This is a genomic window from Deinococcus humi, from assembly GCF_014201875.1.
GTDB classification, from domain to species: Bacteria; Deinococcota; Deinococci; order Deinococcales; family Deinococcaceae; genus Deinococcus; species Deinococcus humi.
In genome coordinates this window covers 56,214-96,973 of record NZ_JACHFL010000019.1, presented here as the reverse complement: position 1 = coordinate 96,973, position 40,760 = coordinate 56,214, and the positions used below count along the sequence as shown (strand labels likewise).

The window sequence follows — 40,760 nt, the reverse complement described above, 5'->3', positions numbered from 1 at the left end:
GTCTCTCTCGCTCTTTCACGTTCACTTGTCATGCTGCCCGCCTCGCTTGAGGCTCAGAAAAGATACAGGGCATACCAACAACTGTCAACCCCCCCTCGCCATGTGCTCTTCAAGTCCGCTGCAAGAGCACCGTTTCCTGCACCTTCAGTCCCTGATCCAGCGCGTCCTGGGCGTGCTTGCGGGCGGCTTCCAGATCATGGTCCCGGAAGTTGCCGCACTCCAATTCACTGACGCCAGGGATAGGGCGGTGGTGTGCGGCAGTGTCCTGTAAGGCTGCCTCGAAGGCTCTAAGAACACCTTGCTCATCCGGTTCGCCGATCACCGCCATGTACATGCCGGTGCGGCAGCCCATTGGGGACACATCCACAACGTCACTCAGGTGATCGCGCAGGTACCCGGCCAGCAGATGTTCCAGGGTATGAATGGCGGCGGGTTCGATGGCACCCGCGTTAGGCTGAAGCAGCCGCAGATCGTACTTGCTGATGCTGTCGCCGCGAGGGGTGGTCTTGACCCCGGCCAGCCGCACGTAGGGAGCCTTAACTTTGGTGTGGTCCAGATCAAAGGATTCGACGTTTGCCATGCCCTCTATTGTGGCCTTCCCTTAACCAGCGGAAGGTGGCAGGCGGATGAAGCGCGTCCGTGTCCGTCCCTTTCCTGGAACACAGTCCATATACTGCGCGGCGTGCCGACGTTGACCGACCGTGCTTCCCACGCCTCCTACTGGCTGCCGCTGCTGATCGCTGCCTTGCTGATCATCGCGGACCAGGCGCTTAAGGGCTGGGCCCTGGCAAACCTGCAAGAGGGTGCCCCCGCACGGGTGGTCATTCCGGGCGTGCTGGAGTGGTTCCTGACCTTCAACACCGGGGCAGCCTGGAGCATGTTCAGCGGCAGCGCAGCTCCTCTGGCGCTGGGACGCCTGCTGGTGGGGCTGGGCATTCTGGTCTATCTGTACATACGCCCGCAGCAGCGCTTCCTGAGCGTGGTGCTGGCCATGATCTCGGCAGGAGCCATCGGCAACGCTCTTGACGGCCTGCGCTTCGGCAAGGTCACGGACATGATTCATGCGCCCCCGCTGAGCGCCATCACGCGCGCCATTGGACAGGGCGACTTTCCAATCTTCAATATTGCCGACAGTTGCGTGGTGGTGGGGACCATTGCCCTGCTGATCGGCAGCTTCGTGGTGGACCGCAAACCCAGGGCCAGGCACGGCGCCCCCGAAGACAATGGGGTCAACAGAGAGCCCTGAAGGCCCGAACTGAAAAGAGGAAGTACAAAAGGCGCCCCCTCCGATCTGGAGGGGGCGCCCTTTTAAATCCTGAGTTCAGGTCAGGCTCTTGCGGCACTTCGAGCAGACCCGCAGGCGCAGGCTGACGCCCGCACGCGTGACCATCAGGGGCTGGAGGTTGGGTTTCTGGACCCGCTTGGTAACGCCAGTGACTTTGCGGCCCACGCCGCCCGCCGCACGGGCCTTACCCCGGCGGATGACCGAATTCACGACAATCGGTCCCTTTCCGCATACTTCGCATACTTTCGCCATGTTGGTTTCTCCTTGATCCGCGTCGGATTTTTGCTGTGACCGGGGGCCTGCGCTGGGCCGCGCTGCTGATGAGCGGGCCTGACACCACGCCGGACGAAATCCGACAAGCCTTGCGACTCTAGCACACCCAGGAGTCTTCGGGGAAGTGGAGGGATGGCTCTAGCCCCCCTTAGCCCAGGGCCTTGACCTCCTCTCGCAGAGCTTCGAGTTCTCCGTCCAGTTCAGTGGCCCGCCTCTTCGCATTTTCCAGACGCCTCCCCTCCTGTTCGGTAAAGCGGGTATACGGGCTGATGGCGTCACGCAGGCGGGCGTCGGCACGTTCCTGTTCACGCTCGTATTCGCGGCGGACAATGGTTTCCAGGGCGGCACGCAGCCCTTCCACCTTGGAGCGCAGTTGCCGGTGCGCCTGCAGCCGTTTGTTGGGCAGAACAAACAGGCCCAGACTGCCCAGCGTGAGGCCGGCCAGGATGCCGCCGGTAAAATCCAGCGCCGACGCACCGATCAGGGCGCCCAGGCCCGCACCGATCCCCAGCCCCCCGACCAAGCCACCCACCGCCCCCTTCATGGCGTCCTCGGCATCGCGGGCCAGCTGGCGGGCCAGTTCGTTTTCAGTCACGTTCTCCAGGTGATCGTGGGCACTTCCAGCAATGCTTTCCAGCAGTGATCCCCGGTCATAGGCGAAGCGGGTCCGCGCCACCTCATTCGACGGCTGACGGCGGATCAGGAAGGCCTGCACGTCCTCCCAGAAATGCAAATTGGCCTCTACAAAGCGGTCGATCATGCTGCCGAACTGGCGATCAATTGCGCCCGGCAGATCGGCTACCGCATCAGTCCGGAACTGCTCTTCCATCTGACGGCTGTTCAGCAGGCCCCGGATGTTGCCAAAACGCAGTTTGTCATCGATAAAGCGGTCTGCGCGGACCTCGAATTCGGACAGCAGGCGGGCCACACGGTTGAGCTGGCCGTCCAGTTCGCCCAGCATGGTGACCCGGTGGTGCTCACGCTGGGCCTCCAGATCACGCAGGATGCTCAGGTCTTCTGTAAGGGTCTGTCGGGCCGCCTCGGCGCGGGTCACCTCACCAGAGAGCAATTCTGCTGCCGTCCCCAGCGGACTCTGCAGCTTGAGCCGGGTGCGCTCGGTCTGTGACAGCCGCATCTTCAGAACCTCGCGCAGGGCGTGGAAACCGGGATCGCCGCCGCGTTGCTCGGCCCGCGCACTGATCAGGAGCACCGGCGGCGTCAGCCCCAGCACGCCGCGCGCCCCGGTCTCTACAAATTCGCGCACCTGTGCTTTCTGCTCCTGGGTCTCGAGCAGGTCAGCCTTGTTGACCACCATGATCACCGAGCGGCCCCAGCGGGCGGCCAGACTCAGGAACTGACGTTCGGACTCAGTAAAGGGACGATCCGAGCTGGTCAGGAACAACACCAGATCGGCACGCGGCAAGAAGCCCTCAGTCAGCGCCTGATGCTGGCGGATGATCGCGTTGGTGCCAGGGGTGTCCACCAGCGCCACGCCCTCCAGGCTGGGCAACGGGTAGGTCAGGCGGCTGACGAAGGAATCGCGGGTGGGCTCCATCTGCCCGGCCCGCTCGCCGTGGACGAGGACGTAGATGCGGTCAGTGGTGGGCGTGACCCCTTCAGGCAGCACCTGCGCGCCCAGTAGGGCATTGACGAAGCTGCTCTTACCCGCATTGAATTCGCCCACCACCACCAGCAGAAAGGTTTCATCGAGCGAACGGGCCGCCGTGCGGGCGTGTTCGATGACCTCGGGCGGCGCCCCCTGAAGTTCCAGAAAAGATTGAAGATCCGAGAGCAGCGCGCGCTCCCGCGACAGCAGGGCCTGAACCTGCGCGTTGATCAGATGGGGGGCCTGCATGGAGGAAGTGTAGAGCCTCCACGCCTATGCAGGCGTGAAGGCTCAGGGAGAAAAAGGCACTCAGTTGGCGACGATCTTGCCCAGGTTGGTGGGATACACCGAAATGGTGTATTCGTCGGTGGCATTGGGCAGACGCAGGGTGGTGCCAGCAACCTTGCGGGTGGTAGCGAGGTTGAGGGTAACGCTCGACACAGGATTGGTGGCCGAGGCAGCCAACCCGTTGGCAGCTGTGTAGGTGAACATGGTGTAGGTGTTCGAGCTGGTCGTGAAGCCTGTGGTTGCCGTGGTTGGAGCAATGTAATCGGACAGAATGTTGGCGCTGTTGCCCGTCGGTACAGTGGGGGGCGTGGTGGGGGGCGTGCCTCCGGTCCCAGGGGCGATAGTCCCCCGGTATTCGGCCAGAATCCAGGTTTCTGCGTTGGTATCGTCTGGTCCAGGATTTCTCCAGCTTCCTACACCCGTCCCTGCGACCCACACGGAACGCTTGACCGGATAATAGGCCAGGAAACGGTAACAGCCGTCCTGGCCGCTCGTGCTGGTAGATGCACCACTGGCGCAGCTCAGAGTGACATTCTTGGGCGGCAGGACCATCGCCAGAATAGGATCAGTGCCCACCAACCAGGTGTTGCCCCCCGCAGGCTTCTGGGTCAGAGCGGTGCCCGTCATGTTGAGTGTCAGCCCGGGAGGATAGACGTACCACGCTTCTTTCAGCTTTCCGGCAATGAGCTGCTGGGCATTCAACACATCCTGCTGCATCTCGGCGCGGCTACTCGACTGCGTAGAGACCTGACTCCCCTGGGTAAAGATATTCAGGAGTGCCGTCAGGACAATGCCGATTAGAACCATGCCAACGAGTAGTTCTAGTAGGGTGAATCCCGCCTGTGTCAATTGTTTCATTGGGGCCTCAGTACGTCCAAGGTAAGGACGATGTCCTGTGTGCCGGTGTTAGAACTGACGATCAAGCGCCGCATCGGGTATGTAGCGCCACCAGTCATCTGTACAACGGGCTGGGCCGCACAGGTTGCCGTGATGGTGACATTGGTGCCGCTGGGAGCACTAATGACCGTTCCACTGGCATTAATAGGCTGCGCCCTGGTATTGAGGTTGATGTACTTGGCGCTCAAGCCATTGAGAGAGACTGAGGATGATGGCGCGCAGGCCCGTTCGTAGTTCGAGGATATTACTCCGCCTGACGTATCAGCCCATGCCCCCCGAATGCTCTCCAGAACCTGCTGGGCGCGGCTGGCTGTGTCGAGTTGACGTTGACTCTGACGGTTGAGATTCAGACTGCCTGTCATGGTTGCCGTCAATACCGATGCGAGAATTCCCAGGAGAGCAATAGCGACGAGAATCTCGATGATGGTAAAGCCCTGTTCTCTACCCCTACAGCGATCCTGTCTGGTGCCTTTCACGCCCGTCATTTAGGATCCTGCCTTCGTCAGAATGACCTTCCCAGTCACACCAACAATCCTGATTTCGAGATCGCTGATCCCATTGATGGGACTTCGGACAGTGTAGACGCTTCCTGTTGCTCCGGCCCCCAGTTCGCCGTAGGGGGCCTGATAGGTCACGTTGGTCGTTGCCCCACTACCACAGGTCGTCTTGCAGATCACCTGTGCACCGTTTGGCAGCACCTTCTGGACCGTATCGACCTTATAGACCGTTCCTCCGCTAATGCCGGGCAAAACGAGTACAACGTCCGTGCTGCCCCGCTGCGCCTGGGAACGAGCACGCCGAAAGTCAGTGGCCACCTGGGTGGCAGCTTCGCGCAACTCTGCCGTACGTATACTGCGAATCAAGTTAACTCCGAAGATTCCAGTGAGGATGGCAATGATGGCCAAGACGACCAAGATTTCAAGTAATGTGAATCCTTGACTGTCGCGGTTCATTAGTAATCCTTCGCAGAAGCCTGCTTCCAAGTCAGGTTGCCAAGACGCTTCTGCGTATTGAGAGCATCAGTTCCGCCCCAAATCTGCACGATGGGCGATGAGGGCAGGATATCTTTTCTCAAGCGATTGTCGAAGGAGAAATCATCGCCATAGCCGCTACTGAATGTCACATTGCCATTAGATAGTCCCGCCACGCCGTTCAGACCATATCGGTCCTCTACAACACTTCCAATAACATGACGTGACCCCTGGACTCTACGCGTACTGTAGTTCTCAACATTGAAAGAGCCTTTACTGGCCATAATGGCTGCGTGATACGTTGCCTCACCCTGTGTTAGCTTGCTCATGACGATGTCTCTGTTGGGTGTGAAAAGTACCAATGCATTGGTAGGTTCCGAGTTACCAGTCTTAGGACATCCTTGCTGGGACCCACTGTTGTCACAAGGAGTGTTAGACATGGTAAGGTCAGTATCAAGTGTGATCTTTTGATTGGAAGTCACGTTTATTTTGGCGAATGAAGCCAACGCAGGCGGCATCTTGCTTACATCGGCCGTTAAACTCATGTCCTTCCTCAATGGTCCGGAGACCGTAGTGTCATTGGTGCTATAAATAACTCCATTAAAAGTTTGACCGGTTGGAAGCCAGCTATCTCCCTGTTTGCGATAAAGCAGCTTATCACTACCGAATCTAAATTCTCTAGAAACTTCCTTATCTTCAGGATGGATTTTATAGTAAGTCTTCGTACCAATATTGTAGGTAGCTTTTTGGCTCAAGGGCCAAGTATCATATAGCGCTTTATCTACTTCTATCCATTTTTCATCATATCCACTTCTGGTGGTTTTATTAATTCGTATATACTGATAAGTGGGACTAGGCTCAATCCACTTTGAGCTGTCGCCATCATAGTTATTTAGTGGCGCTCCATTATTATCACCTGCCACCAATTCGACGCCTGCCTCACCTGAATTCAATACAAGGCCACTTTGAGTTGCGTCAGCTAGTTGGTCAGTACTGTTGACAGGAAGGGGCTGATAGGTCTCAGTAAAACTGACATCTTTGAGACCAGTGGCAGTAAATTTTGTTCCCTGATTGACCAATCCAGTTTTGAGAGAGGCATTGATCTGATCAATCCCACCAGCAACAGCACCACTAGATGCCTTGACAAGTGTGTTCACACCACCATAAAACCCCGGTCCATCACTTTTAGCGCAGTCGGTGCCCACCGGTGTAGAAGCAAGCGGAAAGGTAGTACACCCAACGCTCCTGACTTTTCCCTTAAAGACTGCCTTGTTCACATTGAAAAGCATCCTGATTTTTTGGTTGGTGAAAAAGTCACCGTCAATAACATCATTATAAAAGCCACCATCATCAGAAAGCCATTGATTAATAAACAACACGTTATCGAAGGGGTTCGGCACCGTGATCTCAAACCACCAGTCACCATTGTTTGTTCTGGATGCAGCCAAGTACCTGGTACCTCCACCAGCGCTGCCCTTCACGGCAACGTTGCTGGCCCCGAGGTAAAAGCGGTACCGACGCTCAGTGAGCTTTACTACCCGCAGTGGGCGAATGTCGTACTTGACACTGCCCAAAGTGACATTGTTCAAATTGGCAAGCCACCAGTTTTGGAGATCAGCCCGCGTGGCACCCACGGCAGGCCGCTCTGAAACGGGCAACTGAGTGTAAGCGACCGGCTTAACAGCGTCCGCCATGACGCTGTACGAGTCAGCAGTTGGAGCGGCGGTGGCCACGCACTGCACCGCAAGAGGAAAAACATCTGCGTCCCCTGATTCACGAGGCGTTGCGAATTCGTTGGTAGCTATCCAGGGATTGAGGACACCGCTCTGACCGCAAAAGGCCTTGGCGTCATTGTCAACCGCCGTCGGTAGAGTGCCCGTGGGCATCTGAAGATTTGTAATGGTATTCCCACCCGCATCAGTCCAGTTAGTACTCAACAGGTTCTGATAGTCCCTGAACCGGCCTCTCACCACGCTGATGTTCGATTCCGCCGCGTATTGTGCAGTCAGGGTGGCTGCCTGATCAGAGGTGTTCTGCCGGCTGCTCAGGCTGAGTTGCAACGTAGCGGCCAGGATGCCGGCCAGCAACAGCAGGGTGAACAGAACAACGACAATCATTGTCATGCCCTGCGTAGCCCAGGCACGCTCCATGTGGAGGGGATCGTTCGCAAGGTTGGGCGGCGCCTTCCCGGCAGATGGCGAAGAGAGAGGGTGGCGAGACATGGCCTCAGTCTGCCCCCACCCCCCTGGCAAAACCATTACCTGATCGGGGTTGCCTTACCCCCCGAATGTAGGTCCTCCGAAACAGTCTCCCTATATTGAAGCGTCTCCACAACAAGGTCACTCTAAAGCGGCCCTTCCCATCAGATACAGCTCCAGAATCTGCACAGCCGCCGCTTCGTCCTCATCGGCAGCCCCAAGATCACGGGCACGGCGAGTGGTGAAACGCTCGTCTTGAAAGGCGACCACATAGCCCTGCTCGGTCAGGATCTTGCCGAAAGCGCGTACCCGGTCCGCCGAAGGACTATGCGCACCATCGGTTCGGAGGGGCAGCCCCAGCAGCAGCAGCCCTGCCCCCGTCTCTCTAACTTTTAGGCGCACGGCTTTCAGATCCAGCGGCAACCGTTTGCGGTCCACACTCCCGCGTCCAAAGGCCAAGCGCCCAGCGTTCACCGCAAAGCCGATACGCGATTTGCTCACGTCCAGAGCCAGCACGGTGGGCAGATCGTCGGAGGCGGTGGGCCGTTCGTCGCTCATTTGCGCGAGTGTACCGAAATGAACGCTAGGCTGAGCTCCATGACCCAGGACAGCGTGATCCTCTCGCAGACCCGCGTGGGCGTCTGCACCTTGACCCTTAACCGCCCGGACAAACTGAACGCAGCCAACGACGAACTGTTGCTGACCCTCACCACCGAGTTGAGGAGGGCGGAGGCTGACGCCGCCGTGCGCGTCGTGATCCTCACCGGTGCGGGGCGTGGCTTCTGCGCCGGTCAGGATCTCGGTGACGTATCAGGCCGCGACATGACATTCACCGAGCACCTGAACCACACCTACAACCCTTTGATCCGCACCATTCGCACGCTGGACAAACCGGTCATCAGTGCAGTCAACGGCGTGGCAGCGGGTGCTGGGGCCAGTCTGGCCCTGGCCGGGGATATCCGCCTGTGGGCACAGTCCGCCCGGCTGATCGAGATTTTCTCGAACATCGCCCTTGTCCCCGATTCAGGCAGCACCTGGTTCCTGCCGCGGCTGGTAGGCTATAGCCGCGCTTTCGAGCTGATGGCTTTTGCCGAGCGCGTGGACGCTGAGACAGCCCTGAAGCTGGGCCTGTGCGAACACGTGTTCGCCGATGAGACGTTCATGGACGACGTTCAGGCCTATGCCGAGCGGCTGGCCCAGCGTCCCGCGAATGCCCTGAAATTGACCAAACAGGCACTCGGCGCCGCGCTTACCTCCACGCTGGACGAGGCACTGGATCAGGAGGCTGCTTTGCAACAGCTGGCCGGGGATCACTGGGAACACCAGGAGGGCGTGACAGCCTTCAAGGAAAAACGCGCACCTGATTTCGTGCGCGCCAAGGATTGAATTGAGAAGGGCAGCCAGGGCAGGCTACCTCTAATTCACATATCCAGCGGATCGGGGTCCTCGCTGGCGCGCTTGCCCTCTTTCATCGTGTTGCTGTGACGGAAAACCTTATCGCGCTCGGCCTCCAGGGCCACGCCGGCGGTTTTGTCTCCCGGCTCCAACAACTCGTCCGAATGCTGCACTGTGGGGTCGGGCGAGGTGTAATCACCCTGCGAGGCGTCGTGATGGCTCCGGTCCGTCTGGTTCAGATCAATCTCGCCGCGCTGCTGTTCCAAGCGTTCTTTGTCGGGACGGGGGTTGGTCATGGGGGAAATCTCCTGCTGGAAAGAGGTCTGCTGAGGATGGGGAACGGCGGAAGGAATGTTGGGCTCGGTGGCCCCTGTGGAGACGGTTGTCTCAGTGAAAGGTGGGCGGTTGGTCTGACTGGCCTGATCGGTGCTGATCTTCCCCACGCCATCCGGCGAGTAGACGGTCATCTCCCCTTCCGCGTGCGGGTCCTCGCCCAGTTCGCTGATCAGACGCTCGCGGGCACTGATCTCCTCCTCTGTGCGGCGGATCTCATCCTGGATGCCACTCAGGGTGTCCTTCTCAGCACCCGCGTGGTAGGCCCGGCCCAAACGGGCAAAATGACCGTCCACTTCACGGCCCAGCTGAAAGATTTCCAGGCGCAACCTCGCCACCTGCGCGACTTCCTCGCCCCGGCGCTGCACACGTTCGGCGCCGCGTTTAACAGAGTTCAGAATGTTATCCAACATTGTTTCAGTGTGCGCTGCTTGATCTCTCGGGGGGTGAGGGCAGGTTTAGAGATTCTGAGCCGGGCGAAGCACAGCGGCGGAGCGCGATGCGTTCGTTCTATGGCGGCAGTCTTCTGCGGGTGACCCTGCCCCTCCTAAAGGAGTGAGACTGCTGTCAGCCCCTCCTCTCCATCCCGGAAGCATTCATATGAGGGCAGCCACAGGCGAACTCAACCCACTGTCTTTCCGCAGTTCCGTTCCTTCCCGCTCAGATGTCCCTGTTTTTGGGACAGCCAGGGCTCTAAGCCGGGAGGAATAAGAAGAGGCCGCGATCATTGATCACGGCCTCACTTTTTCTACTCTGGCGGAACGGGAGGGATTCGAACCCTCGATAGAGTTGCCCCTATACACGCTTTCCAGGCGTGCTCCTTCAACCACTCGGACACCGTTCCAACGTTGCCGCCGCCCAGCGGCGCGCGCACAGCAGAGTAGCGGGTCAGGAGGCGAAAATCAAACAGCAGCCCGGATGGCGTGGCCATTCTTCCCGCACCCGGTCCAATCTTCCGGCGGACCACTGCAGGCGGGCTGGGGCCTACAATCACGGGTGTGATTGTGTCCACCCCTCTGCTCGTGCTCTCGGCGGTGCTGGTTTCCTACCTGATCGGGTCCATTCCAGCGGCGTCGTGGCTGGCCCGTTCGCGCGGCGTCGACATCCGCAAGGTGGGCAGTGGCAACAGCGGCGCGACGAACGTGCTGCGCTCGCTGGGCAAGGGTCCGGCATTTGTGGTGGCCGTGTTCGACATCCTGAAAGGAGCGCTGGCGATCTGGCTGGCCCGCGCCCTGCACCTGCCCTCGGAATGGGTGGGGATTTGCGGGGTGGCCGCCGTGATCGGACACAACTTCAGCCCCTTCCTGCGCTTCCGGGGCGGCAAGGGCGTGGCGACCTCGTTCGGCACCATCACCGTTCTCGATCCAGTGGCCGGTGCGGGGGCTTTCGTGCTGGGTGTGGCGGCCATGTGGCTGACCCGCTTTGTCAGCGCGGGCAGCATCCTGGGAGCGCTCACGGCGGCGATCGTGGTGGTGGCGCTGGGGCGACCCGGCTGGCTGACACTGGTCATCCTGTTCCTGGCCGCGCTGCTCATCTGGCAGCATCGCTCCAACATCGGGCGGCTGACGGCAGGCAAGGAATCACGGCTGGGCGAAAAGGTTCGCTGAGTCGCGGAGGCCGGGTGGGCGACTGCGCTATCCTGAGCGCGTCTTACAATCCACGCCCACCTCACCGGAGAACACAGATGCCCGTCAGGATCAGGATTTACGGCAAGGAAGCCACCTTCTCGCAGGGCTGCTGGGACTGCGACGACGACAGTTTGCAGGCCATGCTGCAGGGCATGGCGGACCCCCGCGCCGTCACCGAAGCGCAGGAGCGCGAGCATGCCCTGTACGCCGCTGGCCGCTTTGGCGGACTCATCGCCACGCCGCTGGGCTGGGAAGCCGCCCCCCATCCCGAGGCCGAGATCAAGCTCGAAGACTTCGCCCCCGGGCCGCGCCCCGAGAGGGCCGGGTGGCTGAGCTTCCTGCGCAAGAAGAAGTGAGTGGGAGGCACACGCCCTAGCCAGCCCGCTTGACCGTCCTGCCAGCAGCCTCTACCCTGCGTGCATGAGCCGCGCCGCCCTCACGACGATGACCCCGTAGCGGCGGCCTGCCCGATCAGCGCCGCCCGCAGACTGCGTGGCGGATTTTTTGTTTGAAGAGGAGACCAATCATGCGCGTAGCCATTGTGGGAGCCACCGGAGCCGTTGGACACGAGTTGATGAGCGTGTTGGAAAAGAGCAGCCTGAACTTCGACGAATTGCTGCTGTTCGCCTCGCCACGTTCGGCGGGCAGCAAGCTGACCTTCAGGGGTCAGGAATTGACCGTGCAGGTCACCCCCGATGGGGCAATCGACGCCGACGTGATCCTCGCCTCGGCGGGCGGCAGCATCAGCAAGGAAAAGGCCCCGGCGTGGGTGGCGGGCGGCGCGGTGGTGATCGACAACTCCAGCGCCTTCCGCTACGACGCGGACGTGCCGCTGGTGGTGCCGGAAGTGAACGGCGAGGCCGCGCTGCGCCACAAGGGCATCATCGCCAACCCGAACTGCACCACGGCGGTCGCCGTGCTGGCTGTGGCCCCGATTCACCGCGAGTTCGGGGTCAGGCGCATGATCGTCTCCACCTATCAGGCCACCAGCGGTGCGGGCCAGAAGGGGATGGACGAGCTGTTGGAGCAGACCCACATGGTGCTGCACGGCAAGGAGGCCAGCAATGAGGTGTTCGCCCACCCCATTCCCTTCAACGTCATCCCACACATCGACGCCTTTCAGGACAACGGCTACACCAAGGAAGAGATGAAGGTGGCCTGGGAGACCCGCAAGATCATCGGGGACGATTCGCTGAAGATCAGCTGCACGGCAGTCCGCATTCCCACGCTACGGACGCACTCCGAGGCCATCACGCTGGAACTGGAGCGTCCCGCCACGCCGCAAGCGGTGCGCGCTCTGTTGTCCCGCTCTGCCGGGGTGGAAGTGCGCGACGATCCGGAGGGCAAGGTGTATCCCATGCCTCTGACCGCCAGCGGCAAGTACGACGTGGAAGTGGGCCGCATCCGCGAGTCGCTGGTCTTTAACGGCGGCATCGACCTGTTCGTGGCCGGCGACCAGCTGCTCAAGGGCGCGGCCCTGAACGCCGTCCAGATCGCAGAGTACCTGCAGGAGCACGGCGCATTGAAGGCAAAGCAGCGGGCGTAGCGCTGACTGCAAGGAAAGCCGCTGGGAGATCCCCGGCGGCTTTACCTTTCAGCTGCTCGCTTCAGCGCCCAGCAAGCGCCATGCGTCCACGTCCAGCAGGCCGCGCGGCGTGAGCTTAAGAGCTGGAATGACGCTCAGGCCCAGGAAACTGAGGGTGGTGACGGGATAGGGCAGCGTGCAGCCCAGGGCGCGGGCGGCAGCGGTGACCTCGTTCAGGCACGCGGCTGCCTGCTGGGGGGGCAGATCGGTCATCAGGCCCGCGTAGGGCAAGGGCAGACTGGCCTGCACCGTGCCGTCCACGACCACCACCGCGCCGCCGCCGATCTCCTGCAGAGCGCGGCCCGCCGCCCGCACGTCCTCGTCGCTGCCCCCCAGAAAAGCGGCATTGTGCGCGTCGTGCAGGATGCTCAGGCCCAGCGTGCCCCGGCGGCCCATCCCCGTGCCAGAGGTCCAGCAGGCGGCCCGGTAACCGCGCCCATAACGGTCCGCCACCACCATGCGGGCCTCGCCGCTGCCAGGTGCGCCCCGGCCCGTGGTGATCTGATCTGGGAACACCTGCATCACCGGCCAGTGGGAGGGCACGTCGAAGGAGGCCGTGTCCCAGTCGGTCCCGAGGTCCACGCCGCCGCCATCCAGCGGTGGGGTGACATCACCGGGCCGGGCCTCCTCGCCGGAAACAAAAGTTGCCAGGACCTCAAAGCTCTGCAGGTCACGCAGCAGCACCATATCCGCGTGGTAACCCGGGGCGATCAGGCCCGAGCTGTGCAGGCCCCAGTATTCCGCTGGATTGCAGGTGACCAGGGCCACCGCGTCCGCCGGGTGCAGGCCGCCCGCTACACACTCTCGCAGCAGGCGGTCGAGGTGCCCCAGTTCCAGCAACTCGTCCACGCTCACGTCGTCGCTGACCAGCATGGCGCGGCGCGGGCGTTCCAACAGGACCGGCAGCAGGGCTTCCAGATTGCGCGCTGCCGAACCCTCGCGCACCATCAGCCACAGGCCAGCGCGCAGGCGTTCGCGGGCTTCCTCGGGTGTGGCGGCCTCGTGATCCGAGTGGAGCCCGGCCGCCGCGTAGGCCAGCAGATCACGGCCATGTACCCCAGCGGCGTGGCCGTCCATTCGCCCGCCAGCGGCGCGGCCCGCTTCCAGAATGGCCCACACTTCAGGGGCACGGCCCAGCACGCCGGGGTAATTCATCATCTCGGCCAGCCCCAGCACGCCTGGGACGCCCAGCATCCGGGCCGTTTCCGCCGCCGTGACGTGGGCACCGCCGTCCTCGAATTCGCTGGCAGGCACGCACGACGGCGCCGAGGCCCAGACCCGCAGGCCCGAGCTTGCTCCTGCCTCCAGCATCCATTCCAGGCCGCGCACTCCCAACACGTTGACAACCTCGTGCGGCTCGGCCACCACGCCTGTCGTGCCGCGTGGCAACACCGCCCGTGCGAAGCCCGCTGGGGTCAGCAGGCTGGACTCAATGTGAATGTGACCGTCCAAAAAGCCGGGGGCCAGGAAGGCGCCGCGCGCGTTGATCACCCGCGCGGCCTTGAAACCCATGCCTGCGCCGCCCAGCGCGGCCACGCGGCCACCGGCGATCACGACATCCGCCTCAAAAATCTCGCGCGTGGTAGGCTGCACCACCCGAGCGCCGCGCAGGAGCAGATCGCCCGCCTCCTCACCCCGCGCCACGCGCACCAATCGCTGCCGATCTCCCTGTCCATCACGTTCAAACTGCATGCGGCAGTTTAGGGGGCCAGCCGGGACGCGAGGCCAACGGCCGCATACCCCGGCTGCCGGGTCTGCCGAGGACTATCCGCCTTTGAACCGTTTCAGCAGCTCCCCGCGTTCCTCCAGCGCGCGCTGAAACAACGCCTGCTGCTGGGCCTGCTGGTAAGCGCGGACGCTGTTCATGCCACTTTTAGGGGTGGGTTGCGCTTCGGTCTTGCCGGGCTTGGGCATCGGCGCCAGCGTCCCGAAACGGCGGGCGCGGAACATTCCAGGGTGCTCCTCGAACACGGCGGTCACGCCGTCGGGCAGGGTGGCCAGATGCAGGGCGAAGGCCTGTTCCTGCGCCAGCTCGGCCTGTCTCGCGCTGCCCCCCAGCTCGGTCAGCAGGCGGTCTATCAGCGCGAAGACCTGCGCAGCGTAGACCTCGACATCGGCGCGGGTGGGCAACTCACCCCGGTGGATCACACGGTTGCGGAAGTCCGCACCTAGTGCGGCAGGTGTCAGGAACTCGGGCTCCCGCCCTTCCCTGAGCAGGTAGGCCAGCGCGAACATGCCCAGTTGCCGTTCGGACTGACTGGCGACGTGCCGCCAGGTACCGTTCAGGGCCGCCGTCGCCTCTCCAAAATCCAGCGCCGTGTCCGAGGCGCGTTCCAGCGCAAACGCGCGCACGTAGAACTCGAAAAAACGTTCCAGCGCCGCCGCGAAACTCGCCACCGCCTCACGGGCGTAACCGTCCATCAGGGCGCGGGTGCCCAGATCGAACAGCACCTCGAACTTCTGCTTACGCACCAGCACGCAGTACCGTGCCCCACAGTACCCGCAGCTCAGGTCATGCACGCTGCTGTCGGCGTACTCGGCGCGGTTCTCACGGCCACAAGTGGGACAGGTGGTGGGGAAGTCCATACGTGGGGTGAGTGTAGGGTGCGGCTACTCCCCGATCACGTAACTCAGGCCGCCACTGTGCGACAGCCACAGCTTCTCGAAGGCGGCGCGCGGGTAGGTGCGCCGCACCGTCTCATTGCTGGGCGCGGCAGGATCGTTCAACACGGGATTGCCCGCCCGGTCGAAGCCGATCAGGACCATCAGGTGGCCGCTGCTGGTGGCGATCGCCGCGCCTGGCAATTCCCCCTTCTTCCATCCCAGGCTGACGGCCAGCGGAATGCCCGCGCCCGTGAACTTCTCGGCGGCGGCCAGGCTGGGCAGACGGGTCACATAGGCGCGCATCCCCAGCGAACCCGCGTAGGCGGTGTTGAACGGCCAGTTGCCGGTGCCGTCATAGGCACGGTCATAGGTTGCTCTGGCCGCCTGGGGCACGGTGACGTCCACGCCGCGCGCGGCCAGGATCATCGAGACGCTCGTAGGGCTGCACCACACCTCGCCGCCGTCCGGATAGATCATCTGCGAACGACCCGGCACCTCATTGATCTTGCCCCACGCCGCCCTGTCGCTGGTTGCCCCCAGCCCGGCAGCCTGACGCGCCCGGTCAGAGGTGGCGAAGGCCAGCAGGCGGGCCGTGGTGCCCCCTCCGCGCAGGGTCAGGCGGTACTGGTACGAGGTGGCTTTCCTGTTCAGCCTCAGCGTGTCGGTCATGACCTGCCCGGAGGCGTCCTTCTGGCCGTTGACGCTACTGCGGCCCTCGGCGCTGCTCCACTGTCCGAACGAGTACCAGCGGGACCAGTCCACGCCCACCCGCGCCCGCACCTCCACGGTGACACTGCCGGCTCCCGGCGTAACGACATTCCATGACGGCACCAGCTCGTCGAAGGCCGGCACAGTCAGCGGGGCTGAGACGAGGGTGCCGCTGGCCGTGCCGGGGGCCAGGGACACGGCCTCGGCATGAAGCTGGACTCCCCGAAGTTCCGCACCCGCCCAGTCGGCGGCCCTCTCGTGGATGGTGGTGGTGCTGCTGGGATACGTCATCGTAAGGGCCCCCGCGCTGCTGGACAGCGCCAGCAGGAGTAGAAGAGTGTTTCGCATGAATGGTGCGACTATGCCGCGCCGGGCCGGGTAGGTGGTGAGGAGCGGCGTGGGGCGCCCTACCCCTGCATGTACAGGAACGCCTCCGGCAGCGCCTCGCGCCAGGTGACCCAGTTGTGGCCACTGGGATACTCACGGTATTGATGGGGCAACCCCCCATCGGCGAACAGGCCCGCCATCCGGCGGTTCGGGCCAGTCAGCCATTCCAGGACGCCGGTGTCCAGGCTGGTTCTCAGGTGCCTGGGGGGGCTTCGGCGCAGGTCTTCCAGCAGCCATTCCCCGGCCCCGGTGGTGTCGATCACGCCTGCCGTGTCCCGCGCCCCTGGCCGGGCGATGAAAGCCCCGCTGTGGCTGACCACCCGATTGAACAGTTCCGGGTGACGGCTGCCCAGGTACAGCGAGATCAGCCCGCCCAGGCTTGCGCCCCACAAGCCACGCTCCTGCACGGTCACCAGTTCGCCCTCCACCCGCGGAAAGACCTCTGCGGTCAGGAAATCCAGGTAGCGGTCATTCAGGTAATACTCCTCGCTACGGTCTCCCGGCTCCACGAACACCAGGGCCGCGCCCGTCGCCAGCCCAGCCTCCAGCGCCCGGTCCATCACGTCGCCCAGCTTGCCGGTGCGGTAGAAGGCCACACCGTCCTGCACGTAGTACACCGGAATCGGCGTGCCTGTCGTGTAGCCGTGTGGCGTGTAGACGATGGCGCGGCGCGTGCCAGGAAAGATTCCGCCGTCCCAGGTCAGACGCTGGGCCGTCCCCTTTCGGGTCGCCTCTGGGGTCAGCCACAGCGGATGTCGCGCGTACTCACCCACCACGGCCGCCCGGGGGTACGGCCACCACGGATTCAGTGACTTCTGGGGGTTGTCGGGATCGGCGAAAGCCTCGCCCGCCGCGTCCAGCCAGGCGTATTCCACCCAGGCGCCGCGCGGCAGCGCCAGCGTCAGGGGCTGATCAGCAACGATGGGCAGCGGCGCCTGCTTGCGCCAGTCGGTGAAATCTCCCACCAGGGCCACCGCGCCGGGTGGTGGAGTGAAGGTGACGTGCTGCCCGGAGACGGAAACGGCCATAGGCGAGATTCTACGTGCTGAGCGTCGCGGAAAAAGCCGCTGCCTGCGCCGCCGCCCCATGCGCCAGCTCGCGCTGCGGTCCAGCCGGCCAGCGCAGCAAAGCCGCCGCGCGGCGGTAGGCGCGCAGCGCGGCTTGGCCTCTGGCCTGGAGGTCGCCGCCTTCCAAGCCGGCCAGAGTGCCGTAAGCCTGATGCCATTCGGTATCGGTCCAGGCGTCCCGCACCAGGCTCAGGAACCGGTTCTCGCTGGGGATCGGGCTTCCGGCAGACAGCAGCGCCGCCTTGCCCAGCGACAGCGTCAGGCCCAGACAGGCATAGGCCACCTTGGCGTTGTCGCCTGATTTCAGGCCGCCCATCACCTTATGCAGTTCCTCGGCGCTGTCGGCCAGCAACTCGGCGGCACGCGCGTCGGCCCGTGCTGCCAGAGCGCTCCAGCGCACTGCCCGCGCGCGTGCCTGAAGGTCGGCGAAAATGCCGTCCGGATCATACAGCGGCACGCCCGTTTGCAGGGAGACCAGATTCCACAGCGCTGTTTCCGGCTCTGTCAAAGCCCTGGCACGGCGCGCGGCGGTAGAACGGTCCACGCTGAGCAGCACGCCGCCCCGGTAAGCCACGGTGTTGCCGACGAAGCGGTCGGCCTTCACCAGCACGCTGATATCCAGATCGCTGAACTCGTCTGCCTCACCGCGGGCCACACTGCCGGTCAGGAAGATGGCCTGCACACCCTCCTCCCGCTGGAGTTCAGGCAGAATTTCGGCCAGGACCGTTTCAAAGGACATGGACAGAGCCTGACATGCCGCCCCCGCCGCCGACATGGGCCAAAAAGCTAAGTGCCGCCTCCATGTCAGGAGGCGGCACTGCTCATCAGAGGCTGGCTATCCAGGCGTTTACTGAGGCTGCTCAGCCCCCTCCGGCGATCTGGTCGGCGAGTAACCTCGGTATTCCTCGCGCAGTTCACGCTTCAGGAATTTGCCGGTCGCGCCGATGGGAATGCTGTCGGTCAGCACGGTGGCGTCAGGCAGCCAGAACTTGGCGAACTGAGGTTCCAGCAGCTCCAGCAGTTCCTGGTGCGTCACGCTCTGGCCGGGGCGCGGAACCACCACGGCCAGCGGGCGCTCGTCCCATTTGGGATCGTCCATCGCAATGACGGCGCACTGGGCCACGGCGGGATGGGCCATGATGGCGTTTTCCAGGTCCACGCTGCTGATCCACTCGCCGCCCGACTTGATCAGGTCCTTGCTGCGGTCCTGAATATGCATGTAGCCGCGCTCGTCCAGGGTGGAGATGTCCCCGGTGTCGAACCACAGTTCGCCGTCCAGATCGAAGAAGTTGTCCTGACCCGCGCCCTTGTAGTAGCTGCTGGCGATCCACGGGCCACGCGCGATCAGGTTGCCCATCGTCTTGCCGTCATGAGGCAGCCGCCTGCGCTCGCCGTCCACGATGTCCAGCGACACCAGCGGCACGGTGCGGCCCTGCTTGGCCCGCAGCTTGTACCCCTCGTCACTGTTGGGGTCTACGTCAAAGGGGACGCTGCTGGCGGTGCCCAGCGGGTGCGTTTCGGTCATGCCCCAGGCCTGCAGCATGGTCAGGGCGTGGCGCGTCTGGAAGGCGCGGATCATGGCCTCGGGCGCGGCGCTGCCGCCCACAATCACGCGCTCAAGCGGACCGAGATTGTAAGGCTCCCCGGCCTCCTTCGCGCGGTCCAGCTCGGCCAGCAGCCCCATCCAGATGGTCGGCACGCCGGCGGTGATGGTCACCCCCTCCTCCTGAAGCAGGGTGGCGATGCTCCTGCCGTCGCTGAAAACCCCGGCATACACCTGTTTGGCGCCGTACATGGCACAGGTGTACGGCAAGCCCCAGGCATTGACGTGGAACATCGGGACGATGGGCAGCACGCTGTCGGCCTCACCCACGTTCAGGGCGTCCTTGGGAGCGCTAGCCAGCGAGTGCAGCACGGTGGAACGGTGGGTGTACACCACGCCCTTGGGATTGCCGGTGGTGCCGGAGGTGTAACACATAGCCGCCGCCTCGTTCTCGTCCAGGCGGGGATAGCGGGCTAGAGGTTCGGCGCCCATCACGAAGGTGTCGTAGTCCTGCACGCCGGGGATGGCCTGTGGCAGCGGCCCCATCACGATGACCTGTTCCAGCCGGGGGCAGGCCGCCTTCAGCGCCGGGACCATCGCGGCGAAGACGTTCTCGATCATCAACACGCGGTCTTCAGCGTCGTTCAGGATCCAGGCCACCTGTTCGGGATGCAGGCGGATGTTGACGGTGTGCAGCACCAGTCCAGCGCTGGGCACGCCCAGATACGCCTCCAGGTGCCGGAAGGAATTGACCGCCAGCGTCGCCACCCGGTCTCCCTTCTGCAGGCCCAGCCCCAGCAGGCCGCTCGCCAGCCGCAGGGCGCGGTCAGCCACCTCACCGTAGGTGGTGTGGTGCTTTTTAGGGACCGGATTGCCTGCCTCGTCGCGGCCCGCCGCCAGCAGACTGACCACCTCGCGGTTCCGGTACTGCCCGCGAATCCGTTCCAGGATGGTGGGAACTGTCAGTTGAACGTCCATCATGTTGCCTTGCATAGCTGGCCTCCGTGGAGAGATAGAAAAAGAGAAAACGGTGGCGGCCTCTCGCGGCCACCCGATCAGGAATCTTCCGGTGTTTGAGCCGAGTATAGAGAGTGCCAGGCCCTGGAGACGTAGCTGTGCCTGCGTTCTCCCGACTCGGGGCCGCAGGCCGATGAAAAACCCGCCATGAATGGCGGGAAGCTTCAGGGCAAAGGCAGTCTTACCTGCGCGGCAGATCCCGCCGATCTTCTTGCGGCTTTGGCGGCTGAGCGTGCGCCCCGCCCCGCAGCGGTCGCGGCCCGGCGGGCACCAGCACGCCTAGGCCATCGTCCTGATCGTCACGGGGCGGGGTCTGACGCGAGAGGTCACGGCGGAACACCCCCGAAAGCCAGCGGCGCAGGTTCATGCCCCAGCGTGCGCGGGACCACGCCTCCCTTCAAGCCCGCAGGTCACGATCTGCGTATGCTGCCCCTATGACCGCTACACTCGATCATCTGGTCATCGCTGCCCGCAGTCTGGAAGAAGGCCGTGCATGGCTCGAAGGCCGCCTGGGCGTCCCGATGCAAGATGGCGGCAAACACGCCCATTTTGGCACCCACAACGCGCTTCTGTCGCTGGGACCGGACTGCTATCTGGAGGTGATCGCCGCCGACCCCGGTGCGCCCATCCCGCCGCGTCCCCGCTGGTTCGGGCTGGACACCCCAGAGATGAAGGCGCAGTTGGAGGACGGCCCGGCACTCATTCACTGGGTTGCGGCGGTGGGGGCGCTGGAGCCGGGACCAGAGGTGCTAGAACTCACGCGCGGCGAGAACCGCTGGGCGCTGACCGTGCCAGAAGACGGCGGACTACCCATGGGGGGTGTCGCCCCGTCGCGCATCGTGTGGCACACCGTGCCGCCACCGCGCCGATTGACCGACGTGGGCGTGCGGCTGGGCCAGCTGCGCCTGAGAACGCCTACGCCCGATCATCTGCGCGCCGTGCTGGACGGTCTGGAGTTCATGGGCGAGGTGGAAGTCTACGAGGCTCCGCAGACCGAGTTGCGGGCGGTGCTGGAAACACCGGGCGGCCCGGTGACGCTGGGCGAGTGGTAGACGACCCTTTTCAGGAATCGTCCAGGGGACCAACGGTCAAGCGGTTGAATCGTCAGTCGATTTGCGGTGACAGGGTTCAACGGCTGGCGCGTCTGACCTCTCTCCCCGGTCTGCGCCCATGCAGCAGCAACGCCGCAAGCAGGCCAGCCATAAAGCCGAACAGGTGCGCTTCCCAGGACACCGCCGGATTGCCCGGCAGCACGCCCCACAGGATCCCGCCATACAGCACGGCCGCCACCACCGCCACGCCAATCGCGGCGGGGGTGCGCTCCCACCAGCCCACGCCCAGCAGGTAGGCTAGGTAACCGAAGATCAGCTCGCTGGCCCCCAGATGCACGCTGCCGCCGCGCGCGAACAGCCACACCAGCCCGCCGCCCACCACCGCCACCACCAGCGTCACGGCCAGAAACCGCCCCACGCCGCGCACCGCGCTCATGAAGGCCAGCACCGCCAGCGGCACGGTGTTGGCGATCAGGTGGGCAAAGCCGTAGTGCAGAAAAGGAGCGGTCAGCACATGCCAGAAAGTGCCGGGCACGCGAGGCTCGATGCCGTAATAGTCCAGCCTCCCGCCGAAGCCGAGCAGATCGACGATCTCCTGAATCCACACGAGGCCGACGAGCACGGCGGTGACGCCCAGCGCAGGACCAAACTGTGGCCGCCCCGGCGCAATCGAGGACTGTGGGCGGCGAACGGGGGGCGGCGGTCTCATGCCCCCAGTTTGCGGGATAAGAGGATGAGGTTCGGCGGAGCAGGTCCGACGACAAGAAATACACGCTCCTCAAGCAACTGTCAGGCAGGAGCAAGAGCGAGCTGACTATCCTGGAGGCGCATGAGCCCGCACACCGATCTCCACCTGCCGAGGCGCGATCCTCACGGCGAGACGCTCCGGCGGCGGCTGTATACCGGCGTGGTGGTTTGCGGCGTGGCGCTGGTGCTGTTCGGGATCTTGATGCAACGCATCCTGAATCTGCAGGAACCTTACCTGCAGTACGTTGCGCCCTGGGTGCTGGGCCTCAATGTGCTGGCCCTGTGGTGGTTGCTGACCCGCCGGGCGCTGATCGTGGTCGAGCTGGCCTCGGTGGGGGTCCTGGCAGCCGCAAGCGTCGCCCATATTGTGCTGGTCAGCCTCAAAGCCCCCTCGTTGCCAGGGGCCTACCCCAACAGCGGACCGTACTGGGCGGTCATGTGTGTCTGTGTTCTGGCCTTCCTGGCGTTGCCGCCGCGCCGCGCCACGGCTTTCAATCTGACCTACCTGCCCTTCACTCTGCTGCTGCCGTGGCTGCTGCCCGAGACTCACACCGCGCCGTCTGCCCCCGGCCTCGTAAGGGTGCAGCTCAATGCCACCATGGTGTTTCTGCTGGTATGGGGGCTGTCGTGGTTTCGTGCCCAGTACGCCACGCAGGCCCAGACTCAGGAATTGCTGCGGCAGATGGCCTTCACGGATCCGTTGACCGGGCTGCCCAACCGCCACGCCGTGTATCCGGCAGTGGACGCCCTGCTGAAAGACGCGGCACGCGGGCAGGCGGGGTCCATTTTTCTGATTGATCTGGACCATTTCAAGCGGATCAACGACCGGCACGGCCACGGTGTGGGCGATGAGGTGCTTGTTGCGGCGGGGCAGGTGCTGCGCAACTGCGCCACCGAGCCCGGTGCGCCGCCACCCACCCTGGGCCGCTGGGGAGGCGAGGAATTCATCGTGGTGATGCCGGGCACGACGCCAGAGCGTGCCCAGGCGCGCGCCGAGCAGCTCCTCACCGAGTTCCGCGAGTGGGCGTGGCCGCATCACCTTCAGGTGACGGTCAGCATCGGCTCCAGCAGCGTCCGGGCGGACGAGGATTTCAATGGACTGCTGGCACGCGCCGACGCCGCCCTGTACGCGGCCAAGTCCTCTGGCCGGGACCGGGCCGTCATGCAGGGTCACGCGAAGCCGCAAGAGCTTGTGACGGCCTGAATCAGCTTCCGTCTGCTTCGTGGACACCTCGGAGCGCTCCGGGGTGTCCACCGCATGTCCAGACTCCGTTCCTTCCTTGCTCCGCCTGAATGTCCAGGCGTTTTCAATCCCCTTCCTATCAGGAGAGGTCTAAATAGCGCTGCCTACCGCTGGCCCAGACGAGCCCGCAGGAAACCGGTGATCTTGCCCAGGCCCGGTTCCCAGGTCTCACCGCCCCGCCGCTCCCTGACCTCCGCGCGCCCCAAGCCAACCGTGCGCCCCAGGGTCACGCGCCAGGGAATACCGGTCAGATCGGCGTCGGCGAACTTGACGCCTGCACGCGACGGGCGGTCATCGAGCAGGGCGTCCACGCCCGCCGCACGCAATTCGGCGTAAAGCCCCTCGGCGGCCTCTACCTGGGCCGTGTCCTGCAGGTCCACCACGGTCAGGATGACCTCGTAAGGGGCGATGACGGCTGGCCACACCAGGCCGCGCTCGTCGGCCAGCTGCTCGGCTAGCGCCGCTGCCAGCCGGGTCACACCCAGGCCGTAACAGCCCATCGTGGGGGTCTGCGGGGTGCCGTCGGCGGCCGTGTAGCTCAGGTTCATGGCCGCTGTGTAGCGCGTGCCGAGCTGAAAGATATGGCCCACCTCGATTCCGCGCGCTGCTAGCAGCGGCTGGGCCGGATCGTGGATAGACCGCTCCCCCGCCTCCACCTGCCGCAGATCAGCGACCTCGGGCAGCGGGTACTGCTGGCCCCAGTTCGCGCCCACCACATGGAAACCGGTTTCGTTGGCTCCGGTCGCGAAGTGCTGAGCGTGCGCCGCCGCCCCGTCGCACAGGCGCAGGAAAGGGCGTTCCGTGCCGTCCGGCAGGTCGGGCGCGAGATACCCCAGCGGCAGGTCCCCAGCCCACTGCTCTGTATCGGCCACCTCCAGCGCGGTCAGTGTTCCATCTATCCGCGCGGACACGGCGTTCCACAGCTTGACCGGATTGACGCTGTGGTCCCCACGCAGACTGACCAGCACTGGCCGGGTGGAGGGCTGCCCCCCCTCCAGAAATTCAGCCTCGTACAGCACGTTCTTGATCATCTGGCTGGCTTCGCAGCCCAGCGCGGCGCAGGCACTTGCCACCGTCGACGTGCCGGGTGTGTGGCGGCGCTCGAAGCAGGAAAACGGGCTGGCCGGGGCCGGGTGGGCGCGCGATACGGCTCGCTCCGCATTCGCGACGTACAGACCATCGGCGGTGTACAGCAGGGTGTCCTCGCCCACGTCCGAGAGCAGCAGGTATTCGCGGCTCTCGGCCCCGCCGATCAGGCCGCTGTCGGCCTGCGCCGCGCGCCACTCGGCGCCCAGCCGGGTCAGGATGCGGGCGTAGGCGTCGCCCATGACCTCAAAGGTCCGGGCCAGATCTTCCGGGGTGGCGTGAAAGCTGTAGCCGTCCTTCATTACGAATTCGCGCGTCCGCAGCAGCCCGGCGCGGGGCCTCAGCTCGTCGCGGAACTTCCGCCCGATCTGGTACACGCTCAGGGGCAGATCGCGGTAGCTGCCCACCAGTTCGCGCGCCACGGCCACGGCCACTTCCTCGTGGGTGGGGGCCAGGGCCAGTTCACGCCCACCCCGGTCCGTCACGGCGAACATGATCTGTTCCACCTGGGTGTAGGCGTCCCAGCGCCCGGACTGACGCCACAGCGCGGCAGGTTGCAGCTGTGGGAAGCTGACCTCCTGCGCCGCACCGTCCAGTTCCCGGCGGATCAGGGCTTCGAGTTTGTGCAGGACGCGGGTCATGAGGGGCAGCGTGGTGTACAGCCCGCTGCCCAGTTGACGGATGAATCCGGCGCGCAGCAGCATTTCCGTGCCGCGTGTGTCCGCCTCCGACGGCGTTTCCCGCCGCGTGACGAGGGTGCCTTTCGATAGGCGCATTTTTCTCCCTTCACAGTGTGTAGACGACAGGGCGAGCGTCACGGGGACGCGTCCGGCAACGGTGACGTGTCTACACCCCAGAGGGCGGCGGGAGCACGGGCAGGCCCGCACCAACACGCAGCAGCCCTCCGGGGGGCCGCGTGTGGGGGAACGTCTGCTCGCTCATGGCGCAGAGGCTACAGGTCAGGGGCCGGTTCGGTCAAGCTGGGACGAAACGAAGCCTCCCCACAGGGCGACAGGCCTCTCTCCATGCCATGCTGTCCACCATGACCCAGACCAATCCTCAAACCATCACCCTTCAGGTCGAAGGCTTCGGAGAGATCACGGCGCGCACGGGCGAGCGGCTGGTGCTGGCGCTGGAACGTGGCGGCGTGGACATCCTCCATCGCTGCGGCGGCGTGGCCCGCTGCACCACCTGCCGCGTGTCCTTTCAGGAGGGCGAGCCCGACGCCATGACGCTGGCCGAGCACGACAAGCTGACCGAGAAGGACCTGCTGGGTCAGGCCCGGCTGTCTTGCCAGATTGAATGCGCACCGGGTATGCAACTCACACCGCTGCAAACGGCAGCAAGCAGCGGCCTGGAGCCCGGCAAGGCCCCCGCTGAGACCATTGAACCGACTCCCGAATGGACCACCCGACCCGGCGCGTCCACCGAGGGCTAGTCTTTCAGGCAGGCCAACCGACCATCGGGCGGGCGAGCAGCAGGCTTCACTTTGGGTCCGGGTCAGGATGAAGCTGTCGGATGGCGTTCAGTTCATCCGGCGGTGCCGCTCGGCCTCGAAGCGGGCGATTTCCGAGGGACTGGACACCTGACGCGCCACGTCCAGCCGTAGGTCCTCGGTCTCGGTGTCATTGGGATCGATGCCCAGAATAGCGGTGGCCAGCAACACCACCCGCCGCTCCTGCCCGCGCTCAATCTGCGAGGCCCGTAATTCGGCACGCAGCGACCCCACCAGCGCCCGCTGAATGGTGATGCGCTGCTCCTCGGCCCACTCACTTTCCTGCAGGCTGGGCAGAAACTCGCCCTTGTAGGCGGCCACGGCGGCGGGCAACTGGCCGTTGGCAATCAGTTGTAGCACCCGCTGACTGTCCAGGGTTACGCTGGCCTTGCTGCTCAGGCGGTATTCGGGGGCCTGATGGGCGCCCTCCACCAGCACGACGTCCGCCCCGATGGCCTCGCGGATGTCGGTGATACATTGCCGGAAATACGTGGCGGCCTTCTTGGGATCACGGTCCGGCCACAGTTGCGTCACCACATCCTGACGCGTGCTGCGCGGATGGAGAGCCAGGCAGGCCAGCACCGCCACACTGCCGCGCACACGCATGGCGCAGGGAACGCCGTCGCGCAGCACCAGTTCCTGGCCCAGTGTCATGATCTCCAGGCGCATGCCGCTGGTAAAGAGATCGTCGCGCAGGGTCCCGCCCAGAGCGGAAGCGTCCTCCAGCGCGGCTTCCAGCAGCGGGGCCAGGTTGGGTTGCAGGCGCGCGTAGGCCAGCATTTCCTCGATTTCCCGCAGATCGGGCGCGATCGAGGCCTGCGACTGGGCGTGGGGCAACCCCGCCAGTTCCAGCAGCGCTTCCGAGAGCAGACCGTTGCAGCGGGGCAGATCGTTCATGCGGTAAGCGCTGAAGGCGGCCAGCAGCAGGGCGCGGGTGGCGTCGATATGCGCGCCGCGCCGCGTGGCCTCGTCGCGCACCTCCAGGTGCATCCGCAAGGCCGAGGCGCTATCACCGCGCCGCAGGGCCATCATGGCCAGAACCACCCGCGCGTACAGCGACAGATCGGGATTCAGGGCGCGCAGGCGGGCAATGGTCCGGACTGCCTCGGCATGCTCCCCGATCCGGCTGTAATGGTTGGCAAGGTGCGAAAGGGCGTATTCGGTGACATAGAACTCACGGAGTTTTTCGCCACGCTCCGCCAGGTCGAGGAGATGCTCGACAAAGCCCCCGTAATCGCCCCTTAAGAGCAAGATATTTATTTTTCGAGCGTCGAGATGCAGCGAGATGTACTCATCCTGCATTTCGCTGGCAAGGTCCTGCGCTTTTTCAATCGTCTCCACCGCTGTATCCAGCTGGCCCGCCTCAACCTGAATATCGATCAACGTGTAGAGAGCTGCCAGCAGAGGGCGCCGATTGAGATCCTGCTCAAGCACAGGAAGGGCGTTGTTGAGAAGTTTAAGTGCAGTGGGCAATTCGCCTCTCAATGCGTAGGTGGAAGCCAGGGTATGAGAGATGCGTGCCGCAACCTTCTTATCGCCCAGTGAGAGGTAACCCCGCCTGGACTCTTCGATGGCCTTGATCGCGCCCGGCTCACCCAGTTGCTGTAAGGTCACTCCATACCAGCGGAGTGCTCGGAACAAGAGTTCTCCCGTCAGACGCGGGAGCAATTCACCAAAATGAGCCGCAGCTTTCCTGTTTTCACCCGTAGCCCGTAGCAAGTTGCCGTATTCCACGGCTGCCTCGTCATTTCCAAGCGCCATGGCCATCTCGAGCGACTGCTCAGCCTCTGCAAACTGGCTAGTTCGCAGCAGGGAAATCCCGAGCCAAGTCATCTCGATGGCGCTGAGGTCATCCTGCGCCCGTAAAGCTGTTAAAACAGAGTGATAGTCTCCGACCTCAAAGTCGGCTTGAAGCTGTGCCAGACGGTTTGAACGCTTATTCACACTTAACCGGTTAAGATAACTTTATGAAAAAGACCCTGCGCGCCCTGATCAGCTTCGTCATTGCCCTGACTGTGACCTCGGCCAGCGCGGTTCAGATCGGTTGCCCCGGCCTCGAGCGCACTCCTAACACGACCACCGTCCAGTCCAGCGTGACCGGAAAGTAAGGCGAGAGACATGGCCGTATCTTATCCCCGCAAAATGCAACAGGTCCGTGAATCCTTCAACGCCCCTGCCGGAGCCCAGTTGCGTCAGCAGAGTACTTCCGCCTCCAACGTGCGGGCTGCCAGCGCCTCCTTGCTGACCAATCGCATGGACAGCCTCTCGTTCCGGATGGGTCGCCTGTCCTGTGCTGGCCTGGAATGAACCGCAAGTGGGCTTCCTGGAACAACCAAGCCAATGCGGCATGGAATGTTGATCCACGTGCCCATGATCAGCTGATTGAAACGAACGTCCGCGAAGTGAACACCTGGGCGATGGCGGTGGTCGGTCGTTCTTGCACCGAGCATGACCGCCGGGTGATGGACCTGTCCCTGAAACTAGCTGAAGCGGCGGGACTGCTCCAGGGAGCATGGGATGTCCGCCAGATCGTCTGGGCCGCACTGCTGCACGACATCGGCAAGGCCGCGATCAGCGCCAGGATCCTGGATAAACCAGGCGCACTGACGCCAACAGAATTTAAGGTCATCCAGCAACACCCCAGTTTGGGCCACCGTCTGGCCCGCACCGCCCCACAGGTCAACCATGAGATTCTGGGGGCCATTCTGCACCATCACGAGCGCTGGGACGGCGAGGGATATCCGCTGGGTCTGATCGGCGAGTCCATTCCGCTGCTGGCCCGTATCATCAAGGTGACCGACGTCTACGACGCTCTGGTCTCAGATCGCCCATACCGCCCGGCCTGGACCAATGACGAGGCCACCGCGTATCTGCTGCAACACTCCGGCACAGCCTTTGAACCTCACCTGGTTCAGGTTTTTGTGTACCGAGTGCTTCCCTGGCACCAGCATCCCGGCTTTCCGCTGGACTGAATTTTCTTCGTTCCAACAGTTTAAGACCAGGGATTGGCGGCAACTTCATCACGGGGAAGTTGCGTTTTTTGCTGTTGTGGCGTGAGCACTGGAGCAGTCAGCTCATGCCGAATGCATCACGTACATTCAGCGCGAAGACCTGATAGCTGAGGCTGGGACTGGCATACGCTTCCAGCGCGCTTTGCAGGGTATCAAGAGCCGCGTCGGCACGGGCACGCTGGTGGGCCGGACGTTCGCGCCAGGTGAAGCGCAATGCCTCAGGATGCCACGCCGGATCGAAACGTTTCTCCAGCCGCTCGGCAGCTTCCAGCGCGCTCAGCAGGCTCACGCCCAGCGAGTTGTCCAGTTCGCGGGCATCTTCCAGTGCTGTGCGGACGCCGTCCAGATCGGCCAGTACACCTGCACGTCCAGCAGCAAAGGCGATCAGCTCGGCGTCGGCTGCCTGGCCTGTGCGAATTAGGGCCGACTCGATGGTGTGATCGGCCAGTGGGGCCACCCCCAGACGGGCACTGCGGCTGACGATGGTGGGCAACACCGAACGGCGGTCCTCGGCCAGAAACAGGAACAGGGCGCGGTGCGGGGGCTCCTCCACCAGTTTCAGCAGGGCGTTGGCGGCCTCCGGCCCCAGATACTCCGCGCCGTCCACGATCACCACCCGGCGATTGAAGGTGGGGCGCACTTCCAGAAATTCGTAGATATGGGTCTCGTACTCGCGCCCCTTGTCACGCCCTTGCAGCACCGCGCCAATGGGAATCAGCTTGCGCCGCGCTGTTTTGCCGGTGGTGGTAGTGGCGCGCGGTTCGACCAGCAGCAGGTCCGGGTGTCCCCCCGCCGCCAGGGCCAGACACGACCGGCACACCCCGCAGGCCTCGCCGTCCATACCCCGCGCGCCCTGGCAATTCTGCGCCGCCGCGATGGCCTGCGCCACCGCCCGCTTGCCCACCCGCGCCGGGCCGGTCAGCAGGAGCGCGTTGCCGGTAAAGGCGTCGGCCTGTTCAATCAAGGAAGCGTGCAGGGTCATGCCGGATAACAGATGGGCAAGCCGCCAGCAATGTGGTTCACGCCGCTCACTTGCCGACAGCCAGCCGCGCCGCCAGCACCTGTGGCAACCCCGCCTCCAGCGACGCTTCCTGGGCACGGGGAATGTCGTAGGCCACACGGATGACCTCGAACTGCGAACGCACGGTGTCGTAGAGGCCGTAGCTGGCCCTGGGGTTGCCGTCGCGCGGCTGGCCCACACTACCCGGGTTGAGGATCACGCGGGTGGTGGGCGGAACCATGTAACTGCCGCCGTCGTGGAACAGCTGGCCCTTGATCCATTCACCCGTGGGAGCGTTCAGGGTGGCGTAGACAGCGGGCACGTGGGTGTGGCCCACGAAACCCAGGCGGCCCTGCCACTGCCCGAAGGCCTCGCGGGCCGCCGCCACCGAATCGGTGTACTCGTCCAGGCTGACTGGGGTGCCGTGGCGGTAGCGCGCGCCCACATCCGGGTCGTCAATGCCGTCGCGCCAGGTGCGGACCCAGGCGATGTCACGTTCCGAGAGGCGCTCGATCTGCCATCTGAGCGCCAGCGACACCACGCTGTCGCGGCTGGCCCGCTTGCCATCAACGTATTCCAGCAGCATCTGATCGTGGTTGCCCATGATGCATACGGCGTCCAGATCGCGCAGCACATCCAGCACTTCGCGTGGGTTGGGACCGTAGCCCAGCGCGTCGCCCAGGTGGACCACACCATCGTAACGGCGTGAAGACGCGTCCTTCAGCACCGCCCCGAGTGCAGTGTTGTTGGCGTGAATGTCGGAGAGCAACAGCAGCCGCACATTCCGCATAATAGCGCCCGACCGCAGGGCACATCGCCTCCGGACGAATGGATGAACTCACTCCAGGCAAGCCCTGGGTGCTGCCGAGCGCCCCGCTCAGTCCTCTTCCCGGTCCTCCGGGTCATCGAGATCGTCCTCATCGTTATCGTCGGCCCAGTCGGGTTCCTCCTGCACACGGGTACGCCGCAGGTCGTCGCGGGGCGCACTCAGGCGCAGGTCCCCATCCGTCCTACCCCCGCCCTCGCCGCTCAGGGTGGCCTGGGCGCGGGCCAGCACGGCAGGATCCGCCGGTTCGGCGTCGTAGCGCTCGGCCAGGTAGGCGGCCACCCATGCGCCGAAGTACCACAATGCCAGTGCGGCAGGGTAGCCCTGGGCGCCGTTCGGGGCGGGCACGTGGATGATCTCGTCGATACGCGACTCCAGAATCTCGCGGGCCAGCAGCAGGGCCGGATCGGTGTCGCCCAGCAGCAGGGCCACCTTGGCGTCGCCCTGCTCGTGCCGGGCGTCGAACGCCCCGCAGGTCAACGGCAGAACGTCGCCCAGCAGCGGCACAGCCAGCGTCTTACCAGTGCGCGCCAGCAATTGCTGCCAGGCGTGCGGCAGGGCGTCCGCGTCGGGGGCCGAGAGCAGGAGCGGCGTGCGCCCCCACAGGCTCCAGGCTAGATCGCGGGCCGGGTTATTCTCCTCGATGTTCGGCGCGCAGCGGGCGGCCAGATCGGCCATGGCGGCGTCGGCCTGCCGGGCTTCCTCGGCGTGACCGCTGGCGTAGGCCACCGCCTGCGCGAAGTGGTAGGTGGACAGCGGTCCACCCGGCACCAGCACGTCAATCTCATCGGGGCGGCCTCCGGTGCTGATACGGCGTGCGGTGGCTCCGGCGACCTCGGCAAGATCGGCGTAATCGGTGGCCAGGGTTCCGGCGTCTGGGCTGCCCAGCACGAACTGCGTGCCGGAGCGCGTCAGGCTGGGCAGGGCCAAGGCCTGGAGCAGGTGAGCCGCCAGTGTGCCCTCGCCCACGCCGACGAGGCCGTAGGGGGCGGTTTCGGGCGTCTGTGGACCGGCGTAGCTGCCGGGCAGGCGCGACAGCAGACCCAGCAGGCCGCCGGACGGCGTGGTGGAATTGGAGGTGGGATCGCTCATGTCCCCAGCGTACAGGCCAGCGCCGCCACTCGCCTTCCAGATGCCTGAAGGCAGCAAAAAAGGGCCGCCACAACGGGCTTTCCGGCTTCACGCCCGTTTAACCTTGCATGCTAGACTCCTGCGCGTGTGTTTGCTGCGCGTGTGCTGGCTGGCTGTGCCCTTCCAACCTGACCCAATCCACGAAAAAACCACCCCGCAGGGTGGCGTGACTTGGACCGTGAACATGAATGGTGCACTCGACTGGACTTGAACCAGTGGCCTTTGGCTTCGGAGGCCAACGCTCTATCCACCTGAGCTACGAGTGCATGCAGGGCTTCAGGTACGCTAGCACCAATATTTAAGGAGATCAAGTGAACCGAAAGAAAGTCACCAACGTCATGCTGATCGTGCTGGCCCTGCTTCTGGTGGTCGGCATGGCCTACCAGTTCACCCCCAACATCGCCGGCCTGTTCAATCGCAACCAGGTCAACGGCGTCCCAGCCCTGAAGGTCAATGGACAGACCATCACGGCGGAGCAACTGGACCAGGCCCGCCGGGGCAACCCAGTCCTGAGCAGCACCGATACCGGCGTGCTGGGCGACGATTTCAAGACTGTCGTGGTTGCCAACCAGATTCAGCAGGCGTTGGTCACCGGGGCCACGCAGGACATCAAGGTCAGCCGCGCCGACGTAAACGCCGAGGTAGACAAGGTTCGCGAACAGCGCGACCTCAAAGACAACAAGGCCTGGACCGATTTCCTGCAGGGCGTCGGCCTGAGCGACGCTGCTGCCCGCGCCCAGATTCGCGACAGCATCGCCATCCAGCGCAAGGTCGACGAGCTGAAGAAGGCCACTCCCGCTCCCACCGACGCTGAGGCGAAGCTGTATTACGACCTGAACCCCGAAGCCTTCCAGAGCGACGCGCGCATCGTGGGCCGTCAGATCGTGGTGGCGGACGAGGCCAAGGCCAAGGACCTGCTGGCCCAGGCCAGGAACGGCGCGGATTTCGCGGCGCTGGCTTCGGCCAACAGCAGTGAATTCAAGGATCGCGGCGGTGCGCTCGGCCCCATCGAGAACGGCGCCCCCCGCCCGGTGGCCCAGGTGGCCCTGCCCGCCGAGGTGGGCGCAGCAGCGTTTGCCCTGACGGACGGCGGCCTGACCGACGTGGTCTCCAGCGGCGGCAAGTTCTACATCGTCAAGGTCGAGAAGTACCTGCCGCCCGCCCCCAAGCCTTTCGACGAGGCCAAGAACGACGTCGTGACTGCCCTGAAGACCCAGAAGGAGAACGCTGCCCTGGAGCAGTGGCTGGCCGGGCTGGAGAAGGACGCCAAGATCGAGTACGTCGATCCCAACTGGAAGATCGAGAACCCCACCGTCGCCAGCGTCGCGGGCAGGGACATCCCGTATTCGGAAGTGGTGGAGGGCGTGGTCAGCAACCAGCAGTTCGCCTCGCTGCTTCAGCAGGTGCCGCCTGAGCAGGCCGCTGGGCTGGTCAACGGCATTCTCAAGCCGCAGGTGACGCAGGGTCTGATCCAGACCTACGCTGCCCCCACGATCGCCGAGAAGCTGAAGCTGAACCTGACCGGCACGCGCCAGGACATCGCTCAGGGCCTGGCCGCCTACGGCGCGCGGGACGTGAAAGTGACCGACGCCGATCTGCAGGCGTACTACGATCAGAACAAGGAGCAGTTCCAGACCCCCGCCAGCGCCACCGTCAGCGAGGCCAGCTTCCGTGACCGCAACCAGGCACTGGCCTTCCGTACCGACTGGAACGGCAACGGCGACTTCACAGCGGCGGCAGGCAAGGCCGGGGGGACCGTCAGCGAACGCGGCGCGGTGACCGCCGGTGACAGCAAATTGAGTCCCGAACTGGAAGCAGCCGTGTTCAGTGCCAAGACCCTCAAGGATGCGGGCGAGGGCAGCCTGAGCGATGTGGTGAAGGTTGGAGACCGGTACTCGGTGCTGTACGTCACCGATCTGAAGCCGGCAGTCACCCAGTCGCTGGCGGCCGTGCGTGCCCAGATCCAATCGCAGGTGCTGGCGGCCAAGAAGAACGAGGCCGGCCAGGCCTTCGTGAGCAAGGAAGTCGCCGCCCTGAAGCCCACCGACAATCTGGAGAAGGTGCTGGCGGCCCAGGCCAAACGGGTGGCCGCCGCCGAACCCAAGCCGACGACGCCCGCCACCGATTCCGCCACTCCGGGAGCAACTGACAGCGCCGCCCCTGCCGACACTGCACCCACCGATGCGGCCCCTGTCGAGACCACGCCTGCCCCCACGGACAGCACGACGCCTCCGGCCACCGACGCGGCACCAGCCACCCGCTGAGGCTTTCCTCTCTGAACAGGCAACCCCTCAAGGGGTTGCCTGTTTTCATTCGGTTGTCCCTGATATAGACAATGAACGCCGCAAAGCCGATAAAAAAATCTTTTCGAAATGACGGCAGTATCGGAAGCTCAGATGTGCTGGTCGGATGTGGCCGACTTACTCAAGCATCCAACGCGTGAGTCATGCTGAAACAGCAGCCCCAGCCAGATGGCACGGTCGAACGCAAGGTCGCCCCTGAGGGGCCAAGAGTGCGATTCAGTCGCTAAGTACACTTAAAATAGGCCGATTTTGAAAGAATGGCCCTCCGCATTAGCCCTTGCGAATGGTCTCATCGCCCTCATTGACAGCTCAGGTTAGCGTTCCATTTATGGCGTCCAGAGCAGCGTAAATGAATGATCGACACAAGGACGTCCGGCGCTGATCAGCGCGTCTGGACAGGAAGAGCCCCATGAACCCGACGATCATGCAGGTCGTGCCCGTCACCTTCACCTACCCGGTGCACTTCACCGAGCACCTCTTTGACCCTCAGCATTCGCTGCTGGACGACACCCTGAGCGGGAACCGTCCCGCTAGCGATCAGGTGCCCCGGGTACTGTGTGTGGTGGACGACGGTGTGCTGGCGGCCTTTCCTGGCCTTGAGGCCCAGATCCAGGCCTACTTCGCCGCGCACCCAGACCTGTGTCTGGTCGCGCCGCCACTGGCGGTGCCGGGAGGGGAACGGTGTAAAAGCGATCCCAAGCAGGTCGAGCGCGTACATGAAGCGATCAACACGCACGGTGTCGACCGGCACGCCTACGTGGTTGCGGTGGGCGGCGGCGCAGTGCTGGACATGGTGGGCTACGCCGCCGCGACCGCGCACCGGGGCGTGCGGCTGGTGCGCGTGCCAACCACCGTGCTGTCACAGAACGACTCGGCCGTGGGCGTCAAGAACAGCGTCAACGCTTTCGGCAAGAAGAACTGGCTGGGCACCTTTGCCCCGCCATACGCCGTGTTGAACGACCGGGCTTTCTTGACCACGCTGGAGGACCGCGACTGGCTGGGTGGCCTGAGCGAGGCTCTGAAAGTGGCGCTGCTTAAAGACGCAGCCTTCTTCGGATGGCTGGAGACGAATGCGGCGGCCCTGGCGGCGCGTGACCGCGAGGCCATGGATTACGCCGTGTACCGCTGCGCACAGCTGCACCTGGAGCACATTGCCGGAAGCGGCGATCCCTTTGAACGCGGATCGTCGCGCCCGCTGGATTTCGGGCACTGGGCGGCGCACAAGCTCGAAAGCCTGAGCGGCTACCGCCTGCGCCACGGCGAGGCTGTCGCGGCAGGGGTCGCCCTGGACTGCACCTACGCGGCGCTGAGCGGTCTGCTGCCCGAGACCGAGTGGCGACGCATCCTGGCTGTCCTGCGGACGCTGCGGCTGGCCGTGCATGTGCCCGAAATGGGGTCCGGCGCGCAGGACGCCCAGGACCCCGGCTCGGTGCTGAGCGGCCTGAACGAGTTCCGCGAGCATCTGGGCGGGCGTCTCACCATTCCCCTGCTGACTGGCATTGCCAGCCCCATCGAGGTGCACGAGATGGATCACGACCTCCTGCGCCGCGCCATCGCCCTGCTGGACGACGTGCAGGCCCAGGGCCATGTCCCCAGTCCGGCCCTGCTTGACCCCCAAGGAGCCCTGTGAACGTCCACGCCGAAACCTGCCTGCTGACCCAGGCACAACTGCTTGACCTGTCCTTTATGGAACACCGCGCCCATCTGCTTGCCATCGCCGCCTTTCTGGACCGTCTGGAACGCGCCCAGGACGCGGCGCAGGCGAGCGACGACTTTCGCCTGACGGCCTTGCGCGGGGCGCTACACGAACTCGTCTCGCCGGAATCGGGCCGGGTGGTCCGCGCCCAGATGCGCCTGAGCGATCAGGACCTGACGCTGCTCGACCTGCGTGGTTCGCAAAGCGCTTTCGGTGCGCCCCAGCGGGAAGCAGGACCCCATTCCCTGGACAGCGAGGCCGAACAGTGAATTACATCGACATGCACGCCCACATGATCTCGCGGACCACCGACGACTACCACGCCATGGCCCTGAGCGGCTGCCTGGCCGTGACCGAGCCCGCCTTCTGGTCTGGGCGTGACCGGCTGGGGCCGGAAGCATTTGCCGACTACTTCGACCACTTGACCACCTTCGAGCCGGCGCGGGCGCGTGAGTACGGCATCGCGCACTACGCCTGGCTGTGTCTAAATCCTAAGGAGGGAGAGGACCGTGAGCTGACCCGGCAGGTCCTGAAGCTCATCCCGGCCTTCCTGGAGCGCCCGACCGTGCTGGGCATCGGGGAGATCGGCCTGAACCGCGTGACCCGCAACGAGATGGCGACCTTTCTCGATCATGTAGAACTCGCGCTGGAACACCACCAGCTGATTCACATCCACACGCCGCACCTGGAAGACAAGTACAAGGGCACCCGCGTGATGATCGAGGCTCTGGCCGCCGACCCACGCATCGAGCCGGGCCGCGTGATGATCGACCACGCCGAGGAACACACCGCTGAGCTGATCCTGGCGCACGGTTTCTGGACCGGCATCACGCTGTATCCCAAAACCAAGGCCTCGCCGGCACGGGCCATCGACATGATCGAGATGTACGGCTCCGAGCGCCTGATTGTGGCCTCGGCCTGCGACTGGGGCCCCAGCCAGCCGCTGGCCGTACCAGAATTCATCTTCGAGGCCCGCCGCCGCGGGCACGACGAGGCCACCATCCGCAAGATCGTGCTGGACAACCCGCAGCGGTTTCTGGGCCAGTCGCCAAAATTCGTTGCTCCCCGGCCCGAAACGGCGCTGGCCGGGAGGTAGGGTGCTCGTTCACGGCGCCCACCTGACGTACTGCACCAACATCCACCCGGCCAGCGGTCTGGAAGGCGTGCGGAACAGTTTGGACGAGTACACGGTGCCCCTGCGCGCCCGCCTTTCGCCAGAGGCTCCTTTCGGGGTGGGCCTGCGCCTCTCTGGCCAGGAAAGCGTGGAACTGCTGCAGGGCTCAGCCCTGAGCGACTTCCGGGCCTTTCTCGACGAGCGCGGGCTGTACGTCTTCACCCTGAACGGCTTTCCCTACGGCCCCTTCCACGGGCAGGCCGTCAAGGCGCAGGTCCACGCACCGGACTGGCGACACCCGGAGCGGGTGGCCTACACCCTGCGTCTCGTGCAGATTCTCGCGGCCCTGCTCCCGGAGGGGTTGGAAGGCAGCATCAGCACCAGCCCGCTGAGCTACGCCGCCTGGGTGGATGCTGAGGACCCGGAGACCTGGGCCACCCTGACCGACCACGTGATTCAGGTGATCGAGGCGCTGGTGCGCCTGCGCCAGTCCAGCGGCGTGTTCATCCATCTGGACATGGAGCCCGAGCCGGACGGCCTGCTGCAACGCAGCGCGGATCTGGCGGCCTTTTATCAGGACCATCTGCTGACGCGCGGCGCAAACCTTCTGGCGGCGCGGCTGGGGGGAGACGCGGAAGAGGCCCGCGCCCATTTGCGCGACCACTTTCAGGTGTGCTTCGACGTGTGCCACGTGGCCGTGATGTATGAGGAGCCAGACGAGGTGCTGGCCCTGTACCGCGAGGCCGGTCTACAGGTTGGAAAAATTCAGCTCAGCTCCGCGCTGCGGCTGACGCTGCCGGAAGGAGCGGGCGACCGCGACGTCCTTGGGGCGGCCCTGGCTCCATTTGCCGAGGGCACCTACCTGCATCAGGTGGTCGCCCGCACGCGGAGCGGCGCACTGATTCAGTACCCGGATCTCCCGCCAGCCCTGGCTGACCTCCACCACCCCGACGTGACCGAGTGGCGGGTGCATTTCCACGTGCCGGTCTTCCTGGAACAGGCTGGAGCCTTCGGCTCCACGCAGCCGGCCCTGCTGACCTGCCTGGAACTGCTGCGCCCGGGGTTGACCGGGCGACACCTGGAGGTCGAGACCTACACCTGGGACGTGCTGCCGCCGGACCTCAAGCGGCCCCTGGATGAGTCCATCGCACGCGAGCTGGAATGGGTGCAGGGTGTCCTCTAGCGCCACGTCGTGGCCGGCCCGCCTGCGCGGGCACCTGTCGCTGGCCCGCATCTCGAACTCGCCCACAGTGGTGACCAACGCGCTGGCGGGGGTGGCCCTGGTTGGTGGCACCGGGGGCCAGGCGCTGCCTGCGGCCCTCGGCATGACGCTGTTCTATACGGCGGGCATGTACCTCAACGATCTGCTTGATCTCCAGATTGACCGCCGCGAGCGGCCTGAGCGCCCTCTGCCGTCCGGATTGATTGCGCTGGGCGAGGCGTGGGGGGTCACGGCCCTGCTGTTCGCGGCGGGTTTTGCCCTGTTGCTGCTTGCGGGGGGCCGTGCCCCGCTGGGCGGCGTGGTTCTGGCCGCTTTAATCGTGCTTTACGACGTGTGGCACAAGACCAATCCCCTGAGCCCGGTCCTGATGGGGGCCACCCGCGCCCTGGTGTATCTGACGGCAGCGCTGGCGGTCACCCCTGTGCCAGGTGTGGCCGTGACGGTCTGGGCACTGCTGCTGGCCGCGTACACGGCGGGCCTGACCTACGTCGCCAAGACCGAGGGCCGTCCGCAACGCCCTCAGAGCTGGGGGGCGCGCTACTGGCCGGTGGCACTGGTCGCCGCGCCGGTGGCTTACGCCGTGCTGGGCGGCTTCGCGTGGCCGGTCTGGCTCGCGGCGCTGGGGCTGGCCGCGTGGATCATCCACAGCCTGGGCCACGTCTACGGACCGCGCCGCAACATCGGTACGTCCGTCGGCAAGATGATCGCGGGCATGTGCCTGCTCGACGCCACCATTCTGGCCGCCGCCGGGGCGTGGGCCTGGCTGCCCCTGGCCTACGCCGCGTTTCTGCTGACCCTGTGGTGGCAGCAGCACATCAAAGGAACCTGACATGACCCCTCACCAGAACACACCCAGTCCTTCCTCACCCGTCCAGCCTGCACGACTGGCCGTGATCGACGTCGTCGGCCTGACCCCTGACCTGCTGGAGCACCTGCCCCGCCTGCGGGCTTTCGCGGAGCGCGGTCAGGTCACCCCTGTCGCGCCCATGCTGCCCGCCGTAACCTGCTCGGTTCAGGCCACCTACCTGACCGGCGAGTGGCCGTCGACCCATGGCATCGTCGGCAACGGCTGGTTTTTCAAGGACGAGCGCGAGGTCAAGTTCTGGCGGCAGTCCAACCACCTGATCCAGAGCCCCAAGCTGTGGGACACCCTGCGCGCCCACGATCCCAGCGCCACCGTCGCCAACATCGGCTGGTGGTACAACATGTACTCCAGCGCGGATTACACAGTCACGCCCCGGCCCATGTACCCCGCCGACGGGCGCAAACTGCCCGACTGCTACACCCAGCCGCAGGAGCTGCGCGACGAGTTGCAGGCGAAGCTGGGCACCTTCCCGCTGTTCAGTTACTGGGGGCCCAACGCCAACATCACCTCCAGCGCCTGGATTGCCGAGGCTGCCAAGTACATCGACGAGCGCTACGAGCCAACCCTGAATCTGGTGTACCTCCCGCACCTGGATTACGGCCTGCAACAGCACGGCCCGGACGCTGCCGCCCTGGCCAGGCAGTTCGCAGAGATTGACGGGGTGGCCGGGGACCTGATCGACCATTACGAACGCCGGGGTGTGCAGGTCATGGTTGTGTCCGAGTACGGCATCGAGCGGGCGTGGCGACCGGTTCATATCAACCGCGCGCTGCGGGAGGCCGGGTTGATCAGCGTGCGCCGTGAGGTCGGGCGCGAACTGCTGGACGCAGGTGCGAGCGACGCCTTTGCTGTGGCGGATCATCAGGTCGCCCATGTCTACGTGAACGCTTCTGAGCGGCTGGAGGAGGTTCGTGCGCTGCTTCACGCGCTGCCCGGCGTGGCCGAGGTGCTGGAGGGCGAGAGCCGGGCGCAGCATCACCTCGACCATGAACGCGCGGGGGATTTCGTGGTGGTGGCCGAGCGTGGAGCATGGTTCACGTACTACTACTGGCTCGACGACGCCGTGGCCCCCGACTACGCACGGACCGTCGACATCCACCGTAAGCCGGGCTACGACCCGGTGGAGCTGTTCATGGACCCGCACAGCCCAGCCAAACTCAACGCAGCAGTGGCCCTCGTGAAGAAGAAACTCGGCTTCCGTTACCTGCTCAATGTGATTGGCTTCGACGCCGCGCTCGTGCGGGGCACCCACGGACGGGTGGGCGAGGATCCCGCCGCCGGCCCGCTGTTAATCACTTCCCGCCGCGATCTGCTGCCTGACCGTCCCCTGGAAGCCACCGACGTCTACTCAGCGATTCTGGCCCACCTGGGTGTGGGCGAGCGGCTTCCTACCTGAGTCTGAACCGGGGGCGTGCCGACTCCAGGGAACGAACAGGACCCACACCGGTTACCAGGAGATCATTTACAGCGATTTCATGGCCCAGTATCGTGATTCCTCGGGCACAAATGAGGGGAAGGCGGACACTGGGCGGCCTATAGTGATAAGTTCAACGACCCCAACAGTGAATAAATTGGCCGCCCTCTCTGACCTCAGTTGGAATGGATATTTATCTCAGGTCGTCAGGGTAGCTAAGTGGCAAAAAAGTGAGCAGGCGGATAGTACCCGCCTGCTCACCAACTGTCCAGCACAGCTTAATTGTGGTGCACCCTAATGGACTCGAACCATTGACCGACCGCTTAGAAGGCGGTTGCTCTATCCAACTGAGCTAAGGGTGCAGACCGAACGCATTTCAGGACTCTAAAGGGCAAAAGCTCCCGCGGGGGGAGCCTTCATAAGGTCTGGAGCGGGATCACGGATTCGAACCGAGGCCAGAAGCTTGGAAGGCTGCTGTGCTACCACTACACCAATCCCGCCCACTGCGCGCCTCCGCTGGGAAACGGAGAACATAATGGTCGAGGCGACAGGATTCGAACCTGCGACCCCTTGGTCCCAAACCAAGTGCGCTACCAGCCTGCGCTACGCCTCGACACTCACGCGCAGGCGGCACTATAGCAAAGTTACGGGCAAATGTCGCGTGTGCGGTGCCTCATCTTAGCCATTCGGCGTATGCTGCCCAGGCATGAGCGTGGCCCCGCGATTGAAAACCTACCTGGATCTGGTGAAATTCGAGCATACCGTGTTCG

41 protein-coding genes and 5 tRNA genes (1 of these 46 only partly in view) are annotated in these 40,760 nt (G+C 64.4%); 19 read left to right on the top strand and 27 right to left on the bottom strand.

Translation table 11 applies throughout. The annotated features are described in order from the left end of the window. Positions 1-109: 109 nt before the first annotated feature. The gene (locus tag HNQ08_RS22880) at positions 110-580 is read right to left on the bottom strand and encodes an S-ribosylhomocysteine lyase (RefSeq protein ID WP_184137233.1); all 471 of its coding nucleotides are present in this window, start codon (positions 578-580) and stop codon (positions 110-112) included. Between the two features lie 90 nt (positions 581-670). Between HNQ08_RS22880 and lspA the strand changes: the two genes are divergently transcribed. Beyond that, the gene (lspA, locus tag HNQ08_RS22875; RefSeq protein ID WP_184137252.1) at positions 671-1,246 is read left to right on the top strand and encodes a signal peptidase II; all 576 of its coding nucleotides are present in this window, start codon (positions 671-673) and stop codon (positions 1,244-1,246) included. Between the two features lie 75 nt (positions 1,247-1,321). Here the strand turns inward: lspA and rpmB are convergent, their stop codons facing one another. From rpmB to ruvX, 7 genes are all read right to left on the bottom strand, one after another. Continuing rightward, positions 1,322-1,537 carry a 50S ribosomal protein L28 gene (gene rpmB / locus HNQ08_RS22870; protein WP_184137231.1) on the bottom strand — a complete coding sequence of 72 codons (216 nt, stop codon included), beginning with the start codon at positions 1,535-1,537 and terminating at the stop codon, positions 1,322-1,324. A 169-nt stretch (positions 1,538-1,706) separates the two neighbouring features. Further along, positions 1,707-3,413 (bottom strand): dynamin family protein, encoded by a 1,707-nt coding sequence (locus tag HNQ08_RS22865; protein ID WP_184137228.1) that lies wholly within the window; start codon positions 3,411-3,413, stop codon positions 1,707-1,709. Positions 3,414-3,473: 60 nt separating this feature from the next. Beyond that, positions 3,474-4,310 (bottom strand): PilW family protein, encoded by an 837-nt coding sequence (locus HNQ08_RS22860; RefSeq protein ID WP_184137226.1) that lies wholly within the window; start codon positions 4,308-4,310, stop codon positions 3,474-3,476. Beyond that, entirely contained in the window at positions 4,307-4,834 is a 528-nt protein-coding gene (locus HNQ08_RS22855) for a type II secretion system protein (protein ID WP_184137224.1), read from the bottom strand. Before HNQ08_RS22855 ends, HNQ08_RS22860 begins: the two co-directional genes overlap by 4 nt. Further along, positions 4,835-5,302, bottom strand: coding sequence for a pilus assembly FimT family protein (locus HNQ08_RS22850; RefSeq protein ID WP_184137222.1), 468 nt, complete (start codon positions 5,300-5,302; stop codon positions 4,835-4,837). Then, positions 5,302-7,542 carry a hypothetical protein gene (locus tag HNQ08_RS22845; protein WP_184137220.1) on the bottom strand — a complete coding sequence of 747 codons (2,241 nt, stop codon included), beginning with the start codon at positions 7,540-7,542 and terminating at the stop codon, positions 5,302-5,304. Before HNQ08_RS22845 ends, HNQ08_RS22850 begins: the two co-directional genes overlap by 1 nt. Before the next feature lie 117 nt (positions 7,543-7,659). Further along, complete coding sequence (gene ruvX / locus HNQ08_RS22840; protein WP_184137218.1) at positions 7,660-8,076, bottom strand: Holliday junction resolvase RuvX; 417 nt, start codon at positions 8,074-8,076, stop codon at positions 7,660-7,662. Positions 8,077-8,115: 39 nt separating this feature from the next. Here ruvX and HNQ08_RS22835 point away from each other — a divergent pair, with 39 nt between their 5' ends. After that, a complete protein-coding gene (locus HNQ08_RS22835) occupies positions 8,116-8,904 on the top strand; it encodes an enoyl-CoA hydratase-related protein (protein ID WP_184137216.1) in 789 nt (262 codons plus the stop codon). A gap of 35 nt (positions 8,905-8,939) precedes the next feature. Here the strand turns inward: HNQ08_RS22835 and HNQ08_RS27630 are convergent, their stop codons facing one another. Together HNQ08_RS27630 and HNQ08_RS22825 are read right to left on the bottom strand one after the other, a co-directional pair. Next, positions 8,940-9,659: a hypothetical protein gene (locus HNQ08_RS27630; protein ID WP_229790180.1), complete on the bottom strand. Its 720-nt coding sequence runs from the start codon at positions 9,657-9,659 to the stop codon at positions 8,940-8,942. 341 nt (positions 9,660-10,000) lie between these two features. Further along, a tRNA-Ser gene (locus HNQ08_RS22825) sits at positions 10,001-10,090 on the bottom strand. Positions 10,091-10,247: 157 nt separating this feature from the next. Here HNQ08_RS22825 and plsY point away from each other — a divergent pair. From plsY to HNQ08_RS22810, 3 genes are all read left to right on the top strand, one after another. Then, positions 10,248-10,853, top strand: a complete 606-nt coding sequence (gene plsY, locus HNQ08_RS22820) for a glycerol-3-phosphate 1-O-acyltransferase PlsY (RefSeq protein WP_425321370.1) — start codon at positions 10,248-10,250, stop codon at positions 10,851-10,853. Between the two features lie 77 nt (positions 10,854-10,930). After that, entirely contained in the window at positions 10,931-11,230 is a 300-nt protein-coding gene (locus tag HNQ08_RS22815; protein WP_184137214.1) for a hypothetical protein, read from the top strand. A 170-nt stretch (positions 11,231-11,400) separates the two neighbouring features. Next, positions 11,401-12,420, top strand: coding sequence for an aspartate-semialdehyde dehydrogenase (locus tag HNQ08_RS22810; protein WP_184137212.1), 1,020 nt, complete (start codon positions 11,401-11,403; stop codon positions 12,418-12,420). Between the two features lie 48 nt (positions 12,421-12,468). On the opposite strand, the gene HNQ08_RS22805 is transcribed toward HNQ08_RS22810, so the two are convergent. The 7 genes from HNQ08_RS22805 to HNQ08_RS22775 all read right to left on the bottom strand — a co-directional run bounded on the left by HNQ08_RS22805 (position 12,469) and on the right by HNQ08_RS22775 (position 20,152). Further along, positions 12,469-14,151: an adenine deaminase gene (locus HNQ08_RS22805; protein WP_184137210.1), complete on the bottom strand. Its 1,683-nt coding sequence runs from the start codon at positions 14,149-14,151 to the stop codon at positions 12,469-12,471. Positions 14,152-14,223: 72 nt separating this feature from the next. Next, the gene (locus HNQ08_RS22800; protein WP_184137208.1) at positions 14,224-15,045 is read right to left on the bottom strand and encodes a hypothetical protein; all 822 of its coding nucleotides are present in this window, start codon (positions 15,043-15,045) and stop codon (positions 14,224-14,226) included. 24 nt (positions 15,046-15,069) lie between these two features. Further along, on the bottom strand, positions 15,070-16,119 hold the full coding sequence (locus HNQ08_RS22795; protein WP_184137206.1) for a peptidase C39 family protein: 1,050 nt from the start codon (positions 16,117-16,119) through the stop codon (positions 15,070-15,072). 59 nt (positions 16,120-16,178) lie between these two features. Next, entirely contained in the window at positions 16,179-17,186 is a 1,008-nt protein-coding gene (locus HNQ08_RS22790; RefSeq protein ID WP_184137204.1) for an alpha/beta hydrolase, read from the bottom strand. Between the two features lie 10 nt (positions 17,187-17,196). After that, positions 17,197-17,964 (bottom strand): nucleotidyltransferase domain-containing protein, encoded by a 768-nt coding sequence (locus HNQ08_RS22785; RefSeq protein WP_184137202.1) that lies wholly within the window; start codon positions 17,962-17,964, stop codon positions 17,197-17,199. A 108-nt stretch (positions 17,965-18,072) separates the two neighbouring features. Continuing rightward, complete coding sequence (locus HNQ08_RS22780; RefSeq protein ID WP_184137200.1) at positions 18,073-19,761, bottom strand: long-chain fatty acid--CoA ligase; 1,689 nt, start codon at positions 19,759-19,761, stop codon at positions 18,073-18,075. A 205-nt stretch (positions 19,762-19,966) separates the two neighbouring features. Beyond that, positions 19,967-20,152, bottom strand: coding sequence for a hypothetical protein (locus HNQ08_RS22775; RefSeq protein ID WP_184137198.1), 186 nt, complete (start codon positions 20,150-20,152; stop codon positions 19,967-19,969). Positions 20,153-20,219: 67 nt separating this feature from the next. Here HNQ08_RS22775 and HNQ08_RS22770 point away from each other — a divergent pair, with 67 nt between their 5' ends. Continuing rightward, the gene (locus HNQ08_RS22770; RefSeq protein WP_184137196.1) at positions 20,220-20,837 is read left to right on the top strand and encodes a VOC family protein; all 618 of its coding nucleotides are present in this window, start codon (positions 20,220-20,222) and stop codon (positions 20,835-20,837) included. A gap of 76 nt (positions 20,838-20,913) precedes the next feature. Here the strand turns inward: HNQ08_RS22770 and HNQ08_RS22765 are convergent, their stop codons facing one another. Next, positions 20,914-21,546 (bottom strand): rhomboid family intramembrane serine protease, encoded by a 633-nt coding sequence (locus HNQ08_RS22765; RefSeq protein ID WP_184137194.1) that lies wholly within the window; start codon positions 21,544-21,546, stop codon positions 20,914-20,916. A 120-nt stretch (positions 21,547-21,666) separates the two neighbouring features. Here HNQ08_RS22765 and HNQ08_RS22760 point away from each other — a divergent pair, with 120 nt between their 5' ends. After that, entirely contained in the window at positions 21,667-22,788 is a 1,122-nt protein-coding gene (locus tag HNQ08_RS22760; RefSeq protein ID WP_184137191.1) for a GGDEF domain-containing protein, read from the top strand. A 143-nt stretch (positions 22,789-22,931) separates the two neighbouring features. Here HNQ08_RS22760 and HNQ08_RS22755 read toward each other — a convergent pair whose 3' ends face one another. After that, complete coding sequence (locus tag HNQ08_RS22755) at positions 22,932-24,689, bottom strand: proline--tRNA ligase (RefSeq protein WP_184137189.1); 1,758 nt, start codon at positions 24,687-24,689, stop codon at positions 22,932-22,934. 266 nt (positions 24,690-24,955) lie between these two features. Here HNQ08_RS22755 and HNQ08_RS22750 point away from each other — a divergent pair, with 266 nt between their 5' ends. Continuing rightward, positions 24,956-25,351 carry a 2Fe-2S iron-sulfur cluster-binding protein gene (locus tag HNQ08_RS22750; protein ID WP_184137187.1) on the top strand — a complete coding sequence of 132 codons (396 nt, stop codon included), beginning with the start codon at positions 24,956-24,958 and terminating at the stop codon, positions 25,349-25,351. An 87-nt stretch (positions 25,352-25,438) separates the two neighbouring features. Here the strand turns inward: HNQ08_RS22750 and HNQ08_RS22745 are convergent, their stop codons facing one another. Further along, complete coding sequence (locus HNQ08_RS22745) at positions 25,439-27,049, bottom strand: AfsR/SARP family transcriptional regulator (protein ID WP_184137185.1); 1,611 nt, start codon at positions 27,047-27,049, stop codon at positions 25,439-25,441. Positions 27,050-27,375: 326 nt separating this feature from the next. Between HNQ08_RS22745 and HNQ08_RS22740 the strand changes: the two genes are divergently transcribed. From HNQ08_RS22740 to HNQ08_RS22730, 3 genes are read left to right on the top strand one after another with little or no spacing between them, the layout of a single operon-like run. Beyond that, positions 27,376-27,516, top strand: a complete 141-nt coding sequence (locus HNQ08_RS22740; protein WP_184137183.1) for a hypothetical protein — start codon at positions 27,376-27,378, stop codon at positions 27,514-27,516. Between the two features lie 10 nt (positions 27,517-27,526). Beyond that, positions 27,527-27,715, top strand: a complete 189-nt coding sequence (locus HNQ08_RS22735) for a hypothetical protein (RefSeq protein ID WP_184137181.1) — start codon at positions 27,527-27,529, stop codon at positions 27,713-27,715. Beyond that, positions 27,712-28,380, top strand: a complete 669-nt coding sequence (locus HNQ08_RS22730) for an HD-GYP domain-containing protein (protein WP_184137179.1) — start codon at positions 27,712-27,714, stop codon at positions 28,378-28,380. The genes HNQ08_RS22735 and HNQ08_RS22730 overlap by 4 nt, the downstream gene beginning before the upstream one ends. 97 nt (positions 28,381-28,477) lie before the next feature. Here HNQ08_RS22730 and HNQ08_RS22725 read toward each other — a convergent pair whose 3' ends face one another. The 4 genes from HNQ08_RS22725 to HNQ08_RS22710 form a co-directional block, all read right to left on the bottom strand. After that, positions 28,478-29,401, bottom strand: a complete 924-nt coding sequence (locus HNQ08_RS22725; RefSeq protein ID WP_184137177.1) for an AAA family ATPase — start codon at positions 29,399-29,401, stop codon at positions 28,478-28,480. 46 nt (positions 29,402-29,447) lie between these two features. Continuing rightward, positions 29,448-30,209: a metallophosphoesterase family protein gene (locus tag HNQ08_RS22720; RefSeq protein WP_184137175.1), complete on the bottom strand. Its 762-nt coding sequence runs from the start codon at positions 30,207-30,209 to the stop codon at positions 29,448-29,450. A gap of 87 nt (positions 30,210-30,296) precedes the next feature. Then, positions 30,297-31,337: an SIS domain-containing protein gene (locus HNQ08_RS22715; protein WP_184137173.1), complete on the bottom strand. Its 1,041-nt coding sequence runs from the start codon at positions 31,335-31,337 to the stop codon at positions 30,297-30,299. Between the two features lie 228 nt (positions 31,338-31,565). Then, positions 31,566-31,642 (bottom strand) — tRNA-Arg (locus HNQ08_RS22710). 45 nt (positions 31,643-31,687) lie between these two features. Here HNQ08_RS22710 and HNQ08_RS22705 point away from each other — a divergent pair. The 7 genes from HNQ08_RS22705 to HNQ08_RS22675 all read left to right on the top strand — a co-directional run bounded on the left by HNQ08_RS22705 (position 31,688) and on the right by HNQ08_RS22675 (position 39,972). Next, entirely contained in the window at positions 31,688-33,640 is a 1,953-nt protein-coding gene (locus HNQ08_RS22705; protein WP_184137171.1) for a peptidylprolyl isomerase, read from the top strand. Positions 33,641-34,088: 448 nt separating this feature from the next. Continuing rightward, the gene (locus HNQ08_RS22700) at positions 34,089-35,309 is read left to right on the top strand and encodes a 3-dehydroquinate synthase (protein WP_184137169.1); all 1,221 of its coding nucleotides are present in this window, start codon (positions 34,089-34,091) and stop codon (positions 35,307-35,309) included. Next, on the top strand, positions 35,306-35,644 hold the full coding sequence (locus HNQ08_RS22695; protein WP_184137167.1) for a hypothetical protein: 339 nt from the start codon (positions 35,306-35,308) through the stop codon (positions 35,642-35,644). The genes HNQ08_RS22700 and HNQ08_RS22695 overlap by 4 nt, the downstream gene beginning before the upstream one ends. Beyond that, a complete protein-coding gene (locus HNQ08_RS22690; RefSeq protein ID WP_184137165.1) occupies positions 35,641-36,471 on the top strand; it encodes a TatD family hydrolase in 831 nt (276 codons plus the stop codon). The genes HNQ08_RS22695 and HNQ08_RS22690 overlap by 4 nt, the downstream gene beginning before the upstream one ends. 1 nt (position 36,472) lies before the next feature. Continuing rightward, a complete protein-coding gene (eboE, locus tag HNQ08_RS22685; RefSeq protein ID WP_184137163.1) occupies positions 36,473-37,672 on the top strand; it encodes a metabolite traffic protein EboE in 1,200 nt (399 codons plus the stop codon). Then, complete coding sequence (locus HNQ08_RS22680; RefSeq protein WP_184137161.1) at positions 37,662-38,540, top strand: UbiA family prenyltransferase; 879 nt, start codon at positions 37,662-37,664, stop codon at positions 38,538-38,540. Before eboE ends, HNQ08_RS22680 begins: the two co-directional genes overlap by 11 nt. A 1-nt stretch (position 38,541) precedes the next feature. After that, complete coding sequence (locus HNQ08_RS22675; RefSeq protein ID WP_184137159.1) at positions 38,542-39,972, top strand: alkaline phosphatase family protein; 1,431 nt, start codon at positions 38,542-38,544, stop codon at positions 39,970-39,972. A gap of 303 nt (positions 39,973-40,275) precedes the next feature. Here HNQ08_RS22675 and HNQ08_RS22670 read toward each other — a convergent pair. The 3 genes from HNQ08_RS22670 to HNQ08_RS22660 all read right to left on the bottom strand — a co-directional run bounded on the left by HNQ08_RS22670 (position 40,276) and on the right by HNQ08_RS22660 (position 40,603). After that, a tRNA-Arg gene (locus HNQ08_RS22670) sits at positions 40,276-40,352 on the bottom strand. Positions 40,353-40,416: 64 nt separating this feature from the next. After that, positions 40,417-40,490, bottom strand: a tRNA-Gly gene (locus HNQ08_RS22665). 36 nt (positions 40,491-40,526) lie between these two features. Then, positions 40,527-40,603 (bottom strand) — tRNA-Pro (locus HNQ08_RS22660). A gap of 93 nt (positions 40,604-40,696) precedes the next feature. Between HNQ08_RS22660 and mqnP the strand changes: the two genes are divergently transcribed. Beyond that, positions 40,697-40,760, top strand: the start of a protein-coding gene (gene mqnP, locus HNQ08_RS22655; protein WP_184137157.1) for a menaquinone biosynthesis prenyltransferase MqnP. Its footprint extends 821 nt past the window's final position; the window shows 64 of its 885 coding nt (coding positions 1-64); the start codon lies at positions 40,697-40,699; its stop codon lies beyond the right edge, outside the window.

Excerpts from the sequence above, each read along its gene's own strand:
- HNQ08_RS22740 (WP_184137183.1), top strand. The coding sequence starts at position 27,376 with ATGAAAAAGACCCTGCGCGCCCTGATCAGCTTCGTCATTGCCCTGACT.
- HNQ08_RS22855 (WP_184137224.1), bottom strand. The coding sequence starts at position 4,834 with ATGACGGGCGTGAAAGGCACCAGACAGGATCGCTGTAGGGGTAGAGAA.
- HNQ08_RS22815 (WP_184137214.1), top strand. The coding sequence starts at position 10,931 with ATGCCCGTCAGGATCAGGATTTACGGCAAGGAAGCCACCTTCTCGCAG.
- HNQ08_RS22850 (WP_184137222.1), bottom strand. The coding sequence starts at position 5,302 with ATGAACCGCGACAGTCAAGGATTCACATTACTTGAAATCTTGGTCGTC.
- HNQ08_RS22760 (WP_184137191.1), top strand. The coding sequence starts at position 21,667 with ATGAGCCCGCACACCGATCTCCACCTGCCGAGGCGCGATCCTCACGGC.
- HNQ08_RS22805 (WP_184137210.1), bottom strand. The coding sequence starts at position 14,151 with ATGCAGTTTGAACGTGATGGACAGGGAGATCGGCAGCGATTGGTGCGC.
- HNQ08_RS22675 (WP_184137159.1), top strand. The coding sequence starts at position 38,542 with ATGACCCCTCACCAGAACACACCCAGTCCTTCCTCACCCGTCCAGCCT.
- rpmB (WP_184137231.1), bottom strand. The coding sequence starts at position 1,537 with ATGGCGAAAGTATGCGAAGTATGCGGAAAGGGACCGATTGTCGTGAAT.
- HNQ08_RS22880 (WP_184137233.1), bottom strand. The coding sequence starts at position 580 with ATGGCAAACGTCGAATCCTTTGATCTGGACCACACCAAAGTTAAGGCT.
- HNQ08_RS22775 (WP_184137198.1), bottom strand. The coding sequence starts at position 20,152 with ATGAACCTGCGCCGCTGGCTTTCGGGGGTGTTCCGCCGTGACCTCTCG.
- HNQ08_RS22730 (WP_184137179.1), top strand. The coding sequence starts at position 27,712 with ATGAACCGCAAGTGGGCTTCCTGGAACAACCAAGCCAATGCGGCATGG.
- ruvX (WP_184137218.1), bottom strand. The coding sequence starts at position 8,076 with ATGAGCGACGAACGGCCCACCGCCTCCGACGATCTGCCCACCGTGCTG.
- HNQ08_RS22790 (WP_184137204.1), bottom strand. The coding sequence starts at position 17,186 with ATGGCCGTTTCCGTCTCCGGGCAGCACGTCACCTTCACTCCACCACCC.
- HNQ08_RS22720 (WP_184137175.1), bottom strand. The coding sequence starts at position 30,209 with ATGCGGAATGTGCGGCTGCTGTTGCTCTCCGACATTCACGCCAACAAC.
- HNQ08_RS22715 (WP_184137173.1), bottom strand. The coding sequence starts at position 31,337 with ATGAGCGATCCCACCTCCAATTCCACCACGCCGTCCGGCGGCCTGCTG.
- HNQ08_RS27630 (WP_229790180.1), bottom strand. The coding sequence starts at position 9,659 with ATGTTGGATAACATTCTGAACTCTGTTAAACGCGGCGCCGAACGTGTG.
- HNQ08_RS22735 (WP_184137181.1), top strand. The coding sequence starts at position 27,527 with ATGGCCGTATCTTATCCCCGCAAAATGCAACAGGTCCGTGAATCCTTC.
- HNQ08_RS22785 (WP_184137202.1), bottom strand. The coding sequence starts at position 17,964 with ATGTCCTTTGAAACGGTCCTGGCCGAAATTCTGCCTGAACTCCAGCGG.
- HNQ08_RS22800 (WP_184137208.1), bottom strand. The coding sequence starts at position 15,045 with ATGGACTTCCCCACCACCTGTCCCACTTGTGGCCGTGAGAACCGCGCC.
- HNQ08_RS22750 (WP_184137187.1), top strand. The coding sequence starts at position 24,956 with ATGACCCAGACCAATCCTCAAACCATCACCCTTCAGGTCGAAGGCTTC.
- HNQ08_RS22755 (WP_184137189.1), bottom strand. The coding sequence starts at position 24,689 with ATGCGCCTATCGAAAGGCACCCTCGTCACGCGGCGGGAAACGCCGTCG.
- HNQ08_RS22700 (WP_184137169.1), top strand. The coding sequence starts at position 34,089 with ATGAACCCGACGATCATGCAGGTCGTGCCCGTCACCTTCACCTACCCG.
- HNQ08_RS22860 (WP_184137226.1), bottom strand. The coding sequence starts at position 4,310 with ATGAAACAATTGACACAGGCGGGATTCACCCTACTAGAACTACTCGTT.
- HNQ08_RS22725 (WP_184137177.1), bottom strand. The coding sequence starts at position 29,401 with ATGACCCTGCACGCTTCCTTGATTGAACAGGCCGACGCCTTTACCGGC.
- HNQ08_RS22845 (WP_184137220.1), bottom strand. The coding sequence starts at position 7,542 with ATGTCTCGCCACCCTCTCTCTTCGCCATCTGCCGGGAAGGCGCCGCCC.
- HNQ08_RS22865 (WP_184137228.1), bottom strand. The coding sequence starts at position 3,413 with ATGCAGGCCCCCCATCTGATCAACGCGCAGGTTCAGGCCCTGCTGTCG.
- HNQ08_RS22780 (WP_184137200.1), bottom strand. The coding sequence starts at position 19,761 with ATGCAAGGCAACATGATGGACGTTCAACTGACAGTTCCCACCATCCTG.
- HNQ08_RS22765 (WP_184137194.1), bottom strand. The coding sequence starts at position 21,546 with ATGAGACCGCCGCCCCCCGTTCGCCGCCCACAGTCCTCGATTGCGCCG.
- HNQ08_RS22835 (WP_184137216.1), top strand. The coding sequence starts at position 8,116 with ATGACCCAGGACAGCGTGATCCTCTCGCAGACCCGCGTGGGCGTCTGC.
- HNQ08_RS22795 (WP_184137206.1), bottom strand. The coding sequence starts at position 16,119 with ATGCGAAACACTCTTCTACTCCTGCTGGCGCTGTCCAGCAGCGCGGGG.
- HNQ08_RS22810 (WP_184137212.1), top strand. The coding sequence starts at position 11,401 with ATGCGCGTAGCCATTGTGGGAGCCACCGGAGCCGTTGGACACGAGTTG.
- HNQ08_RS22770 (WP_184137196.1), top strand. The coding sequence starts at position 20,220 with ATGACCGCTACACTCGATCATCTGGTCATCGCTGCCCGCAGTCTGGAA.